This window comes from Undibacterium sp. TJN25, assembly GCF_049339885.1.
Classification (GTDB): Bacteria; Pseudomonadota; Gammaproteobacteria; order Burkholderiales; family Burkholderiaceae_D; genus Undibacterium.
In genome coordinates, this window is sequence record NZ_JBMPPM010000006.1 from 225,137 (window position 1) to 279,921 (window position 54,785).

At 55.5% G+C, this 54,785-nt stretch carries 58 protein-coding genes and 1 pseudogene (1 of these 59 cut by a window edge); 35 read left to right on the forward strand and 24 right to left on the reverse strand.

Features of this window, described 5'->3' with window-relative positions; translation table 11 throughout:
* Positions 1 to 21: 21 nt before the first annotated feature.
* The 3 genes from ACO0LO_RS16645 to ACO0LO_RS16655 all read right to left on the reverse strand — a co-directional run bounded on the left by ACO0LO_RS16645 (position 22) and on the right by ACO0LO_RS16655 (position 3,807).
* Positions 22 to 996: a quinone oxidoreductase family protein gene (locus ACO0LO_RS16645; RefSeq protein WP_422965434.1), complete on the reverse strand. Its 975-nt coding sequence runs from the start codon at positions 994 to 996 to the stop codon at positions 22 to 24.
* A gap of 116 nt (positions 997 to 1,112) precedes the next feature.
* The gene (locus tag ACO0LO_RS16650; RefSeq protein ID WP_422965436.1) at positions 1,113 to 2,531 is read right to left on the reverse strand and encodes an amidase; all 1,419 of its coding nucleotides are present in this window, start codon (positions 2,529 to 2,531) and stop codon (positions 1,113 to 1,115) included.
* A 163-nt stretch (positions 2,532 to 2,694) separates the two neighbouring features.
* On the reverse strand, positions 2,695 to 3,807 hold the full coding sequence (locus ACO0LO_RS16655) for an alkene reductase (protein ID WP_422965438.1): 1,113 nt from the start codon (positions 3,805 to 3,807) through the stop codon (positions 2,695 to 2,697).
* A gap of 423 nt (positions 3,808 to 4,230) precedes the next feature.
* On the opposite strand from ACO0LO_RS16655, the gene ACO0LO_RS16660 reads away from it, so the two are divergent.
* Positions 4,231 to 5,205, forward strand: a complete 975-nt coding sequence (locus ACO0LO_RS16660) for a quinone oxidoreductase family protein (RefSeq protein ID WP_422965440.1) — start codon at positions 4,231 to 4,233, stop codon at positions 5,203 to 5,205.
* 54 nt (positions 5,206 to 5,259) lie between these two features.
* Here the strand turns inward: ACO0LO_RS16660 and ACO0LO_RS16665 are convergent, their stop codons facing one another.
* Entirely contained in the window at positions 5,260 to 6,105 is an 846-nt protein-coding gene (locus tag ACO0LO_RS16665) for an SDR family oxidoreductase (RefSeq protein ID WP_422965442.1), read from the reverse strand.
* Positions 6,106 to 6,238: 133 nt separating this feature from the next.
* On the opposite strand from ACO0LO_RS16665, the gene ACO0LO_RS16670 reads away from it, so the two are divergent.
* Positions 6,239 to 7,252, forward strand: coding sequence for an AraC family transcriptional regulator (locus ACO0LO_RS16670; protein WP_422965444.1), 1,014 nt, complete (start codon positions 6,239 to 6,241; stop codon positions 7,250 to 7,252).
* 15 nt (positions 7,253 to 7,267) lie between these two features.
* Here ACO0LO_RS16670 and ACO0LO_RS16675 read toward each other — a convergent pair whose 3' ends face one another.
* Positions 7,268 to 8,962, reverse strand: coding sequence for a M20/M25/M40 family metallo-hydrolase (locus ACO0LO_RS16675; protein WP_422965446.1), 1,695 nt, complete (start codon positions 8,960 to 8,962; stop codon positions 7,268 to 7,270).
* A 147-nt stretch (positions 8,963 to 9,109) separates the two neighbouring features.
* Entirely contained in the window at positions 9,110 to 10,021 is a 912-nt protein-coding gene (locus tag ACO0LO_RS16680; RefSeq protein ID WP_422965448.1) for a LysR family transcriptional regulator, read from the reverse strand.
* Between the two features lie 198 nt (positions 10,022 to 10,219).
* Here ACO0LO_RS16680 and ACO0LO_RS16685 point away from each other — a divergent pair, with 198 nt between their 5' ends.
* Complete coding sequence (locus ACO0LO_RS16685) at positions 10,220 to 11,218, forward strand: aldo/keto reductase (RefSeq protein WP_422965892.1); 999 nt, start codon at positions 10,220 to 10,222, stop codon at positions 11,216 to 11,218.
* A gap of 12 nt (positions 11,219 to 11,230) precedes the next feature.
* Here ACO0LO_RS16685 and ACO0LO_RS16690 read toward each other — a convergent pair whose 3' ends face one another.
* The gene (locus tag ACO0LO_RS16690; RefSeq protein WP_422965450.1) at positions 11,231 to 11,401 is read right to left on the reverse strand and encodes a hypothetical protein; all 171 of its coding nucleotides are present in this window, start codon (positions 11,399 to 11,401) and stop codon (positions 11,231 to 11,233) included.
* A gap of 169 nt (positions 11,402 to 11,570) precedes the next feature.
* Between ACO0LO_RS16690 and ACO0LO_RS16695 the strand changes: the two genes are divergently transcribed.
* The 12 genes from ACO0LO_RS16695 to ACO0LO_RS16750 all read left to right on the forward strand — a co-directional run bounded on the left by ACO0LO_RS16695 (position 11,571) and on the right by ACO0LO_RS16750 (position 18,191).
* A complete protein-coding gene (locus ACO0LO_RS16695) occupies positions 11,571 to 11,783 on the forward strand; it encodes a CsbD family protein (protein ID WP_422965451.1) in 213 nt (70 codons plus the stop codon).
* A gap of 140 nt (positions 11,784 to 11,923) precedes the next feature.
* A complete protein-coding gene (locus tag ACO0LO_RS16700) occupies positions 11,924 to 12,475 on the forward strand; it encodes a hypothetical protein (protein WP_422965453.1) in 552 nt (183 codons plus the stop codon).
* 174 nt (positions 12,476 to 12,649) lie between these two features.
* Positions 12,650 to 12,964: a BON domain-containing protein gene (locus ACO0LO_RS16705; RefSeq protein WP_422965455.1), complete on the forward strand. Its 315-nt coding sequence runs from the start codon at positions 12,650 to 12,652 to the stop codon at positions 12,962 to 12,964.
* 207 nt (positions 12,965 to 13,171) lie between these two features.
* Positions 13,172 to 13,591: a DUF883 family protein gene (locus tag ACO0LO_RS16710; protein ID WP_422965457.1), complete on the forward strand. Its 420-nt coding sequence runs from the start codon at positions 13,172 to 13,174 to the stop codon at positions 13,589 to 13,591.
* A gap of 174 nt (positions 13,592 to 13,765) precedes the next feature.
* A complete protein-coding gene (locus ACO0LO_RS16715) occupies positions 13,766 to 14,134 on the forward strand; it encodes a phage holin family protein (protein ID WP_422965459.1) in 369 nt (122 codons plus the stop codon).
* A 10-nt stretch (positions 14,135 to 14,144) separates the two neighbouring features.
* Complete coding sequence (locus ACO0LO_RS16720) at positions 14,145 to 14,531, forward strand: hypothetical protein (protein WP_422965461.1); 387 nt, start codon at positions 14,145 to 14,147, stop codon at positions 14,529 to 14,531.
* Positions 14,532 to 14,857: 326 nt separating this feature from the next.
* Positions 14,858 to 15,040 (forward strand): CsbD family protein, encoded by a 183-nt coding sequence (locus ACO0LO_RS16725; RefSeq protein ID WP_422965463.1) that lies wholly within the window; start codon positions 14,858 to 14,860, stop codon positions 15,038 to 15,040.
* A gap of 158 nt (positions 15,041 to 15,198) precedes the next feature.
* Positions 15,199 to 15,765 (forward strand): hypothetical protein, encoded by a 567-nt coding sequence (locus ACO0LO_RS16730; protein WP_422965465.1) that lies wholly within the window; start codon positions 15,199 to 15,201, stop codon positions 15,763 to 15,765.
* Positions 15,766 to 15,926: 161 nt separating this feature from the next.
* Positions 15,927 to 17,150 carry an AI-2E family transporter gene (locus tag ACO0LO_RS16735; protein ID WP_422965467.1) on the forward strand — a complete coding sequence of 408 codons (1,224 nt, stop codon included), beginning with the start codon at positions 15,927 to 15,929 and terminating at the stop codon, positions 17,148 to 17,150.
* A 167-nt stretch (positions 17,151 to 17,317) separates the two neighbouring features.
* Positions 17,318 to 17,542 (forward strand): prenyltransferase, encoded by a 225-nt coding sequence (locus ACO0LO_RS16740; RefSeq protein WP_422965469.1) that lies wholly within the window; start codon positions 17,318 to 17,320, stop codon positions 17,540 to 17,542.
* Positions 17,543 to 17,762: 220 nt separating this feature from the next.
* Positions 17,763 to 17,906 carry a lmo0937 family membrane protein gene (locus ACO0LO_RS16745; RefSeq protein WP_188566304.1) on the forward strand — a complete coding sequence of 48 codons (144 nt, stop codon included), beginning with the start codon at positions 17,763 to 17,765 and terminating at the stop codon, positions 17,904 to 17,906.
* An 18-nt stretch (positions 17,907 to 17,924) separates the two neighbouring features.
* The gene (locus ACO0LO_RS16750) at positions 17,925 to 18,191 is read left to right on the forward strand and encodes a hypothetical protein (RefSeq protein WP_422965470.1); all 267 of its coding nucleotides are present in this window, start codon (positions 17,925 to 17,927) and stop codon (positions 18,189 to 18,191) included.
* On the opposite strand, the gene ACO0LO_RS16755 is transcribed toward ACO0LO_RS16750, so the two are convergent.
* Entirely contained in the window at positions 18,179 to 18,637 is a 459-nt protein-coding gene (locus ACO0LO_RS16755; protein WP_422965472.1) for a glycine zipper 2TM domain-containing protein, read from the reverse strand. The two genes, ACO0LO_RS16750 and ACO0LO_RS16755, sit on opposite strands and share 13 nt — an antisense overlap.
* Before the next feature lie 489 nt (positions 18,638 to 19,126).
* Between ACO0LO_RS16755 and ACO0LO_RS16760 the strand changes: the two genes are divergently transcribed.
* Positions 19,127 to 19,954 (forward strand): Crp/Fnr family transcriptional regulator, encoded by an 828-nt coding sequence (locus ACO0LO_RS16760; protein ID WP_422965474.1) that lies wholly within the window; start codon positions 19,127 to 19,129, stop codon positions 19,952 to 19,954.
* 405 nt (positions 19,955 to 20,359) lie between these two features.
* On the opposite strand, the gene ACO0LO_RS16765 is transcribed toward ACO0LO_RS16760, so the two are convergent.
* The gene (locus ACO0LO_RS16765) at positions 20,360 to 21,724 is read right to left on the reverse strand and encodes a CHASE3 domain-containing protein (protein ID WP_422965475.1); all 1,365 of its coding nucleotides are present in this window, start codon (positions 21,722 to 21,724) and stop codon (positions 20,360 to 20,362) included.
* Positions 21,725 to 22,047: 323 nt separating this feature from the next.
* On the opposite strand from ACO0LO_RS16765, the gene ACO0LO_RS16770 reads away from it, so the two are divergent.
* On the forward strand, positions 22,048 to 22,428 hold the full coding sequence (locus tag ACO0LO_RS16770) for a response regulator (RefSeq protein ID WP_422965477.1): 381 nt from the start codon (positions 22,048 to 22,050) through the stop codon (positions 22,426 to 22,428).
* A 222-nt stretch (positions 22,429 to 22,650) separates the two neighbouring features.
* Here the strand turns inward: ACO0LO_RS16770 and ACO0LO_RS16775 are convergent, their stop codons facing one another.
* Positions 22,651 to 23,283 (reverse strand): response regulator, encoded by a 633-nt coding sequence (locus ACO0LO_RS16775; RefSeq protein WP_394781218.1) that lies wholly within the window; start codon positions 23,281 to 23,283, stop codon positions 22,651 to 22,653.
* A gap of 111 nt (positions 23,284 to 23,394) precedes the next feature.
* Positions 23,395 to 24,267, reverse strand: a complete 873-nt coding sequence (locus tag ACO0LO_RS16780) for a YihY/virulence factor BrkB family protein (protein WP_422965894.1) — start codon at positions 24,265 to 24,267, stop codon at positions 23,395 to 23,397.
* A 316-nt stretch (positions 24,268 to 24,583) separates the two neighbouring features.
* On the opposite strand from ACO0LO_RS16780, the gene ACO0LO_RS16785 reads away from it, so the two are divergent.
* Positions 24,584 to 25,066: a hemerythrin domain-containing protein gene (locus tag ACO0LO_RS16785; protein ID WP_422965479.1), complete on the forward strand. Its 483-nt coding sequence runs from the start codon at positions 24,584 to 24,586 to the stop codon at positions 25,064 to 25,066.
* Positions 25,067 to 25,232: 166 nt separating this feature from the next.
* Here the strand turns inward: ACO0LO_RS16785 and ACO0LO_RS16790 are convergent, their stop codons facing one another.
* From ACO0LO_RS16790 to ACO0LO_RS16800, 3 genes are read right to left on the reverse strand one after another with little or no spacing between them, the layout of a single operon-like run.
* Entirely contained in the window at positions 25,233 to 25,625 is a 393-nt protein-coding gene (locus ACO0LO_RS16790; protein WP_422965480.1) for a hypothetical protein, read from the reverse strand.
* Positions 25,626 to 25,646: 21 nt separating this feature from the next.
* Complete coding sequence (locus ACO0LO_RS16795) at positions 25,647 to 25,979, reverse strand: hypothetical protein (RefSeq protein WP_422965482.1); 333 nt, start codon at positions 25,977 to 25,979, stop codon at positions 25,647 to 25,649.
* Positions 25,980 to 26,012: 33 nt separating this feature from the next.
* A complete protein-coding gene (locus tag ACO0LO_RS16800; protein ID WP_422965484.1) occupies positions 26,013 to 26,216 on the reverse strand; it encodes a hypothetical protein in 204 nt (67 codons plus the stop codon).
* A 45-nt stretch (positions 26,217 to 26,261) separates the two neighbouring features.
* On the opposite strand from ACO0LO_RS16800, the gene ACO0LO_RS16805 reads away from it, so the two are divergent.
* Entirely contained in the window at positions 26,262 to 26,615 is a 354-nt protein-coding gene (locus tag ACO0LO_RS16805) for a hypothetical protein (protein WP_422965486.1), read from the forward strand.
* 541 nt (positions 26,616 to 27,156) lie between these two features.
* Positions 27,157 to 27,615 (forward strand): PA2169 family four-helix-bundle protein, encoded by a 459-nt coding sequence (locus tag ACO0LO_RS16810; protein WP_422965487.1) that lies wholly within the window; start codon positions 27,157 to 27,159, stop codon positions 27,613 to 27,615.
* Positions 27,616 to 27,718: 103 nt separating this feature from the next.
* On the opposite strand, the gene ACO0LO_RS16815 is transcribed toward ACO0LO_RS16810, so the two are convergent.
* Positions 27,719 to 28,666, reverse strand: a complete 948-nt coding sequence (locus tag ACO0LO_RS16815; protein ID WP_422965489.1) for an alpha/beta fold hydrolase — start codon at positions 28,664 to 28,666, stop codon at positions 27,719 to 27,721.
* Between the two features lie 302 nt (positions 28,667 to 28,968).
* A pseudogene (locus ACO0LO_RS16820) lies at positions 28,969 to 29,295 on the reverse strand (helix-turn-helix domain-containing protein); the annotation flags it as partial.
* Between the two features lie 273 nt (positions 29,296 to 29,568).
* Between ACO0LO_RS16820 and ACO0LO_RS16825 the strand changes: the two are divergent.
* Both ACO0LO_RS16825 and ACO0LO_RS16830 read left to right on the forward strand, forming a co-directional pair.
* Positions 29,569 to 29,979 carry a hypothetical protein gene (locus tag ACO0LO_RS16825; RefSeq protein ID WP_422965491.1) on the forward strand — a complete coding sequence of 137 codons (411 nt, stop codon included), beginning with the start codon at positions 29,569 to 29,571 and terminating at the stop codon, positions 29,977 to 29,979.
* Positions 29,980 to 29,987: 8 nt separating this feature from the next.
* The gene (locus tag ACO0LO_RS16830) at positions 29,988 to 31,415 is read left to right on the forward strand and encodes a hypothetical protein (RefSeq protein ID WP_422965493.1); all 1,428 of its coding nucleotides are present in this window, start codon (positions 29,988 to 29,990) and stop codon (positions 31,413 to 31,415) included.
* A 393-nt stretch (positions 31,416 to 31,808) separates the two neighbouring features.
* On the opposite strand, the gene ACO0LO_RS16835 is transcribed toward ACO0LO_RS16830, so the two are convergent.
* Complete coding sequence (locus ACO0LO_RS16835) at positions 31,809 to 33,218, reverse strand: PLP-dependent aminotransferase family protein (protein WP_422965495.1); 1,410 nt, start codon at positions 33,216 to 33,218, stop codon at positions 31,809 to 31,811.
* A gap of 96 nt (positions 33,219 to 33,314) precedes the next feature.
* On the opposite strand from ACO0LO_RS16835, the gene ACO0LO_RS16840 reads away from it, so the two are divergent.
* From ACO0LO_RS16840 to ACO0LO_RS16890, 11 genes are all read left to right on the forward strand, one after another.
* Complete coding sequence (locus tag ACO0LO_RS16840; protein WP_422965496.1) at positions 33,315 to 33,731, forward strand: cupin domain-containing protein; 417 nt, start codon at positions 33,315 to 33,317, stop codon at positions 33,729 to 33,731.
* Positions 33,732 to 33,777: 46 nt separating this feature from the next.
* Positions 33,778 to 34,413: a nitroreductase family protein gene (locus ACO0LO_RS16845; RefSeq protein WP_422965498.1), complete on the forward strand. Its 636-nt coding sequence runs from the start codon at positions 33,778 to 33,780 to the stop codon at positions 34,411 to 34,413.
* 252 nt (positions 34,414 to 34,665) lie between these two features.
* Positions 34,666 to 35,622, forward strand: a complete 957-nt coding sequence (locus tag ACO0LO_RS16850) for an AraC family transcriptional regulator (RefSeq protein ID WP_422965499.1) — start codon at positions 34,666 to 34,668, stop codon at positions 35,620 to 35,622.
* A 185-nt stretch (positions 35,623 to 35,807) separates the two neighbouring features.
* A complete protein-coding gene (locus ACO0LO_RS16855) occupies positions 35,808 to 36,353 on the forward strand; it encodes a carboxymuconolactone decarboxylase family protein (RefSeq protein ID WP_422965895.1) in 546 nt (181 codons plus the stop codon).
* Positions 36,354 to 36,518: 165 nt separating this feature from the next.
* Positions 36,519 to 37,229 carry an SDR family NAD(P)-dependent oxidoreductase gene (locus ACO0LO_RS16860; protein ID WP_422965501.1) on the forward strand — a complete coding sequence of 237 codons (711 nt, stop codon included), beginning with the start codon at positions 36,519 to 36,521 and terminating at the stop codon, positions 37,227 to 37,229.
* 118 nt (positions 37,230 to 37,347) lie between these two features.
* Positions 37,348 to 37,890, forward strand: a complete 543-nt coding sequence (locus ACO0LO_RS16865) for a carboxymuconolactone decarboxylase family protein (protein ID WP_422965503.1) — start codon at positions 37,348 to 37,350, stop codon at positions 37,888 to 37,890.
* 26 nt (positions 37,891 to 37,916) lie between these two features.
* Complete coding sequence (locus ACO0LO_RS16870; RefSeq protein WP_422965505.1) at positions 37,917 to 38,624, forward strand: glutathione S-transferase N-terminal domain-containing protein; 708 nt, start codon at positions 37,917 to 37,919, stop codon at positions 38,622 to 38,624.
* 3 nt (positions 38,625 to 38,627) lie between these two features.
* Entirely contained in the window at positions 38,628 to 38,771 is a 144-nt protein-coding gene (locus tag ACO0LO_RS16875) for a hypothetical protein (RefSeq protein ID WP_422965507.1), read from the forward strand.
* Between the two features lie 15 nt (positions 38,772 to 38,786).
* Positions 38,787 to 39,404: an FMN-dependent NADH-azoreductase gene (locus tag ACO0LO_RS16880; protein ID WP_422965509.1), complete on the forward strand. Its 618-nt coding sequence runs from the start codon at positions 38,787 to 38,789 to the stop codon at positions 39,402 to 39,404.
* An 879-nt stretch (positions 39,405 to 40,283) separates the two neighbouring features.
* Entirely contained in the window at positions 40,284 to 40,919 is a 636-nt protein-coding gene (locus ACO0LO_RS16885) for a nitroreductase family protein (protein ID WP_422965511.1), read from the forward strand.
* Positions 40,920 to 41,023: 104 nt separating this feature from the next.
* Positions 41,024 to 41,473 (forward strand): GNAT family N-acetyltransferase, encoded by a 450-nt coding sequence (locus ACO0LO_RS16890; protein WP_422965513.1) that lies wholly within the window; start codon positions 41,024 to 41,026, stop codon positions 41,471 to 41,473.
* Positions 41,474 to 41,915: 442 nt separating this feature from the next.
* Here ACO0LO_RS16890 and ACO0LO_RS16895 read toward each other — a convergent pair whose 3' ends face one another.
* The 3 genes from ACO0LO_RS16895 to ACO0LO_RS16905 form a co-directional block, all read right to left on the reverse strand.
* Positions 41,916 to 45,239, reverse strand: coding sequence for a S41 family peptidase (locus tag ACO0LO_RS16895; RefSeq protein ID WP_422965515.1), 3,324 nt, complete (start codon positions 45,237 to 45,239; stop codon positions 41,916 to 41,918).
* Positions 45,240 to 45,477: 238 nt separating this feature from the next.
* A complete protein-coding gene (locus ACO0LO_RS16900; RefSeq protein WP_422965517.1) occupies positions 45,478 to 46,668 on the reverse strand; it encodes an acetylornithine transaminase in 1,191 nt (396 codons plus the stop codon).
* A 335-nt stretch (positions 46,669 to 47,003) separates the two neighbouring features.
* Positions 47,004 to 47,945 carry a LysR family transcriptional regulator gene (locus ACO0LO_RS16905; RefSeq protein WP_422965519.1) on the reverse strand — a complete coding sequence of 314 codons (942 nt, stop codon included), beginning with the start codon at positions 47,943 to 47,945 and terminating at the stop codon, positions 47,004 to 47,006.
* A gap of 96 nt (positions 47,946 to 48,041) precedes the next feature.
* On the opposite strand from ACO0LO_RS16905, the gene ACO0LO_RS16910 reads away from it, so the two are divergent.
* Positions 48,042 to 49,028 (forward strand): NAD-dependent epimerase/dehydratase family protein, encoded by a 987-nt coding sequence (locus tag ACO0LO_RS16910; RefSeq protein ID WP_422965521.1) that lies wholly within the window; start codon positions 48,042 to 48,044, stop codon positions 49,026 to 49,028.
* A gap of 23 nt (positions 49,029 to 49,051) precedes the next feature.
* On the opposite strand, the gene ACO0LO_RS16915 is transcribed toward ACO0LO_RS16910, so the two are convergent.
* The 4 genes from ACO0LO_RS16915 to ACO0LO_RS16930 form a co-directional block, all read right to left on the reverse strand.
* Positions 49,052 to 50,431, reverse strand: a complete 1,380-nt coding sequence (locus ACO0LO_RS16915) for an efflux transporter outer membrane subunit (RefSeq protein ID WP_422965523.1) — start codon at positions 50,429 to 50,431, stop codon at positions 49,052 to 49,054.
* Positions 50,428 to 51,549 carry an HlyD family secretion protein gene (locus ACO0LO_RS16920; RefSeq protein WP_422965525.1) on the reverse strand — a complete coding sequence of 374 codons (1,122 nt, stop codon included), beginning with the start codon at positions 51,547 to 51,549 and terminating at the stop codon, positions 50,428 to 50,430. The genes ACO0LO_RS16915 and ACO0LO_RS16920 overlap by 4 nt, the downstream gene beginning before the upstream one ends.
* Positions 51,550 to 51,578: 29 nt before the next feature.
* Positions 51,579 to 53,186, reverse strand: a complete 1,608-nt coding sequence (locus ACO0LO_RS16925) for an MFS transporter (protein ID WP_422965527.1) — start codon at positions 53,184 to 53,186, stop codon at positions 51,579 to 51,581.
* A 391-nt stretch (positions 53,187 to 53,577) separates the two neighbouring features.
* Positions 53,578 to 54,603, reverse strand: coding sequence for a CDP-6-deoxy-delta-3,4-glucoseen reductase (locus tag ACO0LO_RS16930; RefSeq protein WP_422965528.1), 1,026 nt, complete (start codon positions 54,601 to 54,603; stop codon positions 53,578 to 53,580).
* A gap of 12 nt (positions 54,604 to 54,615) precedes the next feature.
* Here ACO0LO_RS16930 and ACO0LO_RS16935 point away from each other — a divergent pair, with 12 nt between their 5' ends.
* Positions 54,616 to 54,785 carry the 5' portion of an SDR family oxidoreductase gene (locus ACO0LO_RS16935; protein ID WP_422965530.1) on the forward strand. It continues 730 nt past the right edge of the window, so only the first 170 of its 900 coding nucleotides appear in the window; it begins with the start codon at positions 54,616 to 54,618; its stop codon lies beyond the right edge, outside the window.

Below are 54,785 nucleotides of genomic sequence, written 5' to 3' on the forward strand. Positions count from 1 at the left end.
GCTGTTACCGGGGGGCCGCGGTCACATGATCAATGCAAGCTTCCCTTGCGTATTTCGACTTTCGATCTGTCGATGTGCGTCGGCAACCTCTTCAATGGAGAATCGGGTTGTTTTCGATGCCGTTAGCCATCCTTCCTGTATTCCATCAATCCATTCGGCGGCTCGCTCCTGCATTTCCGCGGGATCTGCAATATAGGTGAACAGCGATCCTCCGGCGATTCGAGCTCCCTTTAGTATTAGCGGATACACTTGAATATCGGGAGCAACTCCAGAAGCCTGGCCGTAAGCAATAGCGGTGCCTCTGGCTGCCAGGGCTTTCACCGTGTCGGAAAATGTCGCAGCCCCTACCGCGTCAAAAGCGACATCAACCCCTCGTCCATTTGTTATCTGGTTTACTGCATCTAAAAAGCTATCGGTTGAGTAGTTCACCAGGTGGTCGGCGCCAAGTGCGCGAACTGTGTGGAGTTTTTCTTCATTCGAGGCCGTCGCAATGACAACTGCGCCGAGATGCTTAAGCCATTGGACCAAAAGCTGTCCCACGCCTCCTGCTGCGGCATGAACCAAAACCACGCTTCCCGGCTTGATTTCGCAATATTCATTAATCAAATATTGTGCCGTCACGCCTTGGAAAAGAAGGCCCTCATCGATACCGAAACAATCGGGAATAATAATCGCTTGCTCAATGGGCAGAGCTATCTGCTGTGCATAGGAGCCCAGCGCATTTATCCAGGCTATGCGTGTGCCGACTTTCAACGTTGTTACATCGGGACCAAGCTCTCGTACCGTGCCGAATCCTTCAAAACCGGGAACAAAGGGTAGCGATGCATATTGGACAGCGCCGTTGCGCATATAGACATCGACGTAGTTGATGCCTGCGGCTTCAACGTCGACAAGTACCTCTAATCGATTCAAGCTTGGTATCTGTGACCTGACTACCTCCAGGACGTCTGCGTTGCCCTGCTGCCTAATAATTACTTTCTTCATTTCATGCGTCATCAGGTCCATCCTGTCAAATCATTGAAACACAAATTGCTATGTTTCAATTTTTGCTCAACACATGTTTTCGATGCAGCATATGGCTGCATCGAAAACGCCGTCATTTACATTTTGAATCAGATAGGCGGACGGCGGTTTTGCAAACCACCTTGCCGTTCCAGCAGCGCACCCAGTCGCAAAATTGTCGCCTCGTCCAGCCAGCGCGAAACCAGCTGAATACTGATTGGGAGTTGTTCCGAGCTAAACGCAAACGGAACCGATAAAGCCGGGAGCCCGGTCATGTTGAATGGTGAAGTTGCGGTCATGACGTGATAGGCAGAAACCGGCACGCCGTTGACCAGAACCTCGTCTTGAGCATGGCGCGGGGCCGTAAAAGGATTGACCGGGCATAACAGTACGTCGTATTTCTGAAAGTAGCCTGCAAATGCCGATTTTAATTCTTCCACCTTTGCTTGAGCGTCGACAAATTCCAGCAAAGAAGGCAAAGGCGTCGCTATCAGTCCTGAAAGAACCGCGTGCAATTCCGACTCACGTCCAGTAGCGAATTTTTGTGCAAACGGGATCATTTCACCGTACCAAAGTGTAAAGAATGGTGAAAGCCAATCTTTTTCCATGAACGGCAGGACGACCTCTTCTACATCGCAACCGAGATCTTTCAGTCGCATTGCGGCTGCGGCAACTGCCGCGGTGATTTCCGTGTCAACAGGTCCAAAGGCTTGGTCTGACACCCAGCCGACGCGAATTCTGCGTCCGGCAAATCTGGCGCTGGCCGGCTCGGCGTCTTTTGCATGTACGGCATAAGGATCTATGCCGTCCGGGCCTTTGAGTATGCTATATCCAAGTGCCACGTCGGCGATGCTTCTTGCCATCGGCCCTACGTGCCAATATTTGCTCATCGCGGTTGGAAAATGACCTGTGTAAGGAACCCTGCCATGAGTTGCCTTCAGCGCGGCGATACCGTTGAATGCAGCGGGGCCGCGCACTGAAATTGCGACATCGCTGCCAATGCCGATTGGAGACATTCCCGACGCAATCATTGCTGCCTCGCCACCGGTGGACCCTCCGGCCGTACGTTCGAGATTCCAAGGATTGTTGGTGCGCCCGGTCAGGCGGTTATCGCTTTCTGTCCAACCGGCGAATTCTGGAATATTCGTTTTTGCGAGTGAAATGCCTCCGGCAGCTTTGAATCGGGCAACTGCAGTTGCGTCCTTATCTGGAATATGGCCGGCGAATAACAATGAGCCGCGTTGGCTCGGTACGCCAGCGGTATCCATGGTGTCCTTGATGGTAAAGGGGACACCATGCAGCGGGCCCAATTCGTCACGGTTGGCAATCGCTTTGTCTGCGATGTCGGCGCTTCTCAGTGCGTCATCGCTCATTAAGGTCACGATGGCATTTACTTTGGGATTGACTATATTGATGCGGTCCAGATGTGCCTGTACAACCTCGCGTGAGGAGAGTTCCTTGGTGCGGATCAGCCGAGCCAGTTCAGTCGCATCTTTGTAGAAAATTGCGTTGTCGAGATTGGGATTCATAGTACATTCCTTGAAATTGTGAGCTTGTGGCGGAGCTGATCGAACAGGCCCCGGGTCGAAATTTTTGGTAGCCCGTTGCTATCAGATTGCGCCAACTGCTGTGAGCCGAAAAAGATAGAAAGATAAAAGGATCTGAGACCGGCCCAGATATTTTTGAGTGCAATCACGCTGACTGCAAAGTTTCCCCATGAGCCGGGTAGTCTGTGTAGCCGACTTCCTTGCCGCCATAAAAGGTGTCGCGATTATATTTTGCCAAAGGTATGCTGTTCCGAATGCGTTCAGGTAGATCAGGATTGGAGATGAAATGCCGACCGAATGCGACCAGGTCTGCATGGCCTTCTTCAATGATCGCTGCTGCCGACTCGGGCGTAAATCCTCCTGCCGCGATGATTATTCCCTTGTAGTGCTTACGAATTAACTGCGCGGCTACAGGCGTCTGTTGATCCTTGCTGTTATTTGTTTCGTTGCCGCTGACTCGCGGTTCAATCAAATGAAGATAGGCAAGATTCAGCTTGTTGAGTTTCTGTGCGACGTGGCTGAACAGTGCTTCCGGAGCGCTGTCCTTCATGCCACCAAACTCACCGCTAGGTGAGATACGTACCCCGACGCGGTTTATTCCGATGACTGATGCTGCTGCGTCAACAGCTTGCATCAGAAACCGTGCACGGTTTTCTATGCTGCCACCGTATGCGTCGTTCCGCTTATTGCTGCCATCTTGCAAAAACTGATCCAGCAGGTATCCATTAGCCGCGTGAACTTCAACTCCATCAAAACCGGCGGCAACTGCCCGTTGTGTGGCTTTCCGATACTCTTCGACCAGATCTTCAATTTCGTGTATTTCTAGTGCTCGCGCAGGGGTTGATGCTACCCAGCCTTCAGTGGTGAAGACCATGCCTTCGAATGGTTCTGCCGAAGGTGCAACCGGTGCGCCACCAGCAGGTTGATGTTCGGCGTGAGACTGACGGCCTACATGCCACAATTGAAGAAAGATGTAACCGCCCTTTGCATGCACCGCGTCAGTGATTTTTTTCCAACGGTTGATTTGTCTGTCTGCATTGATTCCTGGAACGCCAAGATAGCCGTTACCGCCTTCAGCCATGAATGTACCTTCGGAGACGATTAAGCCACCTTCTGATGCTCGTTGTCCGTAGTATTCGGCTGCAAGTTCTGTGGGTGTGCCATCAGCGTTGGAGCGGAGACGGCTCAAAGGCGCCATCGCGATGCGATGGCGAAATGTGTAGGGACCTACCTTAACTGACTGGAAAAGCTGTGACATAAAATTACCTTTTCTTTGTGTTCGCATGTTGATGAATGAATTATCTTATTTGTCTAATAGCTAGTTGCAGGCTTACCTTGTTCCAAGACAACGCAATGCTGATTGGGTGGCGACTTCGTCACGATCTGCAGCAGTGAGGCAAGTGTATGGAGTCTGCCCTGCGGGAACAACGCTCAGATATGGAATCACTTTCTACATCTGGAGATAATGAGCAGCCGGTATATCGCTCGTATATGGCTAGGGTTTGCTGGCGGAGTTGCAAGTGCGGGCGCAGGGGACGGACCGCTCCGCTGAGGTTGAAATCCATCCAAATGCGAACAAAGCGCGAGGGCTTGCTAGATTTAATTTATGTGTATAATGCACATAAATTAAATGCCCGATTCAGAACGCCATTCCCTCAGAAGACCCCACAAAGGAACAGACATGAAAGCAGCACTCGTCAAGGAAGCCGGTGCAATACCGGTATATACGGACTTCGCCGAGCCGGCCAATCTCGCTGGCGCCGATGGCATCGCGCGCATCAGGGTAGTGGCGTCGGCGCTCAGCCATGTCACCAAAAGCCGGGCGTCTGGCAAGCACTATAGTTCTTCGGGAACGCTGCCTTTTGTGCCGGGCATGGATGGCACCGGCGTGCGGGAAGATGGCACACGCGTCTATTTTGTGATGCCTGAAGCGCCTTTCGGCGGCATGGCGGAACACTGCCTCGTTGAAGAAGCGCGCTGTATTCCCTTGCCGGCAGAGCTGGATGATGTGACGGCGGCAGCCATCGCCATTCCCGGCATGTCTTCGTGGGCGGCGCTGGTCGAGCGGGCAAAACTGGTTAAAGGCGAAACGGTGCTGGTCAATGGCGCAACCGGCGTGTCGGGCCGGCTGGCGGTGCAGGTCGCCAAGTACCTGGGCGCAGGCAAAGTGATTGCGACCGGGCGCAATGCGGAGGCTTTGCACTCTTTGCGGGAGCTGGGCGCCGATGTGACGATCAATCTGATGCAGGACGAACAGGCGCTGGAAACGGCCTTCCGGCAGCAGTTTCAGCAAGGCATAGATATTGTTCTGGATTACCTGTGGGGGCCAAGCGCGGAGCTGCTGCTAGTGGCAGGCGCGAAGGCCGCGCCGGAGGCGGTGCCGGTGCGGTTTATCCAGATCGGTTCTGTCAGTTCGGCGACTATCACTCTGCCGAGTGCGGCGTTGCGGTCGTCGTCCATTGAGCTGCTGGGCAGCGGCATAGGCAGCGTGCCGCTGCCGCGCATCCTCGATGCGATCGCGCAGCTGTTCAAGGCCGCGGTGCCGGGCGGCTTCAAGATTGCCACGAAGCCGGTCCCGCTGTCCGAGGTGGAGCAGCATTGGACGGGCGATGACAGTGCGCTGCGAACTGTATTTACTACCGGCTTCAGGCCTTGATGGCCGTCATGCAGGAATAGGACATAACGGACATATCAGACATACCCGACATCCTTACGCTCCCGGCGGAAAGTCGGTCGAGAAGGCCAGTTCCTTCTGCGCTTCCAGTGCTGCCAGCCTTTCACTGAGCTGCTTGTGCATTACCGTGTAGGCATCGCTGCCGAGCGCGATTCGCTTTGGCGCCGGATGCTGGTCCGCGCTGTCGATCATGATCGCGGCCATTTTTGCCGGGTCGCCCGGCGGGATGCTGGTGCCTTGTTCTATCATGCGGCGGCCCATACTGGCAGGCGATGCGTCGTAGGCGTCTATTTTGGTCGTTAGCCTGGAACTGCGGTAACGGAAACCTGTCCGTGCACCGCCTGGTTCCACCAGTGTACAGCCGATGTTGAATACGGCAACTTCCTGGCTGACTGAATCGACAAAGCCTTCTATGCCCCATTTGCCTGCGTGATATAGCGAGCCGCCAGGGAAGGTGGCTTGTCCGCCCATCGTGGACAACTGGATGATACGCCCGCCTCCCTGGCGCCGCAGGTGCGGCAGCACACTGCGAATCAGCTGGATGGAGCCTGTCAGGTTGGTGCTGAGTTGGTGCTCTACCTGTTCGTCTGTTGCTTCTTCGGCCGCGCCTATCAGGCCGTAGCCTGCATTGCTGACAACGACATCAATCTGCCCGAGTTCCTGGAATGCCTGGTCCGCTACATGGCGGATAGCAGGGGTATCCGTCATATCCAGGGAAGCCAGCCACAGCATGTTGCCATAACGGGCTTTCAGATCATCCATTGCCGCCAGATCGCGCACGGTACCCGCAACGCGATCTCCATTGGCAAGCAGCTGCTCCGTCATAAGCCGGCCAAAGCCGCTGTTGACGCCGGTAATAAGCCAGGTGCGTTGATTTTTCATTTTCATTTCTCCAGTAAATGTGCTCGGCGCCTGGAACGTGAAATGCGCACCAGACCCATGCCACGAAGGATATGGGATATGCTTTGGATTTTGAATGCTTGACCGTCTGCCATTTATGCGTAAAAATCTGAATATGCTACAAGATCCATTTTCAGACTTCCTCCACTTCATGCGTGCGCGCTCCATCATGTCGGGCGGCTTGATCGCTGGCGGTGTATGGGCGATCAGCATTCCTGCGGCGGACAGAATCAAGTTCTGGGGTGTGCTGCGGGGTAGCTGCTGGCTGGTGGTGGATGGCGAGCAGGCACCTATCCGGGTCGAGGAGGGGGACGTCTTCCTTCTTTCAGCGGCGCGTACACATGTGCTGGCGACCGACCTGGATGCAGAGCGAACAGACCTTTCCGACGTTCTCAAAGGCCGCTCAGGCGCCATCGTCCGGCATGGCGAGGGTGATGATTTTTTCATGGTCGGCGGCAAGGTCGAATTGAGCGCCGAGGGCGGGCACTTGCTGCTGGATGCCTTGCCGCCGCTGATACACATCCGCGCCGCATCGAGCCAGGCGCCCGTGCTGCACTGGCTGCTGCAACAACTGGTGCACGAGCGCGACAACGATCTGCCCGGCGCAGCGGTTGCTTCCGCGCAGCTCGCGCACCTGATGTTCATCCAGATACTGCGCGCCTATTTCGAGGCGGCGGGCCCGGTGGCGGCAGGGTGGCTGCGCGCCGTCAGCGACAAGCGCCTGGCGCCGGCCATCCGGCTGATGCACGGCGACCCGGGGCACCCCTGGCAGTTGGGGGAACTGGCCGCCGCGTCCGCAATGTCCCGCGCCACATTCGCGGCTTACTTCAAAACCGTTGCCGGAGTTGCCCCGGTGGCCTACCTGACGCAATGGCGCATGCGCCTCGCCCAACGGGCGCTGCGCGAGAACCGCAGCTCTATCGGTGCGCTCGCACATACGCTGGGCTATACATCGGAGAGCGCATTCAGCAATGCATTCAAGCGGGTGACGGGAGTTTCACCCAACAGTTACAGAAACGCGCCGGGCGGCGACAGGAGAGCGGGAGTAGAAATCGCAGGGAGGGAACAGGAGGAAAGGAAGATGCAGTCTGATGCGAAAATACGGGGAATGCATTCCCGCATCAGGTGATAAAGCGGTTAAAGCTTAGTGCGAACCCGCCTTGCTTGTACCTTGCATGGAGCTATCCCGCGCCGCCTTGAACTCGGCATCGGCTTTCCATTCCGGCTTGGCCTGGCCTTGCGCCACTTCATAACCTGCTTCAAACAGCATGCGCATGTCTTCCACCACGCCGCCGAAGTCCCAGTTCTTGTTCACGATATCGGTGACCTTATGGTAGCTGTGGGCGGTGTAGTCGTCGGATTTTTCGGTAGCGAACTGTGGCGATTTCCCGATGAATTGCGTGCCGCTGCTGGCGTAGATGACAGGCACGCCTACCTTGGCGAATTCAAACTGGTCGCCGCGGTAGAAGCTGCCGTTTTCCGGGCGGGCTTCCGCGCCGGTGCTGCGGCCCTGCGTGAGGGCGACTTTACGCACCAGGTCGTCGGCGGTGGATTTGCCGTAGCCGGTAATCTTCACGTCCCTGGTCCTGCCCCATGGGTTGACGCCGTCGATGTTGATGTCCAGCAGCGTCTTGGACAGCGGATACAGCGGATTGCGTGCATAGTAGCGCGCGCCCAGCAAGCCTTGCTCTTCCGATGTGGTGGCAATGAAAAGGATGGTACGTTTAGGCGCTACCGGCAGTGCCTTGTAGGCCTTGGCCAGCTCCAGCAGGCTGGCGACGCCGGAGGCATTGTCCAGTGCGCCATGGTAGATCTGGTTGGTGCGCGGGCCGGGCAACGCTTCATTGATGCCCAGATGGTCCCAGTGTGCGGTGTAGATGACGTATTCGTCTTTCAATGCCGGATCTGAACCTTCTATCTTGGCGATGACGTTATTGGATTCCACGCGGTTGACCTTGTTGGCCACCTTGAAGTCAGCAGTCACACCCAGGCTGACAGGCTTGAAGTCTTTCGACAGCGAGGCTTTTTTCAGCGCATCGAAATCCTGGCCGGCGGAACTGAACAGCGTCTTGGCCTGGTCCAGCGTGATCCAGCCCGGCACCGCAGGGAAATCGGGATTGCCGGCCGGGTTGTAGATGCTGAAGTTCTCGCGGCCCCAGCTGTTCTTGACAACTTCGTAGGGGTACGATGCGGGTTTGGTTTCATGCACGATCAGCGCGCCTGCTGCGCCCAGCTTGGCGGCCATTTCAAACTTGTAGGTCCAGCGGCCGTAATAAGTCATTTCCTTGCCCTTGAACATCTTCGGGTCCAGCTGGGCAGGATTTTTAGGATCGGGGATGGCCGGGTCGTTGATCAGCATGACCAGCGTCTTGCCTTTCAGGTCCATGCCTTTATAGTCGTCCCAGCCGTATTCCGGCGCGGTCACGCCGTAGCCGACGAATACCAGCTCGGATTGCTTGACGCTGATCTCCGGCTGCGCCAATGGCGACCAGGCGACAAAATCATCCGGATAACGCAGGGCCTGCGTCTTGCCACCTACAGTCAGGCTCAGCGCCGGTGCGGATGTGGTGCCCAGCAGAGGCACTTTCTGCAAGTAGCTGCCGTCCGGATTGCCGGGCGCCAGGCCCAGCTTTTTGAATTGTTCGGTGATATAGGCAATGGTCTTCACCTCGCCGTTGCTGGCGGGGCCGCGGCCTTCAAAATCATCGGAAGCCAATACCTTGATGTGCTGCAGCAGTTCATCCCCGCTGATGGCGGTGGCTGCCTTGACGGAAGCATCCGTGGCAAATGCGTGAAGGGATACGCCTGCGAATGCGGTCATCACGGCTAAGGAGATCAAGCTTTGTTTCTTGGAAATCATTTCTGCGCCTTATTGATTGTTGGTAATTGCCGGACTCACGGGATCGCCGCGGCTGGTCCAGAAAGCAATATTATATTAAATAAATATATTTAGGCGGATGCGCATGTATGGAAATGTTATGGCGCATTATTGCGGTACCGTATCCGGCAAGGCGGCCATCAGCTGAGCCAGCCATTCAACGAACACGCGTACCCTGGGCGACAGCTGCCGGTGGTGCGGATATAGTACCGATAGCGGCATGGGCGCCGGGCGCCAGCGCGGCAGCACTTCCTTCAGCGTGCCGGCTTCCAGCTGGCTGGTGAGGCCGCGGCGCGGCGCCTGTATCAGCCCGAAACCGGCTTCGCAGCTGGCAGTATAGGCATCGGCGTCGTTGACCGAGACTATGCCCTTGAGCGCCATCCTCCGGGTGCTTCCGTCCACTTCAAATTCAAAATCCATGGGCCGGCCTGTCTGCGACGACACGTAGTTGACGGCCAGGTGGTGTTCCAGGTCTTCCAGGGTTTTCGGTTCGCCGTATTTGTCCAGATAGGCGGCGCTGGCGCAGGTGATCTGCAGCATGGACGCAACCCGCCTGCCCACCATGGTCGAGTCGCGCAGCTCCCCGCCGCGCAACACGCAGTCCACCCCTTCGCGCACCAGATCCACCAGCCGGTCGCCCAGGCCTATTTCCAGTTCTATATCCGGATAGCGAGCATGGAAATCCGGCAGGGCGGGGATCACCACCGTCCGCCCGACTGATCCCTGCAAGCTCACGCGCAGCTTTCCCTTGGGGCTGGCGGTACTGTGGCTGAAGGCCGATTCGGTTTCTTCCAGGTCCGCCAGCAGGCGCACACAGCGGTGGTAATAGGCCTCGCCGTCCAGCGTGGTGCTGACCTGGCGCGTGGTTCTTTGCAGCAGCCGCGTACCCAGGAAGTTTTCCAGCTGTTTGATCGTGTGCGTTACCGTGGCGCGCGGCAACTGCATGCTGTCGGCGGCTGCCGTAAAGCTGCCGAGCTCGACGATGCGGGTAAATATCTGCATGGCATGAATGCGGTCCATTGCGGCCTCATTTGGGATTATTGTTGGGGAATTTTGAATAGTGATGGCAATTTTATGCCATTTATTGTTGAAATTTAAGCGCCTACAATGCATTCATTCCAAAACCGCATGCAATTGTAGCGGATGAGGACGTCTCTTCTTCTCTACCGAATTTCGAAACAGGAGCAATCAATGAATGCAAAAAATACCCTTACCGCCATGCCTAGCCGCCCACTTGGCGCCACTGGTCCGCGCGTGTCGGCGCTGGGCCTGGGCTGCATGGGTATGTCCGACCTGTACGGTCCTGCCGATGAAGCAGAAAGCATCGCCACGCTGCATGCCGCGCTGGATGCCGGCATCAACCTGATCGATACCGGCGATTTCTATGGCATGGGCCACAATGAAATGCTGATCCGCGAAGCGTTGAAAACGCGCAGGCGCGAGGAGGCATTCATCAGTGTGAAGTTTGGCGCGCAGCGCGATCCGCAAGGCGGTTGGATAGGCATAGACGGCCGTCCTGCCGCGGTCAAGAATTCTCTGGCCTACAGCCTGCGCCGCCTGGGCACCGACCATATCGATATCTACCGCATCGCACGCGTGGATCCTGCCGTGCCCGTCGAAGAGACCGTGGGCGCCATCGCCGACATGGTCAAGGCCGGTTATGTGAGGCACATAGGCTTGTCCGAAGCCGGCGCCGATACGCTGCGCCGCGCGCATGCCGTGCATCCCATTACCGACCTGCAGATTGAATATTCATTGTTCTCGCGCGGCATCGAAGCCGATATCCTGCCCGCTTGCCGCGAACTCGGCATCGGCATCACCGCGTATGGGGTATTGTCGCGCGGCCTGCTCAGCGGCCACTGGAGTATGCAGCGCAATGGTACTACGAGTGATTTCCGCAGCATCAGCCCGCGCTTCCAGAATGGCAACCTGGAGCGCAACCTGGCACTGGTGGAGGCGCTGCGCAGCGTCGCCGAGAGTAAAGGTATTACCGTTGCACAAGCGGCGATAGGCTGGGTGCTGGCGCAGGGCGAAGATATCGTGCCGCTGATCGGCGCCCGCAAACGTGAGCGCCTGCAGGAGGCCCTGGGTTCGCTGTCCCTGGTGCTGACGGCGGCAGACCTGGCGCACATAGAACAAGCGGTACCGGTTGATGCCGTGGCGGGTGACCGCTACGACAAGCATGCCATGGCATCGCTGGACAGCGAGCGCGGCTGATGCAATAAGGTATCAGGTGTCAGGCATCGGTGTTTCATCTTGCGATGAAATGAAACACACATTCATTTTCAATCCCCGCGCATCCGGCGGGGATTTTTTTTGCTCGAAAAAAGACGAGTCCATGCACGGACGAAAGATTTTTTTAAGCATGCCACCAGCTACCGCAACAAGAATTTTATTCATGTTGTCCTACAAGGGCTCTGGTTGCTGTCCTATATGGCAACTTTTTACCCGATGCTACGATGCAATCCATGGTTCGGCTCGTTTCGAACCTGATGCGGCAAGCCGGTAGAAACCATTAATCATTAACACGCAAAGCTTTCAACCCGCTATGCATTGAAAGGAGCTCATTATGAATTGGGACATCGTAGAAGGTAACTGGAAACAGTTCAAAGGCAAGGCCAAAGAACAATGGGGTAAGTTGACGGACGACTCGCTGGACATCATTGCCGGCAAGCGCGATCAGCTGTCCGGCAAGGTGCAGGAAACCTACGGCATCAGCAAGGACGAAGCGGAAAAACAAATTCGCGAATTCGAAGATCGCAACAGGGATTACAAACCCTGAGGCAAGAGCGCACAAGGGGAGCAGAGTGCGGCTTGTTATAGCCGCACAGCTTTCCAGCGATGGTGTGAAGATAGCGTGAAAAGATAGCGTGAAAAGCGCTGTTAAAAAAGTGTAACCATAAAAACTATAAGGATAAAAAAATGAAGAAACTGATTACAGGCGTAATGTTCTCTGTCGCCGCCATGGGCATCTGCTCCACCGCAGCCTTTGCTGCCACCAACGAAGCCAAGGCAGCCTACAAGTCAGCGGAAGATAATGCCGATAACGAATATAAAGTCTCCAAGGCAAAATGCGACGGCCTCGCCGGTAATGCCAAGGATGTGTGTAGCGAAGAATCCAAATTGGCCCGCACCCGCATCAAGGCAGAGGCAAAAGCCAACTATGAAAATACTCCAAAGGCCTACACCACGGCCATGACGGACATCGCCGATGCCGAGTATGCCGTCGCAAAAGAAAAATGCGATGACAAGGCCGGCAACGCCAAGGATGTCTGCATCAAGGAAGCCAAGGCCATCAAGGAAACTTCGATCGCCAATGCCAAGGCAGGTAAAAAAGTAGCGGATGCACGCAACGACGCCGCCAAAACGAAAAACGATGCCGACTATAGTGTCGCCATTGAAAAATGCGATGGTCTGGCCGGCCCGAGCAAGGATGCATGTGTAGCATCGGCCAAAGCGCAGTACGGCAAATAAGCTTCAACGCCAGGCACTGTAGGTTCAGAACAGGCTTTACAGCAGTTTCAAGTTTCTTGAAGTAGCAGGTAAATCCGCATAGCGGGCCAGCCTGAAAGCAGTAAAACGGATTGTTGCTGAAGTTTCAGCGGTGGTCCGACAATTAAAACTTATCTTTTTTTTTGGAGAATAAAAATGAAATCCATTATCAAACGTCTCAGCGTTTTCCTTATGGCAGCAATGATGGTCGCACTGGTTGGCTGTGCATCCACTTCCAAACAGGAAGGCACAGGCGAGTATGTTGACGACACCGTCATCACTGCAAAAGTCAAGGCAGCAATCCTGAATGAACCTGCGCTGAAATCATCCGAAATCAACGTCGAAACTTTCAAAGGCACAGTGCAACTGAGCGGTTTCGTCGGCGACCCAGGCTCGATCGGCAAAGCAGTTGAAGTAACACGCGGTGTTAAAGGCGTGCAAAACGTGAAGAACGATATCCACGTCAAGTAATAGCATCAATACAGCGGCGTCCGGCATAGCCGGGCGCTCTGTTGGCCGCCCAGAGCGGCCATCGTTTTCTTCGCCGGGCTTGCAGTGATCATGCTGCCTCCGGCAAGCAATGAAACAAATCTCTTTCTTTATTGGAAATGAATACGCGGCCTAGGCCCGGCTTGCCGATACAGATGTTTTGTCCATACTGTCACCAAGGAGCTATCAATGGGAACTACTTCCACCATCGCAACAAAAACCGGTACTGCACGGGATGCAGCCGAGAATCTCGCCGGGCGTGTAGGTAGTGCGGCCGGAAACGTTTATGACGCCACCAAAGCTGCCGGTAAACAGGTAGGTTCCGTCGCTTCGGACGAGATGGCAAACCTGAAGGCTGATCTGGATGAGCTGATCGCGCGCCTGCCGAGCCTGTCGGATCTGGATCTGAATGCCGCCAAGGAAAAACTGCTGGAGCAGATCGCCACGGCGAAAGAAGCCGCTAACCAGGCAACGCTGAGCGCACGTGAAAAAGTCAGCCAGGGTGTGGATGTGGCCGGCGGCTATGTCAAGGATCGTCCGTTCCAGTCCGTTGCACTGGCAGCTGGAGTCGGCATCCTGATCGGCATGCTGATCGCACGCGACAGGTAGGCAACAGTATAAGCAGTACAGCGCCGCGCGCCTGATGAGGGCTGCGCGGCATATATTCAACGTGGGCCACTCGTCCTGTTAAATACAGCAACATCAAAGTCTTCAGCGCTGCCTGTCTAGCGACTAGTGCTGACGACTTTTCCTATTCTTATAATTATTCATCGGGAGAACTTTGTGTTTGAAACCATTGATAAAGCCAGACAACTTGGCATGCTTGGTTTGGAGCGCATAAGCGACTACCTTGAATTATTGCGGATAGAAATGGAAATGCAGGCGCGCGATGTTGGCGAACGTTTGATTAGTTTTGCGGTGATGGTTTTCTTTGCGCTGCTGGCTTTCTTTTTTTTAGGCATTGCCGTCCTGGTGACCTGCTGGGAAACCGAACACCGCATTGTTGCTGCCTGGGCGGTTTTCGCTGCCTATGGTATTGCCGCAATCGCATGCTATGTGGCGGCCCGCAAACGCAAGCCCGCCGATCCGGCGTTGAAGATGCTGCGCGAAGAGCTGCAGCAAGACATCCAACTGCTCAAAGATTTGCTATAAGGCTGCCGGCATGAACAATATCCTGGAAATAGAGCGGAATTTATTGCTGGCAAAGATGCGCTCCAGCCGTGTACTGATGCGGCAAAAATTTGTACGCAAAAGCAGGGCCGAGCGTGCTGCCGAGTCGGCAGAACAGGACAAGGATGGATTTCCGCGCAGCCATGCGTTGAGGCTGCTGATGCAGCATCCGGTATGGGTAGCCGCGGGCGCGCTGGCCTTTGTCGTGCTGGGCCCGCGCAAGCTGGTCAGCGGCGCGCTGAAAACCGGAGTTGCCATGGCCGGCGGCATGTTGACCAACCCTGCAAATATTGCCATGCTGCTGCGCATACTGCCGCAAATTTCTCCTGCCGCGTCCAGCTTCATACACTCCATGCTGACGCCCAAAAACCGCGAGTAAAAACGCGAGCTGCTGTTACATTATCCTGTACTGAATCCTGCATTTTTTTTGTAAGCGCGGTTGCTGCACTGGCCGCGGACTCCTCCTGTGCTGACCACTCTGCCTGTTTCAAGCGTGTTGCTTATTCCCCCGTCTGAAATAGGCCTGCAGAATATTTACCTGTGTTGGATATCGTACAGAGATAGCGGGCAACTTTGCCTATTCTGTAACCTGTGCATGGGCAGATCGATTGCCGAGTCCGGTAGGTAAAAGCAAGCCGGACCATGTGCGAACTCTCTTAACGGAGAATTTACAGCGTCCCAATAATCTATTTGAGGAGTTTCATCATGAATTCGGATCAAGTCAAAGGTGCTACCAAAGATGCAATCGGTAAAGTGCAAAAAGAAGCAGGCAAACTGGTCGGCAGCAAAGAGCAGGAAGCCAAGGGCGCAGCCAAGCAGGTAGAAGGCAAAACCCAAAAAGGTATCGGCAATATCAAGGAAGCGATAAAAGATTCATCCAAGAAGTAAGCCGCACATGCGGACCTGCCTTCATGTTCTTGCTGTCTTCCCTGGCGGCATGAGCATGGCGGCAAGTTCCGCGAAAAGAATTTTCTTCCTGGTTCGCAGAAGGCTTGCAGCCGCTGGTCAAGGCAGAAAAGACCGCTAGACGAAGCACAGGAGGCAGTATGCTGGAAACACCTGTTGTAGATTCCATATCGGAAACATCCGCCAGGCCGGCCCCGCGCCTGGTGTCTGGCCTGTTTCCAGATCGCGAAAGCGCCGAGCATGCTTATCAAAGCATAGTGGATCGCGGTTACAGCCGCAGTGAAGTCAATGTCATCATGTCGGACGATACGCGCAAGCGCTATTTTTCCGGTACTACTTCAGCCGAAACCGAATTAGGCAGCAAGGCAGCGGAAGGCGCAGGCATAGGCGGCGCCATCGGTGGAGCGCTGGGTGCGATAGGCGCAGCGCTGGCCACCGTCGGCACCTCAATTGTGATTCCCGGCCTGGGCCTGGTGATTGCAGGTCCCGTTGTGGCCGCACTGGCTGGCGCCGGCGCCGGAGGTTTGGCAGGCGGCCTGGTCGGCGCGCTGATAGGCTGGGGCATTCCCGAAGAACGCGTCAAGCTGTATGAGGCCGGTGTAAAAAACGGCGGCATCCTGATGAGCGTCAGGCCGCGTACAGAACAAGATGCGTTATACCTGGAATCCCAATGGAAGACGCAGCGCGGAGAGCACATTTACTGGTAAGCCGGCAAGGTCGGCAGAATTGCCTGCCTGAATAGCCAAGGCTGGTATCGGCGGCGCTGAAAATAGCTTGCTGACAATGCTGCTAAAAAATACACCAGCCATGCAGCCCGGAGCGGCGTACTCTCCTCAACAAGAAACTATAACGATCGCTGAGGCCAGGCATGCATAGCACTCCCCACATTCATCCGGTAGCCGCCAATCCTGCTGATCCGGAACCAGCTCCGCCGGAGAATATCGAAACAGTGTCGGCGCTGGATACGCGCTTTCCCGAAACATCAGCATCCCTGGCACAGTCGCGTGTCCACGTTGATGCGCGTGGCTGGGCCATCACGCTGCTGGCGATTGTGGCCTTCATCTTTGCATTGAGCTTCGCGCGTAAATTTTTTATCCCCCTCACTTTCTCGATTTTTATCGCATACACGCTCAGCCCGCTGGTTGCGGCGCTGCAACGCATCCATATACCGCGTCTGGTGGGCACATCGGTGCTGATGATCAGTATCCTGTTCGGCATAGGCATGCACATGAATTCGTTGAAGGACGAGTTTGATTCCATCCTGGTGCAGTTACCGGCCGCGACCCGCAAGTTGTCTACCGAGCTGGCCAAGGTGCAATACGGCCAGGCGACGCTGATGCAAAAGATGCAGGCCGCTGCGGTGGAGTTGGAAAAGGCCACCAGCCAGGCTACCGGCACGCCGAAGCCGGATTTCAGAAAACCCGTTGTCAGCGATCCGCCGGTTTTCAGGCTGAGGGAGTGGCTGCTGCTGGGTTCCGTCAGCGTCGCAGAATTCCTGGGGCAGGCGCTGATGGTGCTTTTCCTCGTGTTTTTCCTGCTGCTTTCCGATGACACCTTCAAGCGCAAGCTGGTCAAGCTGACCGGGCCTTCGCTGAGCAAGAAGAAAATTACCGTTCAGATACTGAGCGACATCAACACGTCCATCCAGCACTATATGTTCATGCTGCTGGTGACCAATGTGCTGCTCGGCCTGCTGGTCTGGGCCGCCTTTCAGATCATCGGCCTGGAGAACGCGGGCGCCTGGGCGTTTTCCAGCGCGCTGCTGCATGTGATCCCCTATTTTGGCTCGTTGCTGATCGCTGCAGCAACCGGTATCGTGGCATTCATGCAGTTCGGATCGATTTCCATGGCCTTGCTGGTGGCCGGTGTTTCGCTGGGTATTGCAACACTGGTCGGCACCTTTGTCACGACATGGATGACGGGGCGCATCGCCAAGATGAATGCGGCTGCGGTGTTTATCGTGCTGCTGTTCTGGGGCTGGCTATGGGGCGTGTGGGGACTGCTGCTGGGCATTCCCATCATCGTCATCGTCAAGGTCGTCTCCGAACATATCGAAGGCCTGGAAGCCGTCTCTGAGCTGCTTGGCGACTGACCGAAAATGATGTGCAACATTCCAATCAAATTCGTTTGCGTGAGATAACGTACAGAAGCAGCAACACAGAGCGCCTACACTGGAACTGTTCGATGGGGTATTGCATGGCTTTCTCAATACCGTCGATTCGGTAATTTCGGTAAACCATGTATCACAAGGAGATCACTATGAACACGACAAAAATTCTGGCAGTGAAGAGTATTGCCATCGCAGCGATTTTCAGTCTGAGCGCATGTGCAGGCATGAATAATCAGGATAAAAGTGCGGTTGCAGGCGCCGGTATTGGTGCAGTCGGCGGCGCAGTACTGACCGGCGGCAGCGCCATCGGTACGGTAGGCGGCGCAGCAGTCGGCGGTTACCTGGGTAATGAAGTCGGCAAGAAAAAAGAATAAATCCCCTGGGCTAAGGCCCAGGCGGCAATCATGGCTTGCAGATGGGTGCGATGCACGCAGCGGCAACTGGTCATGAGATTCTTTCAGAGCTCATTTCATGCATATCGGCGCACCGCTGCTGTGCATGAAATGAGTTCTGCTGCCGGGATCAGGGTTTGACCTATTCCGCACCGTTTTCCATTAATAAAAGTCTTACTACAAAAATGAAAGGGGCTCCATCATGCTTTATACCATCGCTGTGATCCTGTTAGTGTTATGGATACTGGGCTTGGTCAGCTCGTACACCATAGGCGGATTTATCCATATCCTGCTGGTTGTGGCCATCGTCATGTTCCTGGTGCAAATCGTCAGCGGACGAAGATAGCAGTCGCCGGAAGAACGCATGCACCGCATGCGCGACACCAAAAAGTCAGCTAAAAAGCCATCCCGCCGGTATTCGCCGGCAGGATGGCTTTTTAACGTGTCGCTGGAACGCAGGAAGGAAGGAAAGATAAGGCCCGCTGAAGTGCATGCTAATGATGTTGAAGGAGGGTTTAGAAAGGAAGGGCGGCTGCGCGAATGGATCCTTGGTGGTTCCCCGCATGCCGCCCGTATGGACGCCGGCTTCAGGCCGGCCAGTGTGAGCTATGCGCTGGCTTACAGCCGGTAGGCCTGGTTGTTTTCTACATGCACGCGGGTGCCGACGCGGACGTCAGCAATGTTTTCCTGCGTCAGGGTCTGATAGCTGCCGTTGTCCATGCGCACGGTGATCTGGTACATTTCACGTGATTGCGGTGCGCTGTTATTTTGCTCTACCTTGTTACCGACCACCGCGCCGCCTACTGCGCCGGCAACGGTTGCCACGGTATTGCCCGCACCGCCGCCTACCTGGTTACCCAGGATGCCACCGACGATACCGCCCACGATGGCACCCGCGCCAGGGCCTTTTTTCTCGGTCGTTACCTGCACGATCTGGATGGAATCGACGACCCCGTAGCTATTGGAGATCTGTGACGATACCGGGACAGAAGTGGTTGTGGTGGTTGAGCCGCAGGCACTCAGCAGGGAAGTGGCGGCAACGACAGCAGCAATGGCAAATTTTTGGTGAATAATCATGATTGTTCTCCTTGGCTATGTGTGTAGTGAAGCATAGTCAGGCGGCATCAATGTCTCAGTGCGGTAACACACTGTATCTAAAGCGCTTACGCCGCATAATGACATTCAAGCGGCATGGAAACATATTCCACGCTTTTGCGACCGGCTCTTTTGCCGCAAAATTCCGTCATTCTCCCTATGACAGCAGCTTATTCCTGCGACTCGCGCCGCTTTCTCCTCTTGCCGCATTTGACGACCCCGTGTTTCGTGGTTGTAGGACAACACTGACCGTTCTCAACGCGCTTTGCGTACAAGTCCGCCCCTTGTAATCCGATGGCTCATTTCTTGGTAAAAACTTAAAGTGGGAACCATATTACTTAGCTCGATAAGTGATCGGTAACCAAGGCTCAATCCGTATTTAAGGCAAGTATCCAAGCGTATTACTGCAACGAATTCCTCAGGGTTTGCTGCAGCTAATTGATGTCAGTTTTTGAATTTAAGGGGACTAAAATGAACAATTCCATGCGTACTGAAATCTCGGTGAAAGCGCGTCTTCCTATTCCAGCAGCAAGCAATGTCGTGAAACGCGAATTTACCATTGTCAGCAACCAGCTGAATCCGCGTCCTATCGGCCCGATACAAAATGATTTGCTTGCCGCACTCCCGGCTGACGAGCTGGCCTACCTGCTGCCTCATCTGGAGTTCGTGCATCTTCCTTTCGACAAAGAACTGTATGAATACGGCAGCAAACTGTCCCATGTGTATTTTCCGACTACGGCGATTGTTGCCTTGCTGTATGTGCTGGCCGACGGTGGCGTGACTGAAATTGGCGTCATCGGCCATGAAGGCCTGCTGGGCATCTCTACGCTGATGGGTGAAAGCGCGCTGGGTACTGCGATGGTGCAGAGCGCAGGCCATGCCTACAAAATGAAAGCATCTGTACTGAAAGAAGCCTGTGCCCGCGGCGGCAAACTGCAGCAGCTGCTGATGCGCTACACGCAGGCCCTGTTTGCACAAATGGCGCAGAACTCGGTATGCGGCCGTCATTATTCTATCGATCAGCAGCTGTCCCGCTGGTTGCTGGATAGGCTGGATCGCTTGCCTACCAATGAATTGAAAGTGACGCAGGAAATGATTGCGAACATGCTGGGCGTACGCCGCGAAAGCGTGACGGAAGCGGCCGGAAAATTGCAGGCTGAAGGCTTGATCCAGTACCGCCGCGGCAACATCACCGTGCTGGACCGGGAAGGTCTGGAGATGCATGCCGGCGAGTGCTACAAGGTGGCCAAGCATGAATTCGATTTGATGTTGTCCAGCCCTTATGGAGCTGCACGATAAGTTATTGAAGTAGGCGTGGGTGGTAAGTGGTGGCTTGGATCGCGTTGGCGGTTCAGGCCATTTTCTTTTTCGGCTTGCCAATTTATGCCGATGCCGGGAGGCTGCTTTATTGGATAAGCTTGCGCTTCGTTGGAGTTGGCTGGGGTGTCCCGGCGGCCACTCACTTTTTTTGCTTCGTCACCTGGGCGGACCAAGAAAAAATAAGCAAAAGAAGACGACCGCAGATTTACCCTACGGCTGATGATGCGAGCGTTATCACATTGTGTGCGCTGAAAAAAATGCAGCGCGCCCAGCGGATGGACATCAACGGCAACTTCAGTCAGCCTGCTAATTGCGAAGCGTGTTTATTGGCGCTGACCGCAGAGAGATCATTTTTTCTGCAGCAACCACTTTTTAAGTCATGGCCTAATGTGGAAACGGCAGGAAGGCTTCTATCGCAGTGCCTCTGTTGGCGATGCCGGGTTTGACGGTGAAGCTGCCACCCAGCAGCAGGGCGCGTTCGCGCATGCCTAGCAGGCCGTGGGATTTGGGTTTTTTCAGGGCGTCTTTGGGGATGCCTACGCCGTCGTCCAGTATTTGCAGCCACAGGCCGGCGGACTGGCGTTTCAGCGTGATCTTGACGTGGCTGGCCTTGGCGTATTTGATGACGTTGTTCAGCGATTCCTGCGTGATGCGGAACAGGGCGATGGCCCAGGCGGGGTCGATGTTGTCGAAGTCTTCGGAGATGTCCGCCTCATACATCAGGCCGGCGATGCGGGTGGTTTCTTCGCAATGGCTCTGGATGGAGGCGGTCAGGCCGAGGTTGTCCAGCATGCTGGGACGCAGGTCTTCGATGATGCGGCGTTTCAGGTCTACGGTATCGAGCAGTGCCTGCTTGGCGCGCAGCAGCTGGTTGGCCAGCGGCGGGTCGGTTTTTTTCAATTTCTCGGTGACCATCGACAGGTCCATGCTGATGGCGGTAAGGCTGGCGCCCATTTCATCGTGCAGCTCGCGCGCGAGCTTGGCCTTTTCTTCTTCGGACACGCTCAGCAGGTGGCGCGACAAGACAGAAAGCTGCTCCGTGCGCGCCAGTACTGTGGTTTCCAGGTTGTCGTTGGCCAGCTTCAGCGCATCTTCCACAGAACGCTGCTTGTTGAAGCTCCTGCCGATCAGGCGGTAGAACAGCATCAGGATCAGGATTGCCACGGCGATGATCGCATTCCCTATCCACAGGCCATGCTGGTATTCCTCATAAAAGCGGTCGCGCCTGGCGGTCAGCAGCTCCAGCTCTTCCTTTTCCATGATGATGTCGAGCAGGCGGATTTCATCCATGATTTCCCTGCCGTCGCCGACCTTGACGGCATTGACGACTTCACTCAGGCCGCCGTCCTTGAACAGCGCAGTGCCCTCGTCGAAAGCCTTCATCTTGCGGTCGAACAGCAGGCGCAGCTGTGCCAGGTTCTTTACCTGCGAAGGATTGTTTTCCACCAGCTTGGCGAGGATGATGAACTCTGCATCCAGCTTGTCCTTGGCGGTTTTCCACGGGCCGAGGTAGATGGGATCTTCCGACATATAGTAGCCGCGCAGACTGCTTTCGGCATCCATGATCAGCAGGTTGATGTTCTTTAAATGGTCCTTGACGCTCCAGCCATGCTCCATCCAGTCGTTATTCTGTTTCAGTTTCTGCAGGTTCTGGTAATTGGAAACGGCCGAGCCGGCCAGCGTCACGAGGCAGATCAGGAAAAGTGCAGTGACATAAACAGGTAGGGATGCGGAATTGTTTTTTTTCACTTGAACCGGGGCCTTAACGATCAATCGATCAATGGAATAAGAGGGAGCATAGCATCTTGATACCCGCGATGCGGGGTTGTGCCTGCGTAGGCTCCTGGCCTTCAACCGCGTGCTGCAGCGGCAAAGACACCGTCTATTGTATTTTTTTGTGCGCTTTATAGCTAGCGGCAAAGCAATTTATAGCGGCCCGCTTTGTATGCGGTAGGTGTTGTCCTACATCGACTTCCGCGTAAGCTTATTGCGTTCGGATAAGCCTGTCCTTAGAATGCGTATACATAAGGAAAATTGATAGATACAAAAAGACCAATCAAAAGGTCTACATAATGAACATCGACAAAAAATTGAAGGTATTTTTAATAGAAGATGCAATCAAGATCCGGTCTGTACTGATCGACATCTTGCAGCAGTCCGGAGAAATCGAAGTAATCGGTTTCGCAGAAAATGAAAAAGATGCCTTGAGTCAATTACGCTCCAAGGAATGGGATGTTGCGATTGTCGATATCGGCCTGCGCGAAGGCAATGGCCTGGCTGTGCTTGCCGCATTGAAGAGCGATGCCCGGCCTTATGGCAAGCGCCTGGTCTTTACCAGCAACCCCAGTACTGCCTTGAAAGCCCGTACCCTGGCCTTGGGGGCAGAAGCGTTCTTTGACAAATCCCGGGACATGGACATCCTGGTAAATCATATACATTCAATGGTGCATTGAATGGCGTGGTGAGGCGTGTCTATGCGCCCGCGCGCCCGTTGTTTGCTAGCAGCGCTTTCCCGTTCCGGCGATTCCGTTTCCTGATTTTTCCTCCCGCCGTTTCTATGGCAGATAGTTCCCGCCTTCTGATAACAAAATGGCTGCCCAAGGCAGCCATGTGTTGTTTTATTCCCTTGACCTCTATCCCTGTTATCCCATTCCAGCCTGGGCAGGTCCTGCAGCTTATTCCAGCAGGTTGTTTTTCAGCGCGTAGTAAGTCAGGTCGCTATTCGAGTGCAGACCCATTTTTTCCATGACCCGCGTGCGGTAGGTACTGATGGTTTTGACGCTGAGCGACAGCTTGACGGCGATGTCGGACACAGACTCGCCTTTCGCCAGGCGCAGAAATACCTGGAACTCGCGGTCTGACAATTCGGTATGGATAGCCGCGGTAGCATCGTGGTCAAAGCCCTGCGCCAGGATCTCGCCCACGGCTGCACTCACATAGCGGCGGCCGGTGGCGACGGTGCGTACTGCCTTGATCAGTTCTTCGGCGTCGCACTCCTTGTTCAGGTAGCCGTTGGCACCCATCTTCAGCAGATTCACCGCATATTGCTGCGCCGGATAGCCGCTGAGGATCAGGATGGGCAATTCAGGCTGGCCCTGTTTGATGGTGCGCAGCGTATCGATGCCGCTTTGGTCGGGCATGCTGATATCAAGCAGCATCACGTCGCAGATTTTTTTACGCGCGATGTCCAGCGCTTCCCTTCCGCTGGTTGCTTCAGCGACGACTTCAATATCGCTGATCTCAGAAAAAATCTGCTTGAATCCTGCTCGAACAATCTGGTGGTCGTCACAGATGGCAATACGTATCATTTCTTCCTCGACTTTATCTTGAACGAATGTGCTTTTGCGGCCTGCCGGAGCGGGTAAGCCCCTTTAACTGGTATGGGCACATGCTGAACAATGTTATATGTAAATTTTACACTAAGGGGTTGCCACATTTTGCAATTTGTTACGGATTTGCGCCGGTTTTTGCAAACTTCCGAAATATTCCGCATATTGGCGGGTAAATTCGGCACCCAGAAAAAATATCTGGGACGAATAATAGATCCACAGCAGCAGGGCCACTACCGAGCCGGCCGCGCCGTAGCCGCTGGCGACCGCGCTATTGCCCAGGTACACGCCTATCGCATACTTGCCCAGGCTGAACAAGCCGGCGGTGCCCAGCGCGCCTATCCAGACATCGCTCCAGGATAGCCTGATTTGCGGCAGCATCTTGTAGATGACCGCAAACATGCAGGCAATCACGGCAAATGAAAACACCGAGGACAGCGGACTGATGATCAGTGCGCCTTGCGCCCAGCCCGCCCAGAAGCGCTCCAGGATGGCCAGCGCGGCGCTGATTACCAGCGACACCAGCAGCAGGAAGGCCAGCACCAGCACCAGGCCAAAGGACAGTATCCGCGTGCGTATCAATCCGATTATTCCCGGCTGGTAAGTTGTCGGCACCTGCCAGATTTCGTCCAGGCTGGCTTTCAATTCTGCAAATACACTGGTCGCGCCGACCAGCAGCACGATCGTCGCCACCGTTGTGGCGATGCGTCCCGAGGTTGGATTGTGCGCGCCGGCCAGCAGCACCTGGATCGCGTCCGAGCTGCTGGGGCCGATCAGCGCGGTGAGCTGCGCAAAGATTTCTTTCTGCGCCATGTCGCCGTCAAATACCGTGCCCACAATCGCAATCACCAGCACCAGGATGGGCGCCATCGAAAACAGCGTATAAAACGCCAAGGCTGCCCCCTTGCTGGCCGCGCGCTGCGTGATCCATTGTTCCACGGAGCTGATCAGCATCAGGCGCATTCTCTCTTTCACCGGCAAATGCAAAGATTCCGGCTCGCCGGCCGGAATCTTTGGATAAGAAGCAGATTGTTCGTGGTCCATCAATACGGGTCCAAGTAAGGAGGCTGGAGCGGGGGCAGCGATCGTTTTTCTGCGTAATACCTTTTGGTATTCCTTCTGGTTGTGCATGCGCTTTGTTTCCGGTTTCTCCAAGTAATACCAGTATCCGCTTTTCTTTGCGGGAAATATGTACGTTAGCGTACCGAAACACCGGCTCCTCGCCACTATCGTATCAACGTGGCGGACTTTACCGCCGAACTCCAACCCAAGGAAAATCATGGACGCCATCAAATTATTGACCGCGCAACACCGGGCACTGGAAAACGTGCTGAAAAAAGCACTTCAAGCCAACGGCGCAGAACAATACGCGCTGTTCAAGCAAGGCGCGGACGAACTTAGCGTCCACATCGCATCGGAAGAACAGATCTTTTATCCTGCGGTCAAAGCCAAGCGTACCCGCGACATTCTGCTGGAGTCGCTGGAAGAGCATCTCTCGCTGAAAAGGCTGATCGCAGACCTGCTGACGCTGAAACCGGCAGACGATACCTTCCAGCCCAAGCTGAAAGTATTGTCGGAGCAGGCAGAGCACCATCACAAGGAAGAGGAGGAGCATCTGTTCCCCAAGGTAACCAAGCTGCTGGATGACAAAGAGCTGGACGACCTCGGTTCTGAAATGCAGGCCCTGCAACTGGCGCTGATCAAGCATGGCGATCCGCGTAAATCGGCTGCCGATGAAACCGCCGAAGCACAGCCCCTGTAAGCAGACGGCCTTGCTCCAGCCTTCCTATAAATCTCCAGGCAAGCAAGCAGCAGCATAAGGAACGGAGCGGGCATCTGCATGCCTGCTCCGTTTTTTGTGCCAGCTGCATGCGTGGTTTTCAAAAAATTTGATAATTCAACCGTCACGCCCTCAGCCTGCTGCTGTGCTAGTTCCTGCGCTGGAACAGCAGGCTCAGCAAATAGCCGGCAACTGCCGCGACAACGATGGACTCCACTGGTTTTTTCCTTACCTGCGTGCGGCAATCATCGAGCAATTGCTGTTGTGCCACGTGGAATTTTTCACTGGTGCAGTGCAGGCTTTCCAGTGCCGAGGCGGCGGTATCGGCCAGCTTGTCCACTGTTTGCCGCATGGTTTGCTGGGTGCCGGTGACGAGGCGCTCTGCTACTGCGACGGGTTTGTCCAGCAATTCTTTGGCAGCCGCTGCCGTAGCCGGTATGGCCGACGCGATCTTGTCTGCCGCTGCTGTTGCGGACGTTGTTACATCGCCGTTCTGTATGCTGGCGCTGGTCGGGAAAGGTAAATTGTCGTTGATAGCCATAATAGGTGCTCCTAAGTTTGATTAAGCTTGTGCATCTGTTGTGCGCTTGATGTAGCGTCCCGCCCGGAAATGGGCAAAGGCGCTGCCGCTTTTACGGACCAGGCTCAGTGCCGCCAGCAATACCAGCGCACTGAAAAATGTGGTCAGCAGCGAAGTAAGAACCGGTGCGTGGGCAGCCTGTAATCCGATCGCCGGCAGCGTTGGCGCCGGTTGCAGTATCCAGTGGCCGACGGCGCCGCCAAGCATGCCCAGCAGGACGCTGAGCGTCAGGCCGAATTGCCTGTCTGCCCTGGTCAGCAGACTGGCAGCCCAGGCAAGGGCGAGGCTCGACACTATCCATGCGATAAAGCTCATGCAGGCTCCCTGAATTCAGGCCGCGTGGGCAAGTTAGTGGCGTACCTGGTTGTCGGCGGCGCTGGCTGTGCCGGCGGGAGGAGGCAAGTTGCCGCCTTCGCCTTCCCAGGTATTCAATTCCACCTTATGTTGCTTGTGCTCATGGGTTTTTGCGTATTGCCTGCTTTTGCCCAAGGCGGTCAACAGGGCCCAGCCGGCCAAACCGGCAGCTAATAGAATTTGTTTTTTTGTCAGCATGGGAAACTTTCTGTTTCAAGTTGATTAAAAATGACGAGCGCCGGTATGCATGTTCGTGAGTATTGCCTGCGTCTCTCTTGCATATCTGTTGCGCATCTCTCAGTGCCTGCGGGTATTCAGCGTTCAGGCAACGTTTCTGCTCATACCCAGTGCTACCGGCTTGTTTTGCCTTTTCAGGCAATCCCGGATGATTTTCTGCGCATCCCCAACGGCGATCTGGCATTTGCCGCTGATCTGCATGTGGGCACCGGCAACCTGCAGGCGGTTATTGCCGAGCAGGCGGCCAAACAATTCCTGAGTGAGTCCCAGGGAATAAATGCTTACACCTTTCAGCAGACATTTGTTCATGGCGTTTCTCCGTCTAATGTTGGAAAGATCATCTTGGGTACGAAGGTATGAAAAATCACAAACAAGCATTTCTTTACAGGACGCTTTGTGGTGATTTTTCTATGGAATTGATACTAGCATCAGCAAATTGGACGCTATATAGGACGTCAGCGAGTGCCCTTGTAGGACTAGATGAAGTGAATGCACTCAGGCATCAGGCAGGGCGCCAGCCCCGCAAGGGCGGGGCGTGGCTAACGCTAGCTATTGCCGGTTTGCGGATTTTGGCTGGTGACAGCGGCTTTGTATGCGCCACGCCACACACCCTTTATTCGTGCATTCCTACAGGGGTGGAAGCGCATGTCCGATGGTCGCGACACGCTCGGATGATTAGCATGTTTGCATGTTAAAGATGTTCCGGTTTCCGGGATTTGTGTCTTTAACGTCCCGCGATATTCCGGGCGGGAGAGTAGCAAAGCGGTAGCAAGGGCGCGTGGATACCCGGCAACCAAGCATGCAATGTGCATACGCCGTTGCGTGCAGGTTCAGGCAAGGAGCCGGCCCTTATTACCAAGTGCAGCAAGTGCTGTCAGTACATTCACATAAAGGAAACATCATGGACAACGACGATATCATTTCTACCTTGAACGACTTGATCGAAACCTGTAAGGACGGTGAAGAAGGTTTCAAAACCTGCGTGGAAGATGCAAGCGATCGCCATCCACAATTGAAAGCCATGCTGGCAGACCGTCAGCGCGGCTGTGCCGCTGCGGCAAGTGAGCTGCAAGACCTTGTGCGTGCTCAAGGTGGCGATCCTGAAACCAGCAGCAGCGTGGCTGGCGCCTTGCACCGTAGCTGGGTGAACATCAAAACGGCCATTACCGGCAAGGATGATGAAGCCGTGCTGAATGAATGCGAACGCGGTGAAGATTCTGCCGTCCGCAGTTATCGCAAGGCATTGGAAAAAGACCTGCCGGCGCATATCCGCCTGGTAGTCGAGCGCCAGTACCAGGGTGTGCTGCGCAACCATGACCAGATCAAGACTCTGCGTGATCAGGTCAGGGTCAATGCGTAAGCCTGATGCCCTGGCTTAAAGCCTGAGCCAAGGCCCAGGCGGCCGTAAGGCCAGAAGTCCCGGCGATGCCGGGATTTTTTATGTCTGCTTCATTTTTGCCTGCTTAATCGAGAAATTGCTGCACCACGGCCACTGTAGCTGCCGGGTCTTCTTCCTGCGGTACATGTCCCAGCTCGGGAAATCTCACTAGTTTGCTGCCTGCGATATCGCGCTGGAACAGAACGCCGTTCTCAACCGGAATCAGCTTGTCCCGCTCTCCCCACAGTATCAGCGTTGGCACTGCCAGCGTTTTGATCTTGCCGGCGCTGGCGCCGCCGTCCAGCTGGCCGAAACGTTTGCCGAGCGCGCGGCGGTTGCCTTGCCGCAGCGTCATGGCTTCGTAGCGGTCCACCAGCGCGGGAGTGACGCGGCTGGCGTCGCCGTACACATTGCGCACGCTCTTTTCCATCATGCTGCGCGGCAGCGTCCACTCCATCAGCCGGTTCAGCCCCGGCATGCGGGCAATCATAAAACCTACCGGCACTGATTTCGGCGTGAACGCATATCCGCCTGCATCCACCAGTATCAATTTTCCCACGCGCTGTGGCGCTGCCACGGCCACTTGCCATGCGATTTCTCCGCCCAGAGAATTGCCGCCAAGGATGCATTTCTGCACACCCAGCTTGTCCAGCAGGTCCAGCATGAAACGGATATACGCGGCATTGCTGTAATCATCCTGCGCGTTCGGCCCGGTCAGGCCAAAGCCGGGTAGATCCATCGTGATGATCCGGTGCTTGCCCTTCAACGCGGCTACCCAGCCTTCCCAGGTATGCAGGCTGGCGGCGGTGCCGTGGATCAGCACCAGCGGCAGCGGGTCGTCGCGCGGGCCTTCGTCCCGGACATGCACCTGCAAGCCACCGACATCGATGAACTGCGACGGCGGCGGCGCCCAGCGGGCTTTGAGTTCGTCCACGGGCTTGTCTGGCGCCCAGTTCAGTGCAATTCCCAGCGCAAAAATTGCCAGCAGTAATAGCAGCAGATACAGCAAACCTTTCAGCAAGCGGCGGCCCATGTGTGTTCCTTTGTGGTTTGTCCCAGCGCCATCATACGCAGGCACTGGCAAAACGAAAGGACGTTTGCTGCCAGCTTGCAAGCGGAACAGCCGTAAAGTGCCACAGAAGGTAAGACTAGGATAGCCCAAAATTGTACTTTTCAAGAAAGATTGCCACAGAAGATGAGATTAATTGCCATGAAAGATGAGATTTTCTGAACTAGTCACTTTTGAATGTAAAACAAGCAGTTGCTGGGCATTTTAAATAGAAGCCTGCCCTATGTTCGTTTGCGTGCTGAATTGGCCCACTCCGTTTGACCATACCTCCATTGTCTGGCGAACGCCGCCACGCGATCATAAGATCCTCCTAATCCCAATTCCAATAGATCCTCGTGAAGCTGTTTTAAACTGCGCCGCTGTTTGTGTGATTTGGCCGCCTCGGTCTTGAGCCAGCCTGAGAGCTGGAAGGCGCATGGGTCGATTGCGCTTGCCGATTGGCGCTCGGGATAGGTGGGCTCGGTCGTTTCCGAGCGCAGGTAGCGTCGGACGGTGTTTCGAGAAATGCCCAAGCGTCTGGCGATTTCTCTCAAGGGGACTTGGTCACGAATGTGCCAGCGTCGAATAATGCCTAGTAATGCCACGTCGATCACTCCAATCTCCTACTCATCACGATAAGTAGGATTGTCTTCTAAACGTGGGTCAGAATTATGTGCAAACCAACAGGCAAAGTAGATAACTATCGCTTGGTATCGCCAATTGCACAATCACTCATTTTTTCGGATGGCTTTTTACGATTGTTTTTGCAACATACAGTAATTTAAGTTGCAAATTAGACTAGCATTATTTACAAATAAGCTATTGGTAGAAATTAATATATTTGCCAGTCGAAGGACTAACTAAACCATCTAAAAAGGGGGCGAAAAATGCTAGCCAAAATCAATAATGACGGACGGTATCTGTTCAGGAAAGAATTCAACCTCAAGAGTACTGGCAAGGTAGATTTTTCGATGAGCATCAATAATGGGCTGGTCGCCACTGTTCAACTCGTGATCAGAGATGTTGCGCACAAAGATTTAATTTTAACGAAAGTGTTCTCGACTGGTAATTCAGGGAAAGTCATGTGGTCATTTGATGCCGCAGATTATCCAACGGCAGTGATCCTGATCTGGAATACCTGGGTGGCGGATACCACCAAGCAGCCGAAGGCGTTTACGCTATCGGCACAAGTGACGCAAGCCGGACACGCACCACTGCCCGTTTCAGTACTAGATGGTGAAATGACGGGCGACGATGATCTCGCTGGCGTGTCCATAGACGGTCTTAGAATTTTATAGGTGCTGCCATGACCTTCTCATTCCTATACCGTGCGGCAAAGTTTGTCGCCATTGCGGCCTTTTACATCCTATCCTTACCTAGCAGCGCAGCCGAGGAAATAACAATCGACGGCAAAACATATGTTGTTTACGAGTGGGTCGCAGTGTCACCTACCGTTATGCAATTCAGGGGCACTTTAAAAGCACCCAATGCAGGTGCGTCCAAATCGACAACCGAGTCAAAAACAGTAGGTGCGTCAGATTCTCCGGTACCATCGGAAAAGAAAGCAAATTCTGTAGCAGTAAGCAGCGCTGATCCCACTACCGCTATAGTGAAAGCATTGACGACGACGATCAACACCGAAACAACCCTCATGGATTCGTCGGGTCTCACCTTATTAGGGGTGACGGCGACAGACATAAATCGACCTGTAAGCCCTAGAGACTTTGCAGTTGCAATCGCACGAGGCAGTGACGCTTCCGGAAAAATAAAAACGGGCGCAGGCGTTGAAATAAGCCCATTCGGCCTATTTTTTCCGGATTCGATTGTCGGCGGCACTACATATGAGAAAGACCATCTCATGCAGGCAAAAGCTCGAACAACTATCGCTTTGGCGACAGCCCAATCAGACGACTCCAAAATCGGTAATCAAGTGGCAGCGACTATCCGAGTGGGATTAATTGACAAAGGGGATCCACGGATTATTTGGTGGAGTCTCCTTGACGACTGCTCAAAAAAATATCAGGGGTTGAGCAGGATCCCGGACCCGGAATTCGATGAAAATGGCAAATTAATACCCGCAAAGGAACCTGACGAAGAGGTTAAGAATATGAAGTCTGCTGAAGGCTGCTATGCAGCTAAGCAGACAGAACTTGCGGCAAAGAGCGCTTGGAAGCTGCCATCCTGGTACGTCGGCGCTGGCAAGGCATGGTTCACCGGGGAATCTGGTAAAGTCCAGGACTCACGCGCAGGCGCTAAAGTACTCTGGACCTCATACTCCCAAGGTGACTATCTAGATAAGAGTCGATCGTTGAAAGGGTTATATCAACTCTACGCAGAAAAAAAATGGGATGATCGAGTTCAAGATACCACGGACGCGAGTAAGTTAATATCTGAAACCAGGACCGATGCGATCGCGAGGTTCCGATTTGGAAAAACCAACTGGAATGCTTTCGTTGATGCCGGCCTAGTCAGGGTGAATACCGCTGGAGTATCGACGCAAAATATTCGTCGGTTCGGATATGGAGCTGAATACAAGATTGCCGAGGATATTTGGATCGTGGTCGGCAGCGTCATGGAGCGCGGATACGCTGCGGCGGATGGCAAAAGAACTCTTTTCAGTACCGGCTTGCGCTTTGGGCAATCTGACAAATCCATTTTTTCACCGGATCCAGCGCCAGTGAAGTCGACATCGGATAGTGAAAAAAACAAGGTTGAAAATCAGGCCGCAAAGTGAGCTTCTGTGTAAGAGCAATTATTAGCCGAAAATCATTAAAAAAACCGAAGACGCAAGCGGTCTCCCCAGAGAACGCTTGCTTCCGACCCGGCCTGAAATAACTGCTCTCATATCTGAAAAAATTAGAATCTAAAAGGACGTATGACCGGGTGCCAACCTTTGCCAGGCGGTCGAAGGTGAATCAACCTAACCAAATTCAATTCAATTCAAGACAGATAAGTTTGACACAGATGATTTCAAAAAAAGTCTGCCGAGTTTCGCCAAGGGTTGCTGACAGATGCCATCCGTTTCAACAAACCAGTAACACCTAAGGTGGCGTCAAGACAGAGATTGCGCGACAGCGATAGGCCCGTCGTCCATGTTTGAAGGAAAAAAAGGCGCGATAAAATCGGGCTAGCGATGTCGGTCGATGATTTCAAATAATCGACGGCACGATAACGCTAGATGTATCTCCGGCGCCGTGGCCACTCCAAGCAAAAGGCCGGGCAAGGCCAAGGATGGATTTGCGTACCATGCAGATAAAGGCGATGGCCCCATGCCAAAGGTTCTTGCTTCGCGAACTATATCCATGTCATTTACACCCTCTGGCAGCCTGAGAAGTACTGCCAGGCCGGCGTTAATCCACTCAGCGTCGTGCGTCTGCAACTGTGCGCATAGCGCGTCGCGTTGGGAAGAATACAGACGCTTGAGACGGCGGACGCGTTGGATGTAGTGACCATCGCGCATAAATTGAGCCGTCGCGAGTTGAATTACTGGTGAGGGCGCGGGGGAAAGCGTTGCTGTCATCTCCGAAAATTCGCAAATCAATTCAGTTGGCGCGACAACAAATCCAAGTCGCAGCGCCGGGCTGATAGTCTTACTGAAAGTACCTATGTGGATAACCCGATTACCCACATCCAAAGATGCCAAGGCGGGCGCCGGCCTGCCATCCAGTTGTAACTCGCTGAGGTAGTCATCTTCGATGATCCAGGCGTTGCTTGAGACTGCCCATTCAAGTAGTTGAATTCTACGCCTCAGAGACAACGTCGGACCTAAGGGAGCTTGTTGACCTGGCGTCACGACCGCCAGCGCAGCGTCCGCGGCGTGCTCAATCCCGTAGCTTACGTCGAGACCTTCGGCGTCCACTGGCACCGGAACGATGTTCAAGCGAGCGAGCTCTAAGCCCCTTCGAGCAAAAAGGAAACCGGGCTCTTCCATCCAGACCTTGTTACCGTCCAAACCTAACACTCGCAGTGTAAGCCCCAAACCCGCCGCATATCCCGAAGTAATAAACACTTGTTCAGGGGAACATTGTAGGTTTCGGGATATGGCGAGATATCCCGCGATTTCTCGACGCAAATCAGACTCCCCTCTAGGATCAGGATAGACCAGTGACGATAAAGATCCTGTCTTTAATAGATTCGAAGACCGTGCACGCTCGAAAAGCTTTTTTGGCAGGTCTTTTAACGCCGGGACACCGAGCTGAAAGATCGATGGTCCGGCAGTCAGCTCCTGATAGGTTCTCATAAAACCTTCAGGCCTAACCATTGCAGATCGAACTACCGTGACCTGAGGTCGTAGCGCCACTCGGGTACCCCTTGCCCCGCATGATTCAATCATCTGGGCGTCGGATAATCGTTCATATGCCGCTTGAACCGTACCGCGCGCTACACCAAGCTGCGCTGCCAGGCCTTGCCATGAAGGCAAACGAGTACCTGGCGCGAGCAGGCCCGACTCTATTGCTCGAGAAATGCTCATACGAATTTGTTCTGACAGGGAAAGCTTCGTTGTCCGGTCGAGTTGAATCTTCAGTTCTGAATTCATATTCTTAGTACACACAAAAATGAAAGGTCTTGGTTCTATATTTCTTAACGTCATTGGTACAGAATTTCAGGGTCAATTTAAGGAAAAAAGCCGACCATGATTATTCGTCCAATTCTGACCGTATTTTGCGCGAGCATCATAATTTTCGCTAGCACCGCCGCACTAGCGCAAGGCCATCGCGAGATCGTTAAGCCGAATTTTGAACAAACAATCCCCAATCTACCGGGGAAATCACTCGTCGCTGTAGAAGTAGAGTATCCACCGGGCGTTGGTTCGTTACCCCACCTGCACGCGAAGTCGGCCTTCATTTATGCATATGTGATATCGGGTGAAATCGAATCAAAGGTCAATGATGCTCAAGTGCATGTGTATCGAGCCGGTGACAGCTGGTCCGAGCCGCCAGGCGCGAGTCATTCCATAAGCCGGAACGCGAGCAAAACGCGATCCGCCAAACTGTTGGCGATATTCGTTGTTGATACAGAAGATAAACATTTGACCACGTTGGTCAGGTAAACATCCCCTTGTACCTAGATCTATCCCTTCAACCATAGGAAGAACCATGACCACCGGAATCAAAAAAACCAACTCCGTCATCGAATGCATCTTGAGCCGCTCCGCAGCCAAGTATTACGACCCTGTCGCCACGTTGAGCGATGAGGAAATCTTTGAGCTGGTGCGAATAGGCACCGCTGCGCCGACGTCATTTCACTTGCAGAACTGGCGGTTCATCGCCGTGCGTACACGTGAAGCCAAGGCACGCCTGAGTCCGATTGCCTGGAATCAACCCGCCATCGCCGATGCAGCCGTGACCTTCGTCGTTATCGGCCAGTTAGTCGACACCAGTGTAATACCTGAGCGCCTGGCGCCACTTGTAGAAGCGGGTGTGATGCCGGCTTCCATGGTAGCCGAGTGGGAAAATCCCGCACGCGATCTGTATATGGCGTACCCGCAGCGCCGGCGTGACGAGGCCGTACGCACTGCCACCTTCGGTGCATCAGCGATGATCTATGCAGCGCGTTCGTTCGGCCTGGGTTCTACCCCGATGATCGGCTTCGATGCGGATGCGGTGCATCGCGAGTTCGGCCTAGCCGCGGACGAAATACCGGTAATGCTGTTGTCCGTGGGGACAGAGCGTCCGGGGAATTGGGCCCAGAAGCCGCGTCGTCCGGTTTCTGATGTACTGAATTTCATCTGACCTGTATCCACTCACATCGCGCCTTTCTAGGTTTCAAAGAAGATGTGATCTGATGCGAAACGTAATGACGAAGCCCGGGAAGCTATCAGGAAGAGTTCTTGGAAATGCACCGGGCTTTTTGTCCATGCTGACTATTTCTACGGACGGACCGGTACTTTACCGGTCCGGATAGGTGGCGAATCTGAGTCCGGTGGGACATCACCTATTAACAACTACGATAAAACGTTTGAGCTTTCAATTTACCGAGGTCCTATGTCCCAAGTCGACTGGCTGAGCCATCTCCTGCGAATGATTACCGTTACTGGTCGGCTGGAGGTCCGTTGTACGTACGGCGCGCCATGGCGAGTTACATGGGATCGGGCTGCGGCACACGAGATTCCATACCACGTGGTGCTCAAAGGGCGAGCTGTTATTGAGGATCCTGGTACAGGGAAAACCTACGAATTGGTCAGTGGAGACATCGTGTTATTGCCTCACGGGTCAGGGCATGTCCTGCACGATGGCAGCGGCTATAAGCCGGGACCAACCCGCAATCGCCAAGGTTCCTCCGGATGGATGTTCAGCGAGAACGATGGTAAAGGCGAACAATTGGACATGTTGTGCGGACGATTTTTTGTCGAACCACCTCATGATCGGTTGATTCGCGATTACCTCCCCACGACCCTCATGGTCCGCGGTGTGGACAGCCGCGGTGACGACAGCGTCGGGGATGCGTCGAATCCCTTGGCCAGTCTCGTTGCGGTGATGCGCTCGGAGTCCGCCAACGACAAACCTGGCGGATACGCCATTCTTAATGCGCTTACATCGGCGTTATTCACATTGGCATTGAGGGCGGCGAGCGAATCCGAACAGGCGCCGCCAGGTTTGTTGGCGCTCGCCGGCCATCCGCGGCTGGCCCCAGCCATTTCTGCGATGTTCGCTGATCCGGCGCACTCCTGGAGCCTGCCTGATCTAGCTGGCTTGTGCAGCATGTCGCGTGCCACCTTTATGCGGCATTTCCAGGACAAGCTAGGGCGCTCGGCCATTGATCTGCTGACCGATATCCGCATGAGCCTGGCTGCCAACGAACTGAAGAAGCCGGCTGCGACTACTGAGGCAGTCGCAGACTCGGTAGGATACCGATCGGTCACCTCGTTCCGCCGCGCGTTCACCGACAAAATGGGGATGACACCGGGCCAATGGCGTCGTCTGGCGCTCGAAGGTGAATAGAAGACAGCGCTTTCATTGGCGTTAGTCGTTTCAATATTTTGATCCTTTTTGTGACTTTTTTGATCCCGAGCAGTCTCGAAATTAATATCGAGTCAGCCTAAAGTAGAGGTTCTCAACACGGGGAATGGTTCTCAGAAAAACATTCCTTATTTAATGAAACATATCGTTTATTTTTGGAGATTATGATGCCAAGAACTATCGCTTTAAAGCCGGAACAAGTACCAACCGATTCGAAACCGACCCTGGATGCGTTCACCAAGAACATCGGATTCACCCCAAATATGATGGCAACCTTTGCACAGAGCCCGATCGCGTTCAACGCATGGGCTAATTTGCTCGGCGCGTTGAGCAAAGCACTCGACGTGAAAACTCGTGACAGCATCGGACTCGCTGTCTCGGAAGTGAATGGATGTAACTACTGCCTGACAGTTCACAGTTTCACGGCCGAGCATATGGCTAAGCTGCCCGCCGACGACATCATTCTCGCTCGGAAAGGCCATGCCAACGACCCGAAACGCGACGCCGCAGTCCAGTTTGCGCGCAAAGTCATCGTGGCCCGCGGCCAAGTCAGTGATGCTGATGTGAAGGCTGTCCGTGATGTCGGCTACACAGATGCAAATATCATGGAGATCGTGGCATTGGTCTCGATGTACTCCCTCACGAACTTTATCAATAACGTGTTTGACCCGGAGAAAGATTTTCCCGCCGTCGCTCCGGCAGGTTCGCTCTAAACGCCATTTGTCCAAATTGACATCTCTGGAGAATCTCAGAGATGCCAATTCGAGCGTAACTTCAAAGCTTAGACACACCTTCGAAAGAACCGTGAACGTAAGCCTAGGTATTTTGTAGGTGCTGGCACCGGCGTTGAAGCAGCATAATATTCTCTGGAGTAAAGCGTGAACAAGTCGCAGAAGGTTGTCGTCGTCACAGGTGCGTCGCAGGGCATCGGCGCAGAAATTGTACGAGCCTTCCGTAGGCTCGATTACCGCGTCATCGCGACCTCACGCGCCATCGATTTTTCGGAAGACAAGAACATATTAAACATCGCTGGCGACATCGGCGACCCCGCAACAGCCCAACGTGTGATTTCCGAAGGCGTCGCGCGCTTTGGCCGGATTGACACGCTGGTGAACAACGCCGGCATATACATCGGTAAGCCTTTCACCGAATATACCGCCGAAGACTACGCTGTCATGATGAATGTAAACATGGCTGGTTTCTACCACATCACGCAGTTTGCGATTGCAGAAATGGAAAAGCAAGCAAGCGGCCACGTGGTGAGCATTACGGCCAGCGTCCACCAAGCCGCAATAAGTGGGGTGTACACAGTCTTGGCGGCGCTGACGAAGGGAGGCATCAACGCCGCAACGAAGTCGCTGGCTATCGAATACGCGCGAAAAGGCATTCGCGTGAATGCGGTCGCACGTGGGAACATAAGGACGCCGATGCACCCGCCTGAAATTCACGAGGCGCTGGCAGCATTTAACCCTATCGGACGCCTGGGGGAAACAAGCGATATTGCCGATGCCGTCCTTTTTCTCGACTCCGCACCATTCATTACCGGTGAAATCCTGCACGTGGATGGTGGCCAAAGTGCCGGTCGATGAGATACCCGATCATTCATCGTAAAGACACGACCTATTAAAGCTCGACTAACCAATTCCACGTATTAGCCGGAGCGCCCCCATTCGCTGATAGTGAGAACCGCAACTCAAGGAGCATACGATGCCAAGAACTACCGCATTAACATCTGACCAGGTACCTGCCGATTCGAAACTCATACTCGATGCATTCAGCAAGACACTCGGGTTCACACCGAATATGCTGGCGACCTTCGCGCAAAGCCCGATCGCCTTCAATGCATGGGCCACGTTTCGAGGTTTGTTGAATAAGGCGCTTGATATGAAGACGCGTGAGGCCATCAGTCTCATTGTCTCCGAGGTAAATGGCTGCAACTACTGCCTGGCGGTTCACACCTATGCGGCCAGTATGGCTAAGATGCCAGCCGACGAAATCATCCTTGCTCGGAAGGGCCATTCCAGCGCCCCGAAGCGCGACGCAGCCGTTCAGTTTGGCCGTAAAGTGGTCGAGACCCGGGGCCAAGTCGACGAAGCCGACCTGAATGCGGTCCGCAATGCAGGCTACACGGATGCGAACGTCATGGAGATTGTAGCACTGGTGGCTATGTTTTCTCTGACGAATTTTTTCAATAACGTGTTCGATCCAGAAAAGGATTATCCCGCCGTTCCGCCGGCTGGCTCGATCTGAACGACGGCAAGTTCAGGAGAAAGAAAGTGACACTCGATCATCCAATTTTCACGCGCTGGCCGGCGAGGTACCCCAATCGGCTACAACTCTTTTCGCTCCCGACGCCCAATGGGGTAAAAGTCGGCATCATGCTTGAGGAAACCGGCCTGGCTTATGAAGCGCACCGGATCGACATCATGGCGAACGAAAACCACGACCCGGCCTTTCTCTCGCTCAACCCAAACGGCAAGATTCCGGCAATCTACGACCCCGACGGGCCGAACGGCAAACCGCTCGCACTATTCGAATCGGGCGCGATCCTCCTTTATCTTGCCGACAAGACAGGACGATTTATCTCAACCGATCCGAACACCCGCTACGAGACGATCCAGTGGGTGATGTGGCAGATGGGTGGAGTCGGACCGATGTTCGGCCAGGTCGGCTTTTTCAATAAATTCGCCGGCAAAGCTTATGAGGACAAACGCCCGCGCGACCGCTATACAGCCGAATCGGCGCGGTTGCTCGGTGTCCTTGACGACCGCCTCGCGGAGCGCGATTGGGTGATGGGGGACGATTACAGCATCGCCGATATTTCACTGCTCGGTTGGGTGCGCAACCTGATCGGCTTTTACGAAGCTCGCGAGCTCGTCGGCTTTGACCGTTTTCTTCATGTTCAAGCGTGGTTCAACCGTGGCCTCGCACGTCCGGGGGTGCAGCGCGGGCTCGATGTAACAGCGACTGAACGAGGAGCATAAGCGATGAAGTTCGTCGCGATCGGCGGCACCGCACTGATCGGTTCGAAATCCGTCGCCATTCTCCGTCAGCGCGGCCACGAGGTCATCGCGGCGTTACCCAAAGGTGACGTCAGGATCGTGATCGAACCATTTTTACAACTGCAGTGAAAAAAAGGAAAACGCATGAACATCCTCCATATTGATTGCAGCCCGCGTCAGGAATCGCACAGCCGTCGGCTTTCGGCGGCAATTGTCAAAAAACTTCTCGAGACTACACCTGGTGCGAACATTAGGCGGAGGGATTTTGCCGCAGCTCCCTTACCTCACGCTTCGCCCGACTACGCGACTACCCTGTCGTCACCGACCACCTTGGCAACCCCGCTGAGTGGCTCTCTGGAGCTTTCCGATGCGCTTATTCACGAGGTTGAGGCTGCCGATGTGATCGTCATCGGAACGCCCTTGAACAACTTGACGGTTCCCTCGAGCTTGAAGGCTTGGATCGACCAAATCCTCCGCGCTGGTCGCACGTTCAAGTCGACGCCAGTCGGGAAAGTGGGGATGCTTCGAGATCGTCCCGTGTTCATTGCCGTCGCTTCAGGTGGTGTCTTTCGCGGCGACCGAGCCAACCAGCCTGATTTTTTCACGCCCTATCTGTCTGCGGTGCTAGGTAGCATTGGACTAAAAAACATTCAATTTCTCTCAGTTCAGGCTACAGCGTTTCTCGATCAGGATCAAGGCACATTGGCGAGGGACCAAGCGCTCAAAGAGATAGACCTGAGAGTTATTGAGGAGCTTGTTTGACCGATCGGGTGTTGCGCACTACTACGAATGCTTTTGATACGAACGAACCAAGGAGACGATTCCCATGATGGCAATAGCTGCGATAGGCCAGACAGCGGGAATGACTGGGATGAAGGTGGCCAAACGGCCCGCGCAGCAGGGCGCAATAAACGACGTCATCGTTTAGATTCATGCGTCGGGATTCATCCCGCCCGATTTGGTATGACCCCATCTGAATAGATCGCTGCGGTCGTGACCGAATCCCGCCGATCTCAGCGAGGTACTAGAAGAGCGGCCACCGTAACCGCCCAAATTCTGCGTTGCTTCGAACCGAACAGGTATCGCCTAATACGATGAGTTTTGACTCTCTTCACGATCACTTCGACGGCACTTTCAAATCGAGAAAGTGCTGCTCGAAGCGTAGATGGAAAAACTAAAACACCAAACGGCTCGGGAGGATTTTCGTTGTAAGGATCCATGGCGACTGATCGATGGAGTAGCCGTTCTCTCAAATCGAATTTGTTGATGTCTGCTATTCGGTAGCGATGGAAAACCACGTAGCGACTAGTGGGACGCATACCTCGCTATTTTGATCCTTTTTGATGTTTTATTGAGCCGATGCAGTCTCGATATCGGTAACAAATAGACTTAAAGTGAAGGCTCCTAATTACCTGATGACAGAGCGACGCAATGAGCCAAAACGCTATTCTGCTTTTCAGCTATTTAGCCCGCTGCAGCAGATGCAGACCTAATAGGCCGCGTCGGTGTTAGCTATGTCGTTGCAACGATATTGACTTTGGCCATCGGGCATCTGGTTTGAGAACCTTGCATAGCGGCAGCGCTGCGGAGAGTTAAAACACTCCTCTACTTCAATCAATACCTTAACCTATAGGATTAAACATGAATAAAGAAATAAGCAACACTAATGCGGTCATAGAATGCATCTTGAGCCGTAGCGCAGCCAAGTATTACGACCCTGCCGCCACGTTGAGCGATGAGGAAATCTTTGAGCTGGTGCGAATAGGCACCGCTGCACCGACATCATTTCACTTGCAGAACTGGCGGTTCATCGCCGTGCGCACGCGTGAAGCCAAGGCTCGCCTGAGTCCGATTGCCTGGAATCAACCCGCCATCACCGATGCCGCGGTAACCTTCGTCGTTATCGGCCAGTTAGTCGACACCAGTGTAATACCTGAGCGTCTGGCGCCACTTGTAGAAGCGGGTGTGATGCCGGCTTCCATGGTAGCGGAGTGGGAAAATCCCGCACGCGATCTGTATATGGCGTACCCGGAGCGTCGGCGCGACGAGGCTGTACGCACTGCCACCTTCGGTGCATCAGCGATGATCTATGCAGCGCGTTCGTTCGGCCTGGGTTCTACGCCGATGATCGGCTTCGATGCGGAGGCGGTGCATCGCGAGTTCGAACTAGCCGCGGACGAAATACCGGTAATGCTGTTGTCCGTAGGGATAGAGCGCCCGGGAAATTGGGCACAGAAGCCGCGCCGTCCAGTGGCCGATATCTTGGATTTTGTATAAATCCATCGCCGCAGCTGTGGTTGCGCGAAATGACCAAGCAACCATATCTGCACAAGCGCCCACGTAGAGAAGCATTGCATCAGTTGGAATCTCCGGAGCACGCTATGAAATCCGTCGAAATCAGAGGCATTGAAAGCAAGGATTTTGATATTTGGCTTCCACTGTGGAAAGGCTATCAACGATTTTACGAAGTGGATATCTCGGAGCATGTGACGCTCGAGACATGGAAGCGATTCTTGGCTCCAACCGAGCCGATGCATGCGGCACTTGCCATGATAGGAGAACAAGTGGTTGGGTTGGTACATTCGATCTACCATCGATCTGCCTGGACGATGAACGACGACTGTTATCTTCAGGATCTGTTTGTCGCGTCTGGCGGGCGAGGACTCGGCGTCGGCCGTGCGCTGATCGAGCATGTCTATGCGGACGCCAAACGCCATGGTGCGTCTCGCGTATACTGGCTGACACAAGAATCCAACCATAACGCCAAGCAGCTTTACGACCGAATTGCTGATCGTTCAGGTTTTATTCACTATCGAAAACCAATTACTTGACAGCTGATGCGGGGTCTGTTTTCAAGATTCGTTTAGCGCATCGCTATTCCCAGTAATTCCTGCGACCTAGTGATAAATACTTGTAGTGAAACCTGAATGGCACGGGGCTAGTTCACCGACACTGTTCCGAATCAACATCGAAACTAATAAGAGAAGCCAAACTATGGGCCCATAACGATGTACTAGCTCGAATGCACTTCAACAACACGTAAATTTGTTACGTCACCCATTAAAAAAAGGCCAGCTTCCTTGGCTAGCCTTTTCCATTCAATCTCGACTTATATGGCAGAAATCTTACTTTCTGTGGCAAAAATCTCACCTTCTGTGGCACTTTACGACAGCAAAACAGTGCTGCAAAACCACATACTAAAGACATAAAAAAAGCCCGCCGGGAAGGCGGGCTGATGCTGCGGGCGCTGCTATTGCTACTGCTGCTGGAATGCTACAGCGCAGGAATTTCCTGCGGCGCATACGGTTTGACCGGCTGCTCCTTCAGTTTTTTCTCCAGCATCTGCAATGCGGTTTCCAGTTGGCGGTCTTCACCGGCGAAGGTCGCATGCGGAGGATTATCTACCTCCACATCCGGCAATACGCCTATGCCTTCTATCAGCCAGCGGCCGTCGGCGGCGAACTGGCCGCTTTCGGCGACCCTGACCATGCCGTTATCCGCCAGGCGATTGCGGTCCGACAGCCAGACGCCGGCGCCGGCCGTGCGCCGGCCAACCAGCGGCGCAATGCCCAGCGCCTTGACGCCGGCAGCGAAGGTTTCGCCATCGGAATAGGTCAACTCATCCACCAGCACCACCAAGTGGCCGCGGAAAGTCTGCTGCATATTGCTGTTGGGCTGGTTGTTTGGCGAAGACCAGAATGCCCAGGCCTTGCGCAGCAGTTTTTCTATGATCCAGCTGTCGATGCTGCCGCCGTTATTGCGCCGCACATCGATGATCAGGCCGTCGCGGTTGATATTGCTGTAGAAATCGCGCGCAAAGCTGGCGATGTCGTTCTGCCCCATGGCACGCAGGTGCAGATAGCCAATCTTGCCTTGCGATTCCGTATCGACGCGGCTGCTGCGGCTCTGTTCCCAGTCGCTGTAGCGCAGGCCGTTCTGCTTGGTCATCGACACAGGGGTCACGACAAAGGGTTTGGCGGCGGCTGTGCCGCGTTTGACATTCAGCAATACCTGCTTGTCCGCCTGGTTCAGCAGCAGGTCGGAGATATCGCGTTCCTGCAATACCGGCCTGCCGTTGACGGCGGTAATGACATCGCCTTCCTTGATATCCATATCGGCTTGCGCCAGCGGGCCGCGGTCGGCGGGCAATTCCGGTTCGCTGCGGTAGATGCGGTCGATGCGGTAGCCGTCCGCCGTGCGTGACAGCACCGCGCCCAGACCGGCGGGCTGGCCTTCCGGCGAACCCTTGCGGATGTCGCCCGGCGCAACCTGCGAATGCAGCGCACCCACCTCGGCCACCATCATGCCCAGGATGTCGTTCAGCTCCGCGCGGTCGGTGATGCGGTCTACCAGCGGCGCATATTTGCTGCGGATTTTCAGCCAGTCGCGACCGCGCATCTTGCTGTCATACAGGAAATCCCTATGCATGCGCCAGGCGTCGGCAAACATCTGTTTCCATTCCTCGCGCGGATTGGACGTGAACGACCAGTCGTCGATCTTGATCTTGGCCTTGCTGATGTCGGCCGGCTGTTTCGCGCCGGCTTCCACGATGAGAAAGTCGCCGGGACCGCTGGCAGTGAAGGTGCGGTAGAAAACCCGCTTCTTGTCGTTGGACAGGTCGTAGTAGCGGACACCGGCGACAAAAACTTCGGGCTGCGGGCTGCTGCGGTTGATGGCCAGGGTTTTCAGCGTGGCCTTGCCTTCGCTGCCGATCTCCTGTTCCAGGAAATACAGGCGCTTGTCATCCGCCGCCAGTGAGCGGTAATTGCCCGCGGCCAGCGGTACTTCGTACAGGCGCGCAGCCAGACCTGCCAGCACTACCGGCGGGGAGGCGGGAGCAGCCGGTTTTTTGTCGGCTTCGGCAGTGGCGGCTTTCTTGTCTTCTTTTCCGTTCTTCGCATCCTTCGCGTCCTTGGCATCCTTGCCGTCTTTGGCGGGGTCTGGTTTGCTCAGTTCGTCATCCGGCTTGAACGAGAATCGGTTGCCCGGCTGCAAGGCCAGTGCATACACGCCACTGCGCTTGTCGAATACCGGGCCCATGTTGCGGTCACCCCAGGGGGCGTTGTTGGCCAGCTTGAAATTGCGCTCGGACAGGAAATACAGCCATTTGCCGTCCGGCGAGAAGGCGGGGGAGCTGGAGTTATAGCGGTCGGTGGTGATAAAGGCGAGTTCCTTGGAGGCCAGCACATACAGGCCTATCTGTTCGCGCTGCGCACTATTGGTGGCGCGCACCATTGCCAGCGTCTTGCTGTCCGGCGCCCAGACCACCTCTTCATGCTGGTCCACGCCTATCTTGCCGGCGTCGTCGATGACGGTATCTTTCTTCGTCGCCAGGTCCAGCAGCCAGAAGCGGCCGCGCTTGTCGGTATGCGCGAGCCACTTGCCATCGGGTGATGGATACAGCTGCCAGCGGTGGCTGTCGCCGTCGCGGGTCAGTTGTTCTCCGGGGCCTGCGCCGTTGGCCGGAAAGCGCCAGATTTCATTTTCGCCTGTGGTATCCACAATGGCGTACACCCATTTGTCGTCATGGCTGAAGACCGCGTCGCGGGCGCGCGAGCCTTCCGGCACGGCAATTTCTATGCGCCTTTGCGAGCCGGTGCCGGCAATGCTGGCCCGGCCGCGCGCGGTGATGATGATGCGCTCGTCCTTGTTGGACAGCTGGATGTCGGTCAACTGGTCCAGCGGCGATTTGATCTGGCGGCTACGCTGCTGGTCGAAATCCGAAACGAGGTCGATCTTCAGGAGCTTGTCGCCTTGCTGTGCAATGTCGTAGACATGCAGGTCGGCGCCGAGCTGGTAGATGATCTTGCCGTCGCCCATGCTGGCGTTGCGCACATCCCATTCCTTATGGCTGGTCAGCGCAAGCTTGTCGCTGCCATCGGGATTCATGCTCCACAAATTATCCGCGCCATCGCGGTCGCTGACGAAGTACAGGCGGCCGTTCCACCACATCGGCCGTTTGTTGTTGGAGGTGTCGCCGGCAAACAGCGGCTGGGCCTCTTCCTTACCCTGCAGTTCGTATCGCCACAACTGGGCGTAGGCGCCGCCGCGGTAATGGCGCACATTGTCGTTGGTCATGTGCAGACCGTAGCGGGTGAAGTACAGCGTCTTGCCGCTGTCGTCCAGCGCCGCCTCATTGGCGTCCGCCACCGGGAACACGCGGCGCGCCATGCTTTGCGGGTTCACCGCGGCAATGATGCGGTGGGCAGACGGCCCGGTGCTGTTCTGCGTCGTCACCAGCACTTCGCCCTGAGCGGTCCAGCCCAGCACGCTGACGGCGCCGTTTTCAAACGTCAGCCGCTTGGGCAGTCCGCCCGCGAGCGGCATGACATACGCTTCCTGCGCACCTTCATAGGACGCTGAAAACGCCAGCCATTTACCATCGCGCGAGATGGCCGAATTGGTTTCTGCCGCAGGGTGGGTCGTCAGCCTGATGGCCTGGCCGCCGCCGCTGGCCACACGCCACAAATCGCCTTCGGCGGTGAACACCACCGAATCGGCACGAATGGAAGGGAAGCGGTAATAGGCATCGCCGGCGAAGGCAGGTGCAAAGGCCCCTGCCAGGGCGAGGGACAGCAGCAATCGCGATATTTTCATGTTGTCAGACCAGATAGGGGAAGAAGAGAGCCGGTAGCCCGGTGGACCGGGCGATTTTATAGTGCTGCACTGGTGTTGCATTCGTGCTTTTATATTACTCGAAAGCAGCAATCAGACCGGGATTTTTGTCAAAAGTTCGAGGGCGCAGGCAAGAGATTTTGCTGCGATGCACCAGACAATCGGCGGCGAGGGGATTGGTGCGACAGGCACAGGCGGCCTGCCGCGGAGGGGATAAAACTTATTTCTTCACTTGCTGCAATATCTGGCCCAGCATGTCTATCATCTGGTCCAGCTCAGCGATGCTGACATTCAGCGCCGGCATGAAACGCAGCAGGTCGGGGCGCGGAGAATTCAACAATAGGCCTACCGGTTCCATGTTGCGCGCCGCTTCAACGATCTGCGGGCCGATGTCGGAACCCAGCTTCAACGCTCGCAGCAAGCCTTCGCCGCGCTCGCCTTGCAGGCCATATTGTTCGGACAGTTTCAGCAGTGCCTTGCTCAGGTAATCCGCTTTTTCCTGCACCGATGCCAGGAAGCCTTCTTCCAGCAAGGCTTTCAGCACGGCGATGCCGACTGCGGTCGTCAGTGGGTTGCCATTGTAGGTGCCGCCCTGGTCGCCGGGTACGAAGCAGGCCACTTCTTCACGGCACAGCAGCGCCGCCAGCGGCACGCCGCCGCCTATGCCCTTGGCCAGCGTCATGATGTCCGGTTCTATGCCTGATTGTTCATAGGCGAACAGCTTGCCGGTACGGCCCATGCCGGACTGTACTTCATCAACGATCAGCAGGATATTGTGTTTCTTCGTCAGTTCGCGCAGCGCTTGCATGAATTCGCGGCTGGCAGGCAATACGCCGCCTTCGCCCTGCACCGGTTCCAGCATCACGCCCACGGTTTTGTCGGTGATCAGCTTTTCTACCGAGGCGATGTCGTTCAGGTCTGCTTTCGGGAAGCCGGAAACCTGTGGCGCAAAAATCGTATCCCAGCCCGGCTTGCCGGAGGCTGACATCGTTGCCAGCGTGCGGCCATGGAAGCCGTGGTCGAAGGTGATGATTTCGAAAGCGCCGTTCTTGTTCTTCTGGCCCCACTTGCGCGCCAGCTTGATCGCACCTTCATTCGCTTCGGCGCCGCTGTTGGCGAAGAATACGCGGTCAAAGCAGGAGTTCTCTGTCAGCATGGTCGCCAATTCTATGGCGGGCGCGTTGTAGAAGGCAGGGGAAGGGTTGATCAGCGTTTTCGACTGCTTGACCAGCGCATCCTGTATGCATTGCGGCGAATGGCCCAGGCAGTTGACGGCCCAGCCTTGCAGGTAATCCAGGTAGCGCTTGCCTTTATGATCGGTCAGCCACATGCCGCTGCCCTCGGTAAATACGAGTTCAGGCCGGGGCGTGATGTACATGAGGGCATTGACGTTGTACTGGCTGTATTCCATTTCGGGGCTCCTGGTTAAAAATCCGGTAAGTAAGGCTAAAAGGGCTAAGGATAAGGTCGGCTTGATGCTAAAAAAGCTTGAAAAACAAGCGGATACAAAAAAAGCCACAGGTTGTTGGCCTGTGGCTTTGGTGTTCTGGTGCTGCTTACTTCTCGCGCACGCTCATCACACAACTCGCCCAGGCGGGTGCATAGCACGACGTCGTACGATATTTGGTGAAGACATGTTGGCGAAATTTTTCATAAAACGGATAGTAGGACGTTTTGCGCACTGCGTCAAAATGTTTTTTACATCTTTTTCGTGCAAATAAGGGCTTCCGTGCGGCCTCCATGCGGTCATGCAGGGTTTACGCCGGTTTGCCTGACGATGCGGTCCATCAGCGTGGCCACCAGGCCGGCGACCAGTTGCACTGCCTTGTCCGTACTGCGCCTTTTGTGCCAGGCGAGATCCACGCTGAAGCTGCCGGCGTCCACCGGCGGTGTAAATTCCTGCAATCGGCTGGTGTCGGCCCAGTGCCTTGCCATGCTGCGCGGGATTAGCGCAATCGCGTCCGACGAAGCGACAATGGAGGGAACGCTCAGGAAGCTGGAAACGGACATGCCCACGCGCCGTTGCACGCCCAGCGCTGCCAGTTGCCGGTCGAAGGGGGTGCTCTGGCTACCACGCGCCGACACCAGCACGTGCGGCCAGGCGGTGAATTCTTCCAGGCTGGGCTGTGCGCCTAGCGCGTGCCCCAGGGCGGCAATGCCGGTATAGCATTCGTCGCCTATATGCTGCTTTTCTACGTCGGACGGCACCGTCTCCAAGGTAGACAGCACCAGGCTGATTTCACCCTTTTGCAGGCGGGCGATCTCCAGCGTATTGTCGGTCCAGTTATGCACGACCAGGTTGACGCCGGGCGCTACCCTCTGCAGCGCAGGCCATAGTTGCGGCAGCAGCAGAATGGCCGGGAAATCCGGCATTGCCAGGTGCACCGTCTGCCTCAGCTCGGCCAAGGGAATGTCCGGCGTCTGTACCAGGCGCTGCAACTCGTCCAGGACGTCCCGCAGCGGCTCCCGCAATTCCTCCGCGCGGCCTGTCAGCTCCATGCCGCCTTTCCTTCTTTCCAGCAGCGGATCGCCAAACAGCAGGCGCAGTCGCTCCAGCGCGTGGCTGGTTGCCGGTTGCGTCAGGTACAGGCGTGCTGCCGCCCTGGTAACGCTGCGTTCTGTCAGCAGCGCGTCCAGGATCACCAGCAGGTTGAGGTCGACAGACCGAAGGTTTTTAGCTGAATTCATTTGGTGCATATTGACTTATATTAAACATGCATTGGACGCATTATTTGTCGGATATTACCATGGGGTCATTCCATATCCACTTCCAGGGAGCGCAACATGAGCAAATTGCATCAGCAACAAGAGGGCAACCGCGGCCATGCCACTATTGCCTTGTTTGGCGCGTCCGGCGCCATAGGCAAAAGCGTTGCCGCCGCGCTGAGGGCGGAAGGGCGGCCATACCGTGTGGTAGGGCGCTCCGCCGAGGCCCTGCGGCAGAATTTCGGCGATGATCCGCTGGCCGAGATCATTACCTGGAACACCGATGACGCCGCCTCCATGCGGGCCGCCGCGCGCGGCATCGATACCGTTATCTATCTGGTCGGCATCGATTACTGGCAGTTCGAGCTGCATCCGCTCATCATGCAAAAGGCACTGGACGCCGCCATCGCTGAAAACGTGCGCCACTTCGTGTTGAGCGGCACCGTCTATCCCTACGGCTTGCCGCAAACGGGCAAGGTGAAGGAAGAGCATCCGCGCCGTCCGCACACCTACAAGGGCAAAATGCGCAAGCAGCAAGAAGACTTGCTGATGGATGCCGACAAGGCCGGCAAGATACGCGGCACGGTGCTGCGCCTGCCGGATTTCTACGGCCCCGGCGTTGACAAAAGTCTGCTGGACAGCGTCTTCAAGGCGGCAACGGACGGGTCGCGCGCAATGATGATAGGCCCCATCGATACGCCGCATGAATTTGTGTATGTGCCGGATGCCGGCCCGGCGCTGCTGGCGCTGGCTGCCAACGACAAGGCCTACGGCCGCACCTGGAATTTTGCCGGCGCGGGCGTGATCTCCCAGCGGGATTTCGCACACCAGGTGTTCACGCAGGCTGGCGCCAAGCCACGGATGATGGTATTCGGCAAATGGATGGTTCGCCTGTCAGGCCTGTTCGACAAGCTCATGCGCGAGCTGGTTGAAATGCACTATCTGCAAACCTCGCCCGTGCTGATGGACGACAGCGACCTGCGCAAGTTACTGCCTGGTCTGGTCAAGACTTCCTACGAGCAGGGGATAAGGCAGACGCTGGCTGCGATGCGCGCTTCTGCATGACAGAAAGCCCGGCGTTGCCGGGCTCACTGCTGCCAACCGCCTCCCAGCGCCCGGTACAGGTTGACCGCTGCGATCAGCCTGCTGGCCTGCAATTGCAGCAGCGACTGCTGGACATTGAACAGATTGCGCTGCGCATCCACTTCGTCCAGATAGGACACATAACCCGCCTGATACCTGCTATGGGCGATCCTGACGGCTTGTGTCAGCGCCTGAGTCTGTTGTTGCGCTTCCGATATCTGGACGCTGAGGCGATCGATGGCGGCAAGTCCATCTTCCACTTCGCCAAATGCCGTCAGCACCGTTTTTTCATACGCGATCAGCGCCTGGTCGGCACGCGAAACGCTGGCGTTGACCTGGGCCGTCAGCCGGCCTCCTTCAAATACCGGCGCCAGTATGCTTCCGCCGAGGCTCCACAAGGTAAATGGATCGCCGGACAATGCGGTGGATGTGACACGTCCCAGGCTGGCCGTCAGCTTCAAGGAGGGCAGCAGCTGTGCTTTGGCGGCAGACAAGCGCTCGTTGCTGGCCGCGACAGCATCTTCTGCGGCGGCAATATCCGGCCGGCGTTTCAGCAACTCCGACGGCAAGCCTGTGCCCGGCAGTGCAGGATAGGCTATCTCGTTGAGTGTCTTTCCCCTGGCAACAGGTCCCGGCGCTTGCCCCAGCAAAATGGCCAAACGATGCTCTGTCTGGTGGATTGTCGTTTCCAGTTGCGGGATCACTTGCGCCGTCGCATGGTATTCAGACTGTGCCTGGGACAGTTCCAGAAATGAGGTGTCGCCATTGTTGCGCCTGGATTGTGCCAGCTTCAGGGCCGAGGTGCGGGACTCCAGGGTTTGGCGCGCGACGATCAGCCTCGCATCCAGTGTGCGCAGGCTGATATAGGTCGCAGCAATATTTGCTGCAACACTCAGGGCAACCGCATCCTGGTTTGCCTTGCTGGCGGCGAGAGACGCTTCCGACGCTTTTGTCAGCGCGCCAAGCCGCCCCCATATATCCACTTCATATGCAGCCTGGAATTGTGCCTGTGCATTGTTGGCGGTATATGGCTTGCCAAAGGGATTGAGAGCCGTGGCCCTTTCCCCGCCTGCCCCGAAGCCCAGCGAAGGCAGTTCCTCGCCGGCCTCGAAATCGCGCAGGGCCCTTGCTTCCGCAACCCGGGCGGCTGCGATTCTCAGGTCCTTGTTGTTGCGCAAGCCTTGGTCAATGAGCTGGGCGAGTACCGGGTCGCCGAAATTGTTCCACCATTGCTGGTCAAGCCGGCTTTCGCCCGTCGCCTTGGACCATTGCCCGGGTACCTCAAGATCCAGAACCTGTGGTTTCAGCTGTTGCGTCGTGCAGGCGCTGAGCAGAAACGCGCTGGCAAGCAACTTACCGTATCTTTGGCATGTAGACTTGCTCATTGCTTGGCCGTACCGGAAGGGGATTTGGTGGACGACTTCGCCGTATCCACGCTGGCAACCACGGACATGCCCGGCCTGAGCCGGGCCGACAGCGGATCACTGGGATCGATGGAGATGCGCACCAGCAGGCGCTGAGGAATCTTGGTGAAGTTCCCGGTCGCATTGTCGGGACGGATGGCGCTGAACTCCGAGCCCGTGGCCGGCGAGATTCTTTCTATTGTGCCTTTCAGCTTCGCGTCTGCCAGGCCGTCAACAGTAAATGATACGGGCTGCCCCGGTTCCATGCGGGCAGTCTGGGCTTCCTTGAAATTGGCGACGACCCAGACCGTGGAAGGGACCAGCGGCATCAATTGCGTTCCCGGGACGACATATTGCCCCAGCTTGACGCCGACCTCTCCGACCTGGCCGCTGCGAGGAGCGCGAATGCTCGTATTTTCCAGATCGATTTCCGCCAGGCGGACGCTGGCTTTAGCGTTTGCAACCGAGGCCTCAAGGGCTGAGCGATTGACCTTGACCGAGGTCAGCTCCTGCTTCGACGATATGCTATTTGCGTCTGCCTGCCGGACGACGGCTTCCGCCTGCTTGGCGCCGGCCTCCGCTTGCTGCAGCGCTGCCTGGGTCAGGTCATGCTCTCTTTGCGATAGCGAATCTTCTTTCATCAGTGCGTCCACCCTGCGCATATCAGCCGTCGCCTTTGCCAGCTGGGCTCTGGCGTTGCTCAGTTGCGCCCGAGTGCTGGCGATTTGTGCCTCCCCCACCTGCACATTGGCCTCGCGCACCCGCAAGGTCTGCGGAAAGTTCGTCAATGCGGTCTCCTGAACCGCCAGTATGCTGCGCGCCTGTTCCAGCTTGGCGCGATAGTTGCGATCGTCCAGTTTGACCAGGACCTGGCCGGCAGTGACTGAATTGAAATCCTGCACCAGGACTTCCGTCACGTAGCCGTCCACCTTGGGCGCAATGAGGGTGACACTGCCTCGCACGTAGGCATTCTCCGTGGTTTCGATAGCGCTGGAAAACGGCGGCAGATGCCAGGCATACAAGACCAGCAGCACACCTAACAGGATAGGCAGCGTAATCCACGGTTTCAGACGTGCATTCATTTCAGAGAAACTGGTCATGGTGGGTTATCCGGTTTGTAAGGGTTGGTCTAGTTGCTCAGGGCTTGTTGTTCCCTACGTTCCCGCATCCATTTCGCGATCAGCAGCCACAGGAAAGTCAGTGCAGAGATTGCCGCAATCACTTCGAAAATGTCGTTGTACGCCAGCACGGATGCTTCTATATTGGCCTGCTGCCCCAGTGTTACCAGTGCCCTTGACGTCGCTGCCGCCCGGTCGCTGCTGATGCCGCTGAAGCCGGCTGCCATCTGGCTGATGCGGGCGGCAACCTGCGGATTGGCCAGGGAGAGATACTGGCTCAGGTGGCTGAAATGGAGCTTCTGTGCGTCGACGAAAAACGTGCTCAGCCAGGCACTGGCCGCCAGGGTTGCGAGCGCCTGGCCACCGCTGAAGACTGCCGCAAAGCTGGGAAAATTCTTCATGCCGCCTGCGATGAGCTGGGTAAAACCGAGAGCGATCGCCGAAGACAGATACATGGAGGAACCGAAAGCGATCAGTGATTGGCTGAAATAGAGTTCAGAGGGCCTGGTCAGCGAGGTAGAGCTGGAATCCAGCCATGCACCCAGGCATACGAGCAGCAGGGACACCAGGCCGGGAATATGCAGTTTGCCCGTTGCGATGATCAGGGCGGCAACGATAAATCCGAGTACGGTAGAGAATAAGACCCATGCGAACAGGACCTGCATCTGATCGTTGTTCATTCCCAATGCATTCAGCAGGCCTACCGCGCCGACATTCTGCTCGCTCAGCACGACGCGAAACAATACTATCGCCAGCAGCAGGCGGCGCATGAGAGGCCCGAACAGCCACTTGAGGTCGATCAGCGGGCTGCTGCGGTGCAAATCGAGGTGCAGGTAGACACCGAGGCAGAGGAGGGAAACCGCCAGCATAATACCCAGCCATTCGCTGTCACTCCACCAGACTGTCCTGCCCTGTGTCAGCACGATAGCCAGTAATGCCAGCGAAGTGGCATAAAATGCAAAAGCAAAAATATCTCCCTGGCAGAAGACTTTTTGCCGTGGCGGGGGTGTCAGTGTGACTGCGTTGATTGCTCCAAGGGCAATGACCGCCAGCGACATGTCCAGCACATTGAGGCCTTGCCAGCGACCAATTTCCAGCAAGGATTCCGGGAGTATGCGTGATAAGGGTGCACCGAGCTGAAGGGTGCCGATGCCCAGGACCAGGCCGACCAGGGCAAATTTTTTGGGAACGGACTCGACCATGTACAGTAGCGCCAGTGTGCTGAGGCATGCGGCAGCAAATCCCTGTATGGCCCTGACAAAGATTGCGCTGCGAATATCGTTGGCAAATAGCAGGACAATCGTACCGGCCAAAAAACAGCTGATCGCGATGTTGGTGAAGAGCCGCAAGCCATACTGCATCCTGACCTTTGTCATCAGCAGGGACGAGGATATATAAGTTGCCCAGAACGCTGAGGTCAGCCAGCCGATTTCCGCCGCCGTTACTCCCAGCGTGCCCTGGATCGCAGTCAGGTTGGAATTGATCATGTTGATGCCCAGGCTCTGCGTAATCCCTATCAGCACAGACACCATCGCGCAGGCCACACCATGACGAACGTCGTACACGTCGGTCGCCGTCGCAGGGGGCGGAGCAACAGATGCTGGACTAGGATTACTCATCGTAGTGGGCCTGGATCGGTAAGCGTTGCGTGGGAGCGGACTTGGCTATTCTATCGACTAATCTTTGCACCTGCGTGCTGAAACCACAACTGTCTCGCTTGTGCAACGGCCTCGGTTTTAGATTGTGCTATGAAGTGGAAAGCCGCATTCAGGTTATGGGCGGGTAGAGGTATCTGTGGAAATTTGCCCGTAAGAAGCGGGGAGACCTGTCTTGGCGGGCCAATGTATCCTGTCCTGTCCGAATTTCTCGGCAATTTACACCGGTAATGCGTGCGGAGACGGAGGTCCAGATTGTTGATGTTGTGTCAGTTACGAGGCAGGAAGACGGCCGGTCGTATGAAAAAAGCCCCGCAGTGGCGAGGCTTTTCATGTGCTGCCGGGTATAAGGGGCCTATGCCGCCAGATCGGCTTCCGACGTAAAGGAGTCTGCATAGAACTCTTCTTCCGGCAACTGGCACATTGCCGTGAAATCGAACTTGGCGGAATCGACAACGATGGGCGCGCCGCAGGCATAGACCTGGTAACCGAGCAGGTCGGCGTGGTCGTCCATCACGGCGCGGTGGACAAAGCCGGCGCGGCCGGTCCAGCCGTCTTCCGGCGTGGCATCCGATACCACCGGCACGTAGCTGAAGTTGGGCAATGTGGCCGCCCATTCTTCGCACAGGCTGTTCATGTACAGATCTTCCGGGCGGCGGCCGCCCCAGTACAGCGCGACGCGGCGGGTGGAACCGATGTGGATCAGTTGTTCCACCAGTGCCTTGATCGGTGCAAAGCCGGTGCCGGAGGCCAGCAGGATGATGGGCTTGTCGCTGTCTTCACGCAGGAAGAAAGTACCTTGCGGGCCTTCGAAACGCAGGATGTCTCTTTCCTTCATCGTCGAAAACACCTGGTCGGTGAACAGGCCGCCGGGCATGTGGCGCACGTGCAGCGTGATCTGTTCGTCCAGGTGCGGCGCATTGGCCATGCTGTAGCTGCGGCGCTTGCCGTCGCGCAGCATGAATTCGATATACTGGCCGGCGCGGTATTGCAGGCGTTCGTTGGCCGGCAGCTGCAGCGAGATCAGCATCACGTCGTGCGACAGCTTCTCCAGCTTGGCGACGCGGGTAGGCATTTTCTTCACCGGGTAATCGCCGCCGCCGACAATTTCACGCGCTTCGATGACCAGATCGGAATTCGGCCGGGCGCAGCAGAACAGCGAGCCGCCCTGCGCTTCCTCGGTCTCCGACAGGGCCCTTTGCTGATGCACGCCGTGCGTGACACTGCCTTCCAGCACTTTGCCCTTGCAGGAGCCGCAGGCGCCGTTTTTGCAGCCGTAAGGCAGGCCCACGCCGGCGCGCAGCGCCGCACTCAATACGGTTTCGCCGTCATCGCAACTAAATTGGCGACCGCTCGGGGTCACGGTTACTTGAAAAGTCATACAATCCTGAATATGAAAAACATACAAAAAAAACTGAATAGGCCGCGGCTGCTGATCCTGGGATGCGGCGACGTGGGCATGCGTTTGCTGCCCTTGCTGCGCGAACAGTTCCGCCTATTTGCCGTGACCAGCCAGCCGGCCAGGGCGGCAGAGTTGCGTGCCGCGGGCGCCGTTCCGCTGGT

Excerpts from the sequence above, each read along its gene's own strand:
- ACO0LO_RS16645 (WP_422965434.1), bottom strand. The coding sequence starts at position 996 with ATGACGCATGAAATGAAGAAAGTAATTATTAGGCAGCAGGGCAACGCA.
- ACO0LO_RS16650 (WP_422965436.1), bottom strand. The coding sequence starts at position 2,531 with ATGAATCCCAATCTCGACAACGCAATTTTCTACAAAGATGCGACTGAA.
- ACO0LO_RS16655 (WP_422965438.1), bottom strand. The coding sequence starts at position 3,807 with ATGTCACAGCTTTTCCAGTCAGTTAAGGTAGGTCCCTACACATTTCGC.
- ACO0LO_RS16660 (WP_422965440.1), top strand. The coding sequence starts at position 4,231 with ATGAAAGCAGCACTCGTCAAGGAAGCCGGTGCAATACCGGTATATACG.
- ACO0LO_RS16665 (WP_422965442.1), bottom strand. The coding sequence starts at position 6,105 with ATGAAAAATCAACGCACCTGGCTTATTACCGGCGTCAACAGCGGCTTT.
- ACO0LO_RS16670 (WP_422965444.1), top strand. The coding sequence starts at position 6,239 with ATGCTACAAGATCCATTTTCAGACTTCCTCCACTTCATGCGTGCGCGC.
- ACO0LO_RS16680 (WP_422965448.1), bottom strand. The coding sequence starts at position 10,021 with ATGGACCGCATTCATGCCATGCAGATATTTACCCGCATCGTCGAGCTC.
- ACO0LO_RS16685 (WP_422965892.1), top strand. The coding sequence starts at position 10,220 with ATGCCTAGCCGCCCACTTGGCGCCACTGGTCCGCGCGTGTCGGCGCTG.
- ACO0LO_RS16690 (WP_422965450.1), bottom strand. The coding sequence starts at position 11,401 with ATGAATAAAATTCTTGTTGCGGTAGCTGGTGGCATGCTTAAAAAAATC.
- ACO0LO_RS16695 (WP_422965451.1), top strand. The coding sequence starts at position 11,571 with ATGAATTGGGACATCGTAGAAGGTAACTGGAAACAGTTCAAAGGCAAG.
- ACO0LO_RS16700 (WP_422965453.1), top strand. The coding sequence starts at position 11,924 with ATGAAGAAACTGATTACAGGCGTAATGTTCTCTGTCGCCGCCATGGGC.
- ACO0LO_RS16705 (WP_422965455.1), top strand. The coding sequence starts at position 12,650 with ATGAAATCCATTATCAAACGTCTCAGCGTTTTCCTTATGGCAGCAATG.
- ACO0LO_RS16710 (WP_422965457.1), top strand. The coding sequence starts at position 13,172 with ATGGGAACTACTTCCACCATCGCAACAAAAACCGGTACTGCACGGGAT.
- ACO0LO_RS16720 (WP_422965461.1), top strand. The coding sequence starts at position 14,145 with ATGAACAATATCCTGGAAATAGAGCGGAATTTATTGCTGGCAAAGATG.
- ACO0LO_RS16725 (WP_422965463.1), top strand. The coding sequence starts at position 14,858 with ATGAATTCGGATCAAGTCAAAGGTGCTACCAAAGATGCAATCGGTAAA.
- ACO0LO_RS16730 (WP_422965465.1), top strand. The coding sequence starts at position 15,199 with ATGCTGGAAACACCTGTTGTAGATTCCATATCGGAAACATCCGCCAGG.
- ACO0LO_RS16735 (WP_422965467.1), top strand. The coding sequence starts at position 15,927 with ATGCATAGCACTCCCCACATTCATCCGGTAGCCGCCAATCCTGCTGAT.
- ACO0LO_RS16740 (WP_422965469.1), top strand. The coding sequence starts at position 17,318 with ATGAACACGACAAAAATTCTGGCAGTGAAGAGTATTGCCATCGCAGCG.
- ACO0LO_RS16745 (WP_188566304.1), top strand. The coding sequence starts at position 17,763 with ATGCTTTATACCATCGCTGTGATCCTGTTAGTGTTATGGATACTGGGC.
- ACO0LO_RS16750 (WP_422965470.1), top strand. The coding sequence starts at position 17,925 with ATGCACCGCATGCGCGACACCAAAAAGTCAGCTAAAAAGCCATCCCGC.
- ACO0LO_RS16755 (WP_422965472.1), bottom strand. The coding sequence starts at position 18,637 with ATGATTATTCACCAAAAATTTGCCATTGCTGCTGTCGTTGCCGCCACT.
- ACO0LO_RS16760 (WP_422965474.1), top strand. The coding sequence starts at position 19,127 with ATGAACAATTCCATGCGTACTGAAATCTCGGTGAAAGCGCGTCTTCCT.
- ACO0LO_RS16770 (WP_422965477.1), top strand. The coding sequence starts at position 22,048 with ATGAACATCGACAAAAAATTGAAGGTATTTTTAATAGAAGATGCAATC.
- ACO0LO_RS16775 (WP_394781218.1), bottom strand. The coding sequence starts at position 23,283 with ATGATACGTATTGCCATCTGTGACGACCACCAGATTGTTCGAGCAGGA.
- ACO0LO_RS16780 (WP_422965894.1), bottom strand. The coding sequence starts at position 24,267 with ATGCGCCTGATGCTGATCAGCTCCGTGGAACAATGGATCACGCAGCGC.
- ACO0LO_RS16785 (WP_422965479.1), top strand. The coding sequence starts at position 24,584 with ATGGACGCCATCAAATTATTGACCGCGCAACACCGGGCACTGGAAAAC.
- ACO0LO_RS16790 (WP_422965480.1), bottom strand. The coding sequence starts at position 25,625 with ATGGCTATCAACGACAATTTACCTTTCCCGACCAGCGCCAGCATACAG.
- ACO0LO_RS16795 (WP_422965482.1), bottom strand. The coding sequence starts at position 25,979 with ATGAGCTTTATCGCATGGATAGTGTCGAGCCTCGCCCTTGCCTGGGCT.
- ACO0LO_RS16800 (WP_422965484.1), bottom strand. The coding sequence starts at position 26,216 with ATGCTGACAAAAAAACAAATTCTATTAGCTGCCGGTTTGGCCGGCTGG.
- ACO0LO_RS16805 (WP_422965486.1), top strand. The coding sequence starts at position 26,262 with ATGCATGTTCGTGAGTATTGCCTGCGTCTCTCTTGCATATCTGTTGCG.
- ACO0LO_RS16810 (WP_422965487.1), top strand. The coding sequence starts at position 27,157 with ATGGACAACGACGATATCATTTCTACCTTGAACGACTTGATCGAAACC.
- ACO0LO_RS16815 (WP_422965489.1), bottom strand. The coding sequence starts at position 28,666 with ATGGGCCGCCGCTTGCTGAAAGGTTTGCTGTATCTGCTGCTATTACTG.
- ACO0LO_RS16825 (WP_422965491.1), top strand. The coding sequence starts at position 29,569 with ATGCTAGCCAAAATCAATAATGACGGACGGTATCTGTTCAGGAAAGAA.
- ACO0LO_RS16830 (WP_422965493.1), top strand. The coding sequence starts at position 29,988 with ATGACCTTCTCATTCCTATACCGTGCGGCAAAGTTTGTCGCCATTGCG.
- ACO0LO_RS16835 (WP_422965495.1), bottom strand. The coding sequence starts at position 33,218 with ATGAATTCAGAACTGAAGATTCAACTCGACCGGACAACGAAGCTTTCC.
- ACO0LO_RS16840 (WP_422965496.1), top strand. The coding sequence starts at position 33,315 with ATGATTATTCGTCCAATTCTGACCGTATTTTGCGCGAGCATCATAATT.
- ACO0LO_RS16845 (WP_422965498.1), top strand. The coding sequence starts at position 33,778 with ATGACCACCGGAATCAAAAAAACCAACTCCGTCATCGAATGCATCTTG.
- ACO0LO_RS16850 (WP_422965499.1), top strand. The coding sequence starts at position 34,666 with ATGTCCCAAGTCGACTGGCTGAGCCATCTCCTGCGAATGATTACCGTT.
- ACO0LO_RS16855 (WP_422965895.1), top strand. The coding sequence starts at position 35,808 with ATGCCAAGAACTATCGCTTTAAAGCCGGAACAAGTACCAACCGATTCG.
- ACO0LO_RS16865 (WP_422965503.1), top strand. The coding sequence starts at position 37,348 with ATGCCAAGAACTACCGCATTAACATCTGACCAGGTACCTGCCGATTCG.
- ACO0LO_RS16875 (WP_422965507.1), top strand. The coding sequence starts at position 38,628 with ATGAAGTTCGTCGCGATCGGCGGCACCGCACTGATCGGTTCGAAATCC.
- ACO0LO_RS16880 (WP_422965509.1), top strand. The coding sequence starts at position 38,787 with ATGAACATCCTCCATATTGATTGCAGCCCGCGTCAGGAATCGCACAGC.
- ACO0LO_RS16885 (WP_422965511.1), top strand. The coding sequence starts at position 40,284 with ATGAATAAAGAAATAAGCAACACTAATGCGGTCATAGAATGCATCTTG.
- ACO0LO_RS16890 (WP_422965513.1), top strand. The coding sequence starts at position 41,024 with ATGAAATCCGTCGAAATCAGAGGCATTGAAAGCAAGGATTTTGATATT.
- ACO0LO_RS16895 (WP_422965515.1), bottom strand. The coding sequence starts at position 45,239 with ATGAAAATATCGCGATTGCTGCTGTCCCTCGCCCTGGCAGGGGCCTTT.
- ACO0LO_RS16900 (WP_422965517.1), bottom strand. The coding sequence starts at position 46,668 with ATGGAATACAGCCAGTACAACGTCAATGCCCTCATGTACATCACGCCC.
- ACO0LO_RS16905 (WP_422965519.1), bottom strand. The coding sequence starts at position 47,945 with ATGAATTCAGCTAAAAACCTTCGGTCTGTCGACCTCAACCTGCTGGTG.
- ACO0LO_RS16910 (WP_422965521.1), top strand. The coding sequence starts at position 48,042 with ATGAGCAAATTGCATCAGCAACAAGAGGGCAACCGCGGCCATGCCACT.
- ACO0LO_RS16915 (WP_422965523.1), bottom strand. The coding sequence starts at position 50,431 with ATGAGCAAGTCTACATGCCAAAGATACGGTAAGTTGCTTGCCAGCGCG.
- ACO0LO_RS16920 (WP_422965525.1), bottom strand. The coding sequence starts at position 51,549 with ATGACCAGTTTCTCTGAAATGAATGCACGTCTGAAACCGTGGATTACG.
- ACO0LO_RS16925 (WP_422965527.1), bottom strand. The coding sequence starts at position 53,186 with ATGAGTAATCCTAGTCCAGCATCTGTTGCTCCGCCCCCTGCGACGGCG.
- ACO0LO_RS16930 (WP_422965528.1), bottom strand. The coding sequence starts at position 54,603 with ATGACTTTTCAAGTAACCGTGACCCCGAGCGGTCGCCAATTTAGTTGC.